General features: G+C 71.8%; 51 protein-coding genes, 1 tRNA gene, 1 pseudogene and 1 riboswitch (1 of these 54 running past the window's edge). Of the genes and pseudogenes, 24 read left to right on the forward strand and 29 right to left on the reverse strand.

Translation table 11 applies throughout. The features are described from left to right. From ABFY07_RS35480 to ABFY07_RS35505, 6 genes and pseudogenes are all read left to right on the forward strand, one after another. Positions 1–1,028 (forward strand): annotated as a pseudogene (locus tag ABFY07_RS35480) (SAM-dependent methyltransferase); the annotation flags it as partial. A 136-nt stretch (positions 1,029–1,164) separates the two neighbouring features. Then, positions 1,165–1,818 (forward strand): hypothetical protein, encoded by a 654-nt coding sequence (locus ABFY07_RS35485; protein WP_346178449.1) that lies wholly within the window; start codon positions 1,165–1,167, stop codon positions 1,816–1,818. After that, complete coding sequence (locus tag ABFY07_RS35490) at positions 1,815–3,365, forward strand: serine/threonine-protein kinase (RefSeq protein WP_346178450.1); 1,551 nt, start codon at positions 1,815–1,817, stop codon at positions 3,363–3,365. The genes ABFY07_RS35485 and ABFY07_RS35490 overlap by 4 nt, the downstream gene beginning before the upstream one ends. Positions 3,366–3,469: 104 nt before the next feature. Beyond that, positions 3,470–4,159 (forward strand): SurA N-terminal domain-containing protein, encoded by a 690-nt coding sequence (locus ABFY07_RS35495; RefSeq protein ID WP_346178451.1) that lies wholly within the window; start codon positions 3,470–3,472, stop codon positions 4,157–4,159. 14 nt (positions 4,160–4,173) lie between these two features. Next, the gene (locus ABFY07_RS35500) at positions 4,174–5,256 is read left to right on the forward strand and encodes a nucleoside triphosphate pyrophosphohydrolase (protein ID WP_346178452.1); all 1,083 of its coding nucleotides are present in this window, start codon (positions 4,174–4,176) and stop codon (positions 5,254–5,256) included. A gap of 28 nt (positions 5,257–5,284) precedes the next feature. After that, positions 5,285–5,737 (forward strand): DUF6479 family protein, encoded by a 453-nt coding sequence (locus ABFY07_RS35505; RefSeq protein ID WP_346178453.1) that lies wholly within the window; start codon positions 5,285–5,287, stop codon positions 5,735–5,737. Positions 5,738–5,827: 90 nt separating this feature from the next. Here ABFY07_RS35505 and ABFY07_RS35510 read toward each other — a convergent pair whose 3' ends face one another. The 6 genes from ABFY07_RS35510 to ABFY07_RS35535 all read right to left on the reverse strand — a co-directional run bounded on the left by ABFY07_RS35510 (position 5,828) and on the right by ABFY07_RS35535 (position 12,607). Then, positions 5,828–8,395, reverse strand: coding sequence for a tryptophanase (locus ABFY07_RS35510; RefSeq protein WP_346178454.1), 2,568 nt, complete (start codon positions 8,393–8,395; stop codon positions 5,828–5,830). Positions 8,396–8,796: 401 nt separating this feature from the next. Beyond that, positions 8,797–10,146: a cytochrome P450 gene (locus ABFY07_RS35515; protein ID WP_346178455.1), complete on the reverse strand. Its 1,350-nt coding sequence runs from the start codon at positions 10,144–10,146 to the stop codon at positions 8,797–8,799. Between the two features lie 8 nt (positions 10,147–10,154). Beyond that, on the reverse strand, positions 10,155–10,745 hold the full coding sequence (locus ABFY07_RS35520) for a GTP-binding protein (protein ID WP_346178456.1): 591 nt from the start codon (positions 10,743–10,745) through the stop codon (positions 10,155–10,157). Continuing rightward, positions 10,720–11,091 carry a DUF742 domain-containing protein gene (locus ABFY07_RS35525; protein WP_346178457.1) on the reverse strand — a complete coding sequence of 124 codons (372 nt, stop codon included), beginning with the start codon at positions 11,089–11,091 and terminating at the stop codon, positions 10,720–10,722. The genes ABFY07_RS35520 and ABFY07_RS35525 overlap by 26 nt, the downstream gene beginning before the upstream one ends. Next, on the reverse strand, positions 11,088–11,489 hold the full coding sequence (locus tag ABFY07_RS35530; protein WP_065960441.1) for a roadblock/LC7 domain-containing protein: 402 nt from the start codon (positions 11,487–11,489) through the stop codon (positions 11,088–11,090). Before ABFY07_RS35530 ends, ABFY07_RS35525 begins: the two co-directional genes overlap by 4 nt. After that, the gene (locus tag ABFY07_RS35535; protein ID WP_346178458.1) at positions 11,486–12,607 is read right to left on the reverse strand and encodes a sensor histidine kinase; all 1,122 of its coding nucleotides are present in this window, start codon (positions 12,605–12,607) and stop codon (positions 11,486–11,488) included. Before ABFY07_RS35535 ends, ABFY07_RS35530 begins: the two co-directional genes overlap by 4 nt. 606 nt (positions 12,608–13,213) lie before the next feature. On the opposite strand from ABFY07_RS35535, the gene ABFY07_RS35540 reads away from it, so the two are divergent. From ABFY07_RS35540 to ABFY07_RS35580, 9 genes are all read left to right on the forward strand, one after another. Continuing rightward, positions 13,214–14,509, forward strand: a complete 1,296-nt coding sequence (locus ABFY07_RS35540; RefSeq protein ID WP_346178459.1) for a cytochrome P450 family protein — start codon at positions 13,214–13,216, stop codon at positions 14,507–14,509. A 191-nt stretch (positions 14,510–14,700) separates the two neighbouring features. Further along, positions 14,701–15,681: a transglycosylase family protein gene (locus tag ABFY07_RS35545; protein ID WP_346178460.1), complete on the forward strand. Its 981-nt coding sequence runs from the start codon at positions 14,701–14,703 to the stop codon at positions 15,679–15,681. 261 nt (positions 15,682–15,942) lie between these two features. Next, positions 15,943–16,111, forward strand: a riboswitch (cyclic di-AMP (ydaO/yuaA leader). Position 16,112: 1 nt separating this feature from the next. Continuing rightward, on the forward strand, positions 16,113–16,802 hold the full coding sequence (locus ABFY07_RS35550; protein ID WP_346178461.1) for a transglycosylase family protein: 690 nt from the start codon (positions 16,113–16,115) through the stop codon (positions 16,800–16,802). A 256-nt stretch (positions 16,803–17,058) separates the two neighbouring features. Continuing rightward, complete coding sequence (gene eno / locus ABFY07_RS35555; protein ID WP_346178462.1) at positions 17,059–18,354, forward strand: phosphopyruvate hydratase; 1,296 nt, start codon at positions 17,059–17,061, stop codon at positions 18,352–18,354. 105 nt (positions 18,355–18,459) lie between these two features. Further along, positions 18,460–18,945 (forward strand): FtsB family cell division protein, encoded by a 486-nt coding sequence (locus tag ABFY07_RS35560; protein ID WP_346178463.1) that lies wholly within the window; start codon positions 18,460–18,462, stop codon positions 18,943–18,945. A 59-nt stretch (positions 18,946–19,004) separates the two neighbouring features. Further along, positions 19,005–19,565 carry a DUF501 domain-containing protein gene (locus tag ABFY07_RS35565; protein ID WP_065960432.1) on the forward strand — a complete coding sequence of 187 codons (561 nt, stop codon included), beginning with the start codon at positions 19,005–19,007 and terminating at the stop codon, positions 19,563–19,565. Next, complete coding sequence (locus tag ABFY07_RS35570; protein WP_346178464.1) at positions 19,562–20,503, forward strand: Ppx/GppA phosphatase family protein; 942 nt, start codon at positions 19,562–19,564, stop codon at positions 20,501–20,503. The genes ABFY07_RS35565 and ABFY07_RS35570 overlap by 4 nt, the downstream gene beginning before the upstream one ends. 410 nt (positions 20,504–20,913) lie before the next feature. Further along, a complete protein-coding gene (locus ABFY07_RS35575; protein ID WP_346178465.1) occupies positions 20,914–22,293 on the forward strand; it encodes an NAD(P)/FAD-dependent oxidoreductase in 1,380 nt (459 codons plus the stop codon). 215 nt (positions 22,294–22,508) lie between these two features. Continuing rightward, entirely contained in the window at positions 22,509–23,837 is a 1,329-nt protein-coding gene (locus tag ABFY07_RS35580) for a class I SAM-dependent methyltransferase (RefSeq protein ID WP_346178466.1), read from the forward strand. A gap of 87 nt (positions 23,838–23,924) precedes the next feature. On the opposite strand, the gene ABFY07_RS35585 is transcribed toward ABFY07_RS35580, so the two are convergent. Beyond that, on the reverse strand, positions 23,925–26,468 hold the full coding sequence (locus ABFY07_RS35585) for an ABC transporter permease (RefSeq protein ID WP_346178467.1): 2,544 nt from the start codon (positions 26,466–26,468) through the stop codon (positions 23,925–23,927). A 112-nt stretch (positions 26,469–26,580) separates the two neighbouring features. Then, positions 26,581–27,360 carry an ABC transporter ATP-binding protein gene (locus ABFY07_RS35590; protein ID WP_346178468.1) on the reverse strand — a complete coding sequence of 260 codons (780 nt, stop codon included), beginning with the start codon at positions 27,358–27,360 and terminating at the stop codon, positions 26,581–26,583. Positions 27,361–27,758: 398 nt separating this feature from the next. Here ABFY07_RS35590 and ABFY07_RS35595 point away from each other — a divergent pair. Together ABFY07_RS35595 and ABFY07_RS35600 are read left to right on the forward strand one after the other, a co-directional pair. Then, positions 27,759–27,841: transfer RNA gene (locus tag ABFY07_RS35595), tRNA-Leu, on the forward strand. A gap of 186 nt (positions 27,842–28,027) precedes the next feature. Continuing rightward, positions 28,028–28,924 (forward strand): Bax inhibitor-1/YccA family protein, encoded by an 897-nt coding sequence (locus ABFY07_RS35600; protein WP_065960413.1) that lies wholly within the window; start codon positions 28,028–28,030, stop codon positions 28,922–28,924. A 119-nt stretch (positions 28,925–29,043) separates the two neighbouring features. On the opposite strand, the gene ABFY07_RS35605 is transcribed toward ABFY07_RS35600, so the two are convergent. Beyond that, a complete protein-coding gene (locus ABFY07_RS35605) occupies positions 29,044–29,274 on the reverse strand; it encodes a DUF4287 domain-containing protein (RefSeq protein WP_065960412.1) in 231 nt (76 codons plus the stop codon). A gap of 124 nt (positions 29,275–29,398) precedes the next feature. Here ABFY07_RS35605 and ABFY07_RS35610 point away from each other — a divergent pair, with 124 nt between their 5' ends. Beyond that, positions 29,399–29,719 (forward strand): hypothetical protein, encoded by a 321-nt coding sequence (locus ABFY07_RS35610; protein WP_076972190.1) that lies wholly within the window; start codon positions 29,399–29,401, stop codon positions 29,717–29,719. A gap of 56 nt (positions 29,720–29,775) precedes the next feature. On the opposite strand, the gene ABFY07_RS35615 is transcribed toward ABFY07_RS35610, so the two are convergent. The 3 genes from ABFY07_RS35615 to ABFY07_RS35625 form a co-directional block, all read right to left on the reverse strand. Beyond that, positions 29,776–30,747, reverse strand: a complete 972-nt coding sequence (locus tag ABFY07_RS35615; protein ID WP_346178469.1) for a hypothetical protein — start codon at positions 30,745–30,747, stop codon at positions 29,776–29,778. 254 nt (positions 30,748–31,001) lie between these two features. After that, positions 31,002–32,222 carry an acetyl-CoA C-acetyltransferase gene (locus ABFY07_RS35620; RefSeq protein ID WP_346178470.1) on the reverse strand — a complete coding sequence of 407 codons (1,221 nt, stop codon included), beginning with the start codon at positions 32,220–32,222 and terminating at the stop codon, positions 31,002–31,004. A gap of 423 nt (positions 32,223–32,645) precedes the next feature. Continuing rightward, entirely contained in the window at positions 32,646–33,680 is a 1,035-nt protein-coding gene (locus ABFY07_RS35625) for an SGNH/GDSL hydrolase family protein (protein ID WP_428837065.1), read from the reverse strand. Positions 33,681–33,897: 217 nt separating this feature from the next. Here ABFY07_RS35625 and ABFY07_RS35630 point away from each other — a divergent pair, with 217 nt between their 5' ends. Beyond that, the gene (locus tag ABFY07_RS35630; protein ID WP_346178471.1) at positions 33,898–35,298 is read left to right on the forward strand and encodes a cystathionine beta-synthase; all 1,401 of its coding nucleotides are present in this window, start codon (positions 33,898–33,900) and stop codon (positions 35,296–35,298) included. Positions 35,299–35,527: 229 nt separating this feature from the next. On the opposite strand, the gene ABFY07_RS35635 is transcribed toward ABFY07_RS35630, so the two are convergent. Beyond that, complete coding sequence (locus ABFY07_RS35635; RefSeq protein ID WP_346178472.1) at positions 35,528–36,784, reverse strand: nucleotide sugar dehydrogenase; 1,257 nt, start codon at positions 36,782–36,784, stop codon at positions 35,528–35,530. A gap of 67 nt (positions 36,785–36,851) precedes the next feature. Here ABFY07_RS35635 and ABFY07_RS35640 point away from each other — a divergent pair, with 67 nt between their 5' ends. Further along, a complete protein-coding gene (locus ABFY07_RS35640; protein ID WP_346178473.1) occupies positions 36,852–37,625 on the forward strand; it encodes a glycosyltransferase family 2 protein in 774 nt (257 codons plus the stop codon). Positions 37,626–37,665: 40 nt separating this feature from the next. Here ABFY07_RS35640 and ABFY07_RS35645 read toward each other — a convergent pair whose 3' ends face one another. Beyond that, positions 37,666–38,574, reverse strand: coding sequence for a TauD/TfdA family dioxygenase (locus ABFY07_RS35645; protein WP_346178474.1), 909 nt, complete (start codon positions 38,572–38,574; stop codon positions 37,666–37,668). Between the two features lie 225 nt (positions 38,575–38,799). After that, on the reverse strand, positions 38,800–39,219 hold the full coding sequence (locus tag ABFY07_RS35650; RefSeq protein WP_346178475.1) for an ATP-binding protein: 420 nt from the start codon (positions 39,217–39,219) through the stop codon (positions 38,800–38,802). Between the two features lie 294 nt (positions 39,220–39,513). Between ABFY07_RS35650 and ABFY07_RS35655 the strand changes: the two genes are divergently transcribed. Next, positions 39,514–40,095 (forward strand): HD domain-containing protein, encoded by a 582-nt coding sequence (locus tag ABFY07_RS35655; protein ID WP_346178476.1) that lies wholly within the window; start codon positions 39,514–39,516, stop codon positions 40,093–40,095. A 410-nt stretch (positions 40,096–40,505) separates the two neighbouring features. On the opposite strand, the gene ABFY07_RS35660 is transcribed toward ABFY07_RS35655, so the two are convergent. After that, positions 40,506–40,928 (reverse strand): hypothetical protein, encoded by a 423-nt coding sequence (locus ABFY07_RS35660; RefSeq protein WP_346178477.1) that lies wholly within the window; start codon positions 40,926–40,928, stop codon positions 40,506–40,508. A 123-nt stretch (positions 40,929–41,051) separates the two neighbouring features. Between ABFY07_RS35660 and ABFY07_RS35665 the strand changes: the two genes are divergently transcribed. After that, positions 41,052–42,470: an AMP-binding protein gene (locus ABFY07_RS35665; RefSeq protein WP_346178478.1), complete on the forward strand. Its 1,419-nt coding sequence runs from the start codon at positions 41,052–41,054 to the stop codon at positions 42,468–42,470. A gap of 16 nt (positions 42,471–42,486) precedes the next feature. Here ABFY07_RS35665 and ABFY07_RS35670 read toward each other — a convergent pair whose 3' ends face one another. The 11 genes from ABFY07_RS35670 to tvaA form a co-directional block, all read right to left on the reverse strand. Next, entirely contained in the window at positions 42,487–43,323 is an 837-nt protein-coding gene (locus ABFY07_RS35670) for a hypothetical protein (RefSeq protein ID WP_346178479.1), read from the reverse strand. A gap of 38 nt (positions 43,324–43,361) precedes the next feature. Beyond that, positions 43,362–44,171 (reverse strand): C1 family peptidase, encoded by an 810-nt coding sequence (locus ABFY07_RS35675; protein WP_346178480.1) that lies wholly within the window; start codon positions 44,169–44,171, stop codon positions 43,362–43,364. Beyond that, entirely contained in the window at positions 44,168–45,064 is an 897-nt protein-coding gene (locus ABFY07_RS35680; RefSeq protein ID WP_346178481.1) for a phytanoyl-CoA dioxygenase family protein, read from the reverse strand. Before ABFY07_RS35680 ends, ABFY07_RS35675 begins: the two co-directional genes overlap by 4 nt. Continuing rightward, the gene (locus ABFY07_RS35685; protein ID WP_346178482.1) at positions 45,061–45,753 is read right to left on the reverse strand and encodes a TfuA-like protein; all 693 of its coding nucleotides are present in this window, start codon (positions 45,751–45,753) and stop codon (positions 45,061–45,063) included. The genes ABFY07_RS35680 and ABFY07_RS35685 overlap by 4 nt, the downstream gene beginning before the upstream one ends. A gap of 14 nt (positions 45,754–45,767) precedes the next feature. Continuing rightward, positions 45,768–47,120 carry a YcaO-like family protein gene (locus ABFY07_RS35690; RefSeq protein ID WP_346178483.1) on the reverse strand — a complete coding sequence of 451 codons (1,353 nt, stop codon included), beginning with the start codon at positions 47,118–47,120 and terminating at the stop codon, positions 45,768–45,770. Between the two features lie 34 nt (positions 47,121–47,154). Next, a complete protein-coding gene (locus ABFY07_RS35695) occupies positions 47,155–48,375 on the reverse strand; it encodes a 50S ribosomal protein L11 methyltransferase (protein ID WP_346178484.1) in 1,221 nt (406 codons plus the stop codon). A gap of 7 nt (positions 48,376–48,382) precedes the next feature. Further along, positions 48,383–48,988, reverse strand: coding sequence for a flavoprotein (locus ABFY07_RS35700; protein ID WP_065960370.1), 606 nt, complete (start codon positions 48,986–48,988; stop codon positions 48,383–48,385). Continuing rightward, complete coding sequence (locus ABFY07_RS35705) at positions 48,985–49,929, reverse strand: phosphotransferase (RefSeq protein WP_346178485.1); 945 nt, start codon at positions 49,927–49,929, stop codon at positions 48,985–48,987. Before ABFY07_RS35705 ends, ABFY07_RS35700 begins: the two co-directional genes overlap by 4 nt. Beyond that, on the reverse strand, positions 49,926–50,930 hold the full coding sequence (locus tag ABFY07_RS35710) for a T3SS effector HopA1 family protein (RefSeq protein WP_346178486.1): 1,005 nt from the start codon (positions 50,928–50,930) through the stop codon (positions 49,926–49,928). Before ABFY07_RS35710 ends, ABFY07_RS35705 begins: the two co-directional genes overlap by 4 nt. Continuing rightward, the gene (locus ABFY07_RS35715; RefSeq protein WP_346178487.1) at positions 50,927–52,027 is read right to left on the reverse strand and encodes a phosphotransferase; all 1,101 of its coding nucleotides are present in this window, start codon (positions 52,025–52,027) and stop codon (positions 50,927–50,929) included. Before ABFY07_RS35715 ends, ABFY07_RS35710 begins: the two co-directional genes overlap by 4 nt. A gap of 86 nt (positions 52,028–52,113) precedes the next feature. Beyond that, the gene (gene tvaA / locus ABFY07_RS35720; protein ID WP_158080408.1) at positions 52,114–52,377 is read right to left on the reverse strand and encodes a thioviridamide family RiPP peptide; all 264 of its coding nucleotides are present in this window, start codon (positions 52,375–52,377) and stop codon (positions 52,114–52,116) included. Positions 52,378–53,010: 633 nt separating this feature from the next. Here tvaA and ABFY07_RS35725 point away from each other — a divergent pair. Further along, the gene (locus ABFY07_RS35725) at positions 53,011–54,039 is read left to right on the forward strand and encodes a MurR/RpiR family transcriptional regulator (RefSeq protein WP_346178488.1); all 1,029 of its coding nucleotides are present in this window, start codon (positions 53,011–53,013) and stop codon (positions 54,037–54,039) included. A gap of 104 nt (positions 54,040–54,143) precedes the next feature. Then, positions 54,144–54,731, forward strand: coding sequence for a hypothetical protein (locus ABFY07_RS35730; protein ID WP_346178489.1), 588 nt, complete (start codon positions 54,144–54,146; stop codon positions 54,729–54,731). A gap of 55 nt (positions 54,732–54,786) precedes the next feature. On the opposite strand, the gene ABFY07_RS35735 is transcribed toward ABFY07_RS35730, so the two are convergent. Together ABFY07_RS35735 and ABFY07_RS35740 are read right to left on the reverse strand one after the other, a co-directional pair. Beyond that, entirely contained in the window at positions 54,787–56,187 is a 1,401-nt protein-coding gene (locus tag ABFY07_RS35735) for a type III PLP-dependent enzyme domain-containing protein (protein ID WP_346178490.1), read from the reverse strand. A gap of 153 nt (positions 56,188–56,340) precedes the next feature. Continuing rightward, positions 56,341–56,555: the 3' end of a MerR family transcriptional regulator gene (locus tag ABFY07_RS35740; RefSeq protein ID WP_346178491.1), read on the reverse strand. The gene runs 229 nt beyond the window's last position; the window shows 215 of its 444 coding nt (coding positions 230–444); its start codon lies beyond the right edge, outside the window — the gene reads right to left on this strand; the stop codon is at positions 56,341–56,343.

The following is a 56,555-nucleotide window of genomic DNA, read 5'->3' on the forward strand; positions in this document are numbered from 1 at the left end:
GCGCCGCGGCCTCGGCGGCCGCCCCGGCCGACGGCCCCGGGGCGCCGGTCCCCGGCTACGCGGCGGCCGCCGCCTCCCCGGGCCGGGACAAGCTGCCCTGGCAGACCGTGCGCGACACCGTCCTGGACGCCTGGCGCGCCTTCGACCGCGGTGGCTCACCCGAGCGGCCGGGGGTGTCCCGGGTGCTGCCCGTGATCGAACTCCTCGACGACGACGTCGACCTGGCCCCGGCCCGCCATCTGCCCCCGCCCGCCGCGGGCGGCGGCGCCGACGAACTGGCCGCCGTCCGCGACCGGCTCACCGCCACCCTGGCCCGCACCGTCGAACTGACCCCCGTCGCCCCCGCCGTGCCCCAGGCCCCGGCGGCCCCCGGCGCCCCGGCCGCCGAGAGCGCGGCGGGCGGGGCGCAGGGCGCCCGCTGGCCCATGACCACCGTCGGCGAACTGGCCCGCGCGGGCGCCCTGGTGCTGCGCACCGGCGGCGCCGCCGCGACGGCCGGCACCACGGCGGGGGCGGGGCCGGGGGCGCCCCCGGTGCTCACCGAGACCGATGTGCTCGCCGGGACCGGTCCCACCGGCACCCTCCCGGCCCCCGCCACCGGCGAGCGGGCCGGGGCGGCCGCCGAGGAGCCGGTGCTGACCGAGCCGGGCGACGTCGTGGTGCCGCTGATCGGCGGCGGCACGGTCGCCCGGGTGGTGGACGAGGCGGCGGCCGGCGCCGCGCTCGCCCGCAACCTGTGCCTGCTGCGGCCCGACCCGGAGGCGCTCGACCCATGGTTCCTCGCCGGATATCTGCGCGGCAGCGCCAACCAGCGGCAGGCCAGCAGCTACGCCTCCACCGCCACCCGGCTCGACGTGCGCCGGCTGCGGCTGCCCCGGCTGCCGCTCACCGACCAGCGGCGCTACGGCGAGCACTACCGCACCCTCGCCTCCTTCGAGGAGGCGCTGAGGCTCGCGGGGCGGCTGGGGGAGCAGTTGGTGCGGGGGCTGTACGACGGGCTCGCCGACGGCACCGTCCAGCCCCATTGATCACGATTGTGTGATCAATGAGACGACGGATCCATACAACCCGGGCTCCGCTCGCCACGTCGATGTATACGCTCGAGCGGGCCTCCGCACCCGCGTCAGCACCCCTCGGCACCCGGTCGTCCTCCAGGAGCAAGCCATGCACGGCCACGCACCCGCGCCGCCGCCCCGCCCCGCCACCACCGCCACGGTGGTCGTCCTGCGGGTGGTCTTCGTGGCCGTGACCCTGCTGAGTCTCGGCTTCCTGTCGTGGGTGACGATGCTGCGGGTGGCCATCCTGCGCCGCCGCGCGCTCGACTGGCTGCTGTTCTGGACCAGCTGTGTGCTGGTCGTGCTCGCCTTCGTCGAGTTCGGGACCGGCCCCGACGAGCCCGACGCGCTGGCGTACACCACCCTGGCCGGCGTGTTCCTGCTGGCCTGCGGCGTGACGACGCACTACCTGATCGTGGACATCAGGCACCACCGCCCGGCCCGGCCCGCGGTGCCGACCGGGGCGCCGGCCGTGGCGCCGTACGTCCCGCCGGGGTACCCGCCCGCGGCCTACGGCTACCCGGCCACGCCGCACCAGCCCGCGCCGCCCCTCCAACACCCGCAGCCCCTCCAGCCCCAGCACCCGCACCCGCAGCAGCCCCTCCAGCCCCCCACGCAGCCCCAGCCCCAGCCCTATCCGCAGGCGCAGGCGCAGCACCAGCAGCCCCAGCCCCAGCCGCAGCCCCAGCACCAGCGCATCCGGCGGGTGCGCGCCGAGCTGGACGAGCTCAGCGACTACCTCCGCAGGGAGGAGGGCCGGTGAACGGACGCGTCGTCGCCGACCGCTACGAGCTGGCCACCCTCCTCGGCCAGGGCGGCATGGGCCAGGTGTGGACCGCCTACGACCGGCGGCTCGACCGCCGCGTCGCCGTCAAGCTGCTGCGCCCCGACCGGATGGCGATACCCACCGGCGGTGGCGGCGACGGCGTGGACGAACTGCGCCGCCGCTTCGTACGGGAGTGCCGGGTCACCGCGCAGGTCGACCACCCCGGCCTGGTCACCGTGCACGACGCCGGAAGCGACGGGGACGACCTCTACCTGATCATGCAGTACGTCGAGGGCGCCGACCTCGCCGACCACCTCGCCGAGCACGACCCCTACCCCTGGCAGTGGGCGGTGTGCGTCGCGGCCCAGCTGTGCGCGGTGCTCTCCGCCGTCCACGCGGTGCCGATCGTGCACCGCGACCTCAAGCCGCGGAACGTGATGGTCCGTCCCGACGGCTCGGTGCTCGTCCTCGACCTCGGCGTCGCCGCCGTCCTCGACACCGACACCACCCGCCTCACCCACACCGGATCGCCCATCGGCAGCCCCGCCTACATGGCCCCCGAGCAGGCCATGGGCGGCACCGTCGGCCCGTACACCGACCTGTACGCGCTCGGTGTGCTGCTGCACGAACTGCTCATCGGCAATGTGCCGTTCGCCGGCTCCACCGCCCTGGGCGTGCTGCACCGCCACCTCTACGAGCCGCCGGTCCCGGTCCGCCAGGCGCGGCCCGAGGTGCCCGAGGCGCTGGAGGCCCTGGTGCTGCGGCTGCTCGCCAAGGACCCCCAGCACCGGCCGGCCGACGCCCAGGAGGTCTACCAGGCGCTGGTCCCCCTGCTGCCCTACGCCGCCGCGGCGCCCGGGGCCGCCGCCACCGGTCCCATGGACCCCACGCGCCCCTTCCTGCGCCCGCACGCCCCCTGGCCCGACCGCCCGGCCCCGCCGCCCGCCGCCGTGCCGCAGGCGCCCCCCGCGGCCCCCGCCCGCTCCGATGTCGCCGCGGCCGTGGACGAGGTCAAGCGCCTGCTCGACCAGGGGTGGATCACCCAGGCCGTGGACAACCTCGGCGCGATCCTCCCGGCGGCGGCCGCCGAACACGGCGAGCTGTCCCCGGTCGTACGGTCGCTGCGCAAGCAGTACGCGGTGACCCTCATGGACGACGGCCAGTACCGCCGCGCCCTGCCCGAACTGCGCCGGCTCGCCGACGAGTACGCCGCCGAGTCCGGCCCCGAAGCCCCGCGCAAATCCCTCCAGTTCCGCTACGAGGCGGCCCAGTGCCTCGAACAGCTCGGCGAGGCCGGCCAGGCCCTGGTCGAATACCGCACCCTGCTCCCGTACTTCGAGCAGTACGCGGCCACCGACCCCGCCACCCCGCTGGACATCCGCCGCCGGATCGGGCACTTGCTGCTCTCCCTCGGTGACCGCCCGGCCGCCCATGACATGCTCGCCCGCCTCCTGTACGACGCCGAGCGGCTGCACGGGCCGCACCACCCCTTCCCGGAGGAGATCCGCCGTACTTTGCACTGGCTCGGGCAGGTCCACGGCTGACGAGGTGGCCTAACCCCCGGCGAATCGTTGTCGAATCAGTGGCTTCGGCCGCGCCGACTCCATACCATCGATCAACGCCAGGTCGATCTATGCCGGGAGGCTCCATGCGAAAGACCCGCGCCACCCTCGCCGTCCCCGCCGCCTCCGCCCTGCTGCTCGCCGCGCCGCTGCTCACGGCCTGCGGCAATGACGCGCACCCGGGCGCCGCGGCCGTCGTGGACGGCGACCGGATCACCGTCTCGCAGCTCCAGGCGCAGGTCAACGACGTCCGGGACGCACAGCGCGAGTCCCCCAAGGCCGAGCAGCTGGTGGCCAACAGCGGCGGGCTGAGCCAGAACACCCTGATCCGCATGATCCAGTTCCGGGTGATCGAGCGCGCCGCCCAGGACAACGGGGTGCGGGTGACCCGCCGCGATGTGCGGCAGTGCCGCCAGGCCGTCGAGGCGCGGGGCGGCGGCGACGTGCTGCGCGCCCTCCAGACGGGGCAGACCACCACGTGCGTGCCGGCCGGGGAGGCGCAGTCGGACGGCGCCGCCGCGCTGCGCGACTTCTACCTGGAGCAGGGCATCGCCCCCAGCCGCATCGACGACGCGCTGCGGATGGAGCTGCTGCGCAACCGCCTGGTGGCCAAGCTCGGCGTCGCCAAGGTCAACGAGGTCTTCGCCCGGACCTCGAAGGAGCTGGCCATCGACGTCAACCCGCGCTACGGGAAGTGGGACGACAAGCGGGGCACGGCGGTGCTCACCAAGGAGGCCTGGCTGCGGACCTCCGGGGACGCGAGCGAGCGGGCGTAGGTTACGTTGCAAGGGTGACCGCCTCCCGCACCGACGCCCCCACCGGCAACCCCACCCCCACCGGCACCGGCACCCCCACCGGCACCGGCGGCGAGGCCCCGGGCCCCGCCCTCACCGGCCGTATCGTGCTGCTCACCACCAGCCACCGGGTGGCGCCCGGGCTGCTGTCGTGGCCCGCGTGGCAGGCGCTGCGCGGCGCGGACCGGGTGCTGTGCGCGGACCCGGCCCATCCGCAGCTGCCGTATCTGCGGGAGGCGGGCGTCGAGGTGGAGGAGGCGGTGCCCGACGCGCGCGAGCTGGTCGACTACTGCGCCACCGCGCCGGGCCGCACCGCTGTGGTGATCACCTCCGCGGACGGGGACTCCGCGCTGACCGACGGACTGGCCCGGCTCGCCGGGTCCGGGCGGGAGCGGATGCCGGACCTTGAGCTGCTGCCCGGCGCGTACGACCTGCCGGGCGCCCGGCTGCTCGACCTGGTCCAGGTGATGGACCGGATCCGGGTCGAGTGCCCGTGGAGCTCCACCCGGACCAGCGAGGAGCTGGTGAAGTACGGCATCGAGGAGGCGTACGAGCTGGTCGAGGCCATCGAGCAGGGGGACCGCGAGGCGCTGCGCGAGGAACTGGGCGACGTGCTGCTCCAGGTCGTCTTCCACGCCCGGATCGCCCAGGAGGACCCGGACGAGCCGTTCTCGGTCGACGACGTGGCGGGCGGGATCGTGGACAAGCTGGTCCGCCGCCATCCGCACATCTTCGGCGAGGAGGCGGCCGAGACCGCCGAGGACGTCAGGGCGCACTGGCTGCGGACCAAGGCGGTCGAGAAGCGGCGCGACTCGGTCACCGACGGGGTGCCGCTCGGTCAGCCGGCGCTCGCGCTGGCCGCCAAGCTGGCCTCCCGCGCCCGCACCGCGGGCCTTACGGTGCCGGTCCCCGAGGGCGAGGGCGTCGGCTACGAGCTGCTGGCCCTGGCGGTGCGGGCGGCCGGGCAGGGGATCGAGCCGGAGACGGCGCTGCGCGCCGCGGCCCGCACCTACCGGGACGCGATCCGGGCGGCCGAGGGCGCGCGGCCGGGCGGTGCGGGCGGCAGCGCCGGGGAGTGACGGCGGCCGGTCCGGGTACCCGGGCGGCATGGACGCACACAACGCCGCATACGACACCATGGATCTCGCGGTCACCCGGGATCTGCTGGTCGGGACGGGCCCGTTCGTGGTGGGACTGGTGATCGTCGTCTTGTTGATCGTGGCCGTGTGGTGGGGAATGCGCCTGCTGGCCCGGGACTCCGCGCGACCGCGCGCCCCGCAGCCGCGGGCGGGCGCCTGGCAGGCGGTCGACGAGCCCGAGGACCGGGCGCGGGCGGACGGTCATGGGCCGGGGCACCAGGAGTCCGCGCGGGTCGGCTACGTCAAGGAGAACCGCGAGCCCGAGGAGGTGCCCCGGGACGGCGCCCGCCGGCTGCCGCACCAGCTCGGCGGCCACGGCAACCGGGGCTCCGGGCCGGACGAGGGGCGCCGGGGCCAGGACGCCGACCGGGAGCGGCCGACCTGGAACGAGGGCGGCAGCGGCTCGTTCGGCAACGGGTGAGCCGAACGGGTGAGCCCCACGCGGATGTGCGAAGACCCGGCACCGAGGGGCTCGGGTGCCGGGTCCCCGCACGCGGTGGACGAATCCTGGCTAGACGGCCACCGGCTGGAGCTTGGCGCGGAAGTGGCGCAGGATCGGTGACTGCTCCACGATCCGGTAGCCGCGCACCGACTCCGCCCTCTTGACGATCTTCTCCAGGGTCTCGCCGACGTGGTCGTAGTGGCTGCGCGTGTAGACCCGGCGCGGCAGCGCCAGCCTGACCAGCTCGTACGGGGCGGCCTTCACCGGGTTCCCGTGCTCGTCCTCCTCGCCCATGTAGAGCGAGCCGAGTTCGGCCGAGCGTATGCCGCCCTCCAGGTAGAGCTGGCAGGCCAGGGCGTGGCCGGGGTAGTGGTGGGCCGGGATGTGCGGGAACAGGCGCCCGGCGTTGAGGTAGAGGGCGTGCAGGCCGGGCGGCTCGAGGATGTCGACGCCCGCGGCGCGGACCCGCTCGGCCAGGTGGGAGGCGATGTCGGCCCGCTCGGCGAGGTAGCCGGGGTCGGTCACCTCGGTCAGCCCCTGGGCGATCATGTCGAGGTCGCGTCCGGCCAGGCCGCCGTAGGTCGCGAACCCCTCGGTGGCGATGAGGAGCAGCTCGCACCTCTGAGCCAGTTCCGGGTCGTTGAGGCCGATGAAGCCGCCGATGTGGACGATGCCGTCCTTCTTGGCGCTCATCATGCAGCCATCCGCCAGGCGAAACGCTTCTTCAGCGACCTGGCGCGGGGTGTGGTTCCGGTACGCGGCCTCGTGGCGGGTCACCAGCCAGGCGTTCTCGGCGAACCGGGCGGCGTCCAGGAACAGGGGCACGCCGTGCTGCTTGCACAGGGCGGCGGTCCGCTTCAGGTTGTCCATGGAGACGGGCTGGCCGCCGCCGCCGTTGTTGGTGATGGTCATGACCACCACGGCGACCCGCGAGCCGTCCGGCCCGGACAGCGTCCGGCTCAGCTCCTCCAGGTCGATGTTGCCCTTGAACGGCTCCGTGCTGTCCAGGTTCCGGGCCTCGGGGCAGGGCAGGTCCCGCGCCTCGGCGCCGGAGAGCTCCACGTTGGCGCGGGTGGTGTCGAAGTGGGTGTTGGACAGCACGATGCGGCCGGGCTCCAGCAGGGTGGAGAAGAGCACCCGCTCCGCGGCGCGGCCCTGGTGGACCGGCAGGACGTGCTGGTAGCCGGTCAGCTCCGTGATCGTCTCGTGGAACCGGTAGAACGAGCGGGAGCCCGAGTACGACTCGTCGCCGGCCATGCCGGCGGCGAGCTGGGCCGCGGACAGCGCGCCGGTGCCCGAGTCGGTCAGCAGGTCGATGGTCACCTCCTCGGCGCGCAGGTCGAAGAGGTTGTAGTGGACGCGCCTGACGGCCGCCTCGCGCTGTTCCCTGGTCGTCAGGGGGATGGGCTCGACGACCTTGATCCTGTACGGCTCCACGCTGACCGCTGCTCCTGTCTGTGCTTCCTTGCGAATTTCGTTGGTGCTCGGCATGCCTGCCCGCGCCCGGTGGGGGGACGGGAGCGCGGGACGGGGCTGCCGCCGTGTGTCGCGGAGTTCCTGTGCCCGGTGGGGCGATCGCGGGGGGAGGGGTGGCTTCACCTCGTACGCCTCGGAGGAGACGTAGACGGTCACCCGGGGCGGCCGGCCCCGCTCGTGGACCAGCGCCAGGTACGCGATGAGACCCACACCGTCCCGCAGCGGTCGCGAGGTCGTGGCGGCCAGGGCCCGGTCGAGGGCCGCGCTGTCCATGCCGAGGCGGCGCAGCAGGGTCACCGCCCGCTCTCGTGCCTGTTCGTCATGGCGGACATAGCCGCGGACGGGCATGTGGAGGGTGAAACCGCTGGGCAGGCCGGTGGCCGTCTCGGTGATGGAGTGGCAGGTGAGGACGGGGCGTCCGGCCAGCCGCTCGGCGCCCCCGGCGGTGCGGAAGAAGTCCTCCAGCAACTCCCGGCGCGGGGCGGGCTTCATACGGGAGAGGGAGCCGACCTCGGTGGCGGACAGGCCGTCGTGCCTGAGGTAGACCTTGACCCGCGGCGCCTCCCAGTCCCCGAGGTCCAGGGCGATGAACGGGTAGCCGTCGGCGGGGGGCAGCGCGTCGAACGCCTGCCGGTGGCCGAGCCTGTCGAGCGCCTCGCGCAGCGTCTCGGCGGCCCGGTCCTGGCCGCGGGCCGCGGGGTTGAGATACACCTTGACCGCGGGGATCCCGCCGGGGCGCAGCTCCAGGGCGCACCACAGGGCCAGCGGGCCCTGGGGGGAGGCGGGGAAGAACAGGTCCTCGAGCATGTCGAGCCGGTCGGTGGAGAACCCCCACCGCTTCGCCATCTCGTGGATCGCGCGCAGGCCCGCGCGTCCGTTCTCCGCGAGGTCCGGGGCGCCCGCCCCGGGCTCCAGCAGCACCCTGAGCGCGGGGGCCGAGCCCGGCGTGAAGGCCAGGGAGAACTCGACCGGTGTGTGGTCGTCGGAGAGAAAGGTGGGGTACGGGGGAGGGAGGGTCAACGGCCGCCTGGCGACCTCGCCCAGACCGTCCGTCAGCGTCCGCGCGTAGGCGGAAGCGTCCGCCCGGCTCAGCCCCGCCACCTCCGACAGCCGGGTCAGCTGTCCGCTGACGAGGTCACCCAACTGTGCAGCGCCTGACAACGTTTCCTCCGCCCCCGCACGTTTTCCCCACCCGAGACGGAAGCGCTTCACCGGACCTCCCGGGGGCCGTCAGGGTGATGGTGGACCAGTCGATGTCGTGTGAAATTTTTGTGAGCCGAGCGCGCCTGAGGGCGAACGAGAAGATACCCGCCCGGTGGGGCGGGTATCTCGTCTGCCGTTGCGTGTAGTTCGAAACAACAGGGGTAGCTGTTCGAATAGCCGCAGGGGGTGCGTGGCCGGACTGGAAGTGAAAGCGCTATGCGCCGGTCGGCTTTAGTGTCGACGGCAGCAGGCTCCACGACACCTCCTTCAGTTTTACGCCAACACGAATTTCGCGCTTTCTCCTACCCGATCACTTGGACGTCCATGCGGTATGAAACCGCGCGAGGTTGTGGCGTGGATCACACCCTCCACCAGGAGAGGAAGGAGCTCCACAAACCTCCCTTTTCCGACTTGCCGGAGGCCCGGCCGCGAGCGTCGACCGTGACGTTGTCCTGCTGCGGCGGCAAATTCGGCTGCTTTTCCGCTCGTATCGGAGTGAAACGGGCGGGCAGGGCGGCGAGCGCGCGGTTGAACGGGCCCGGCCGCCAGGTGAGGCTCTCCTCGGGCACCGCCAGCTCGATGTCCGGCAGCTGCTTGAGCAGGTTCTCGATGGCCGTCATGGTGATGAGCTGCGCGGGGTCCTTGGCCGGGCACGCGTGCGGACCCGCGCTCCAGGCCAGGTGCGCCCGCTTGCTGCGCATCTGGCGGGACGCGGCGAGCGCCGGATCCGTGTTCGCCGCCGCGAAGCTGACCAGCATGAGGTCGCCGGCCCTCAGCTGCGCCCCGGCGAATTCCATGTCTGCCACCGGGAAATGCGGGGCGTAGTTCGACATCGGCGGGCTGTTCCACAGCGCGGCGTCGATGGCGTCCTCGAGCAGCAGGCCGCCTCCGGAATACCGGTCGTCCGACAGCAGGATATGGAACGCGTTGCCGATGAGGTTCCGCGTCGGCTCGGCCCCGGAGCCGAGCAGCAGCACGAGCTGATGCGCCATCTCCTCGTCGGTCAGCTGAGCCTGATGCTGCATCAGCCAGGAGGTGACGTCCTCCCCGGGCTTGGCGCGCTTGAGCGCGACCAGTTCGGCGACGCTCTGGCCGAGCACCTCGTTGGCCTTTTCGGCATTGATACCGTCGAACATTCCGGAAATTCCGAAGATGACGCGGTCGCCGATTTCCGCCGGGCAGCCGAACAGCTCATTGAACACGAAGAGCGGCAGCAGCTTGGCGTAGTCGTTGAGCAGATCGACCGAGCCGCGCGAGCTGAACTGGTCGATGAGGTAGCTGGAGACGCGCTCGACGTTGCGGCTCAGCTGGTGCGAATCGATCCGGGCGAGGGTGTCGGTCACCGCGTGGCGCAACCGCATGTGCTCCGCCCCGTCGGTGAACATGGCGTTCGGCCGGGGGGCCAGCAGGGGCAGCACCGGGCTGTCGGGGCTGATCCTGCCCTCGTTCAGGTCACGCCAGCGGCGCGAGTCCTTCCGGAAGGTGTCCGGGTTCTGCAGCAGTTGGAGCGCCGCGGAGTAGTCCGTGACGAGGGTGGCGTCCACACCGGGGGCCAGCTCCACGGGCGCGGTCGGCCCGAAGTGGCGCATATAGGTGTAGTACGCCTGGGGATCGGCCGCGAACTCCGGGCCGTACATCGGCACACGCCTGCCGCTGTTGTGGGCGGGGCAGCCGGGAGGTGGCTCCGGGAAGGCCGACTGGTTGTTCATTCTTGCTCCTAGCGGGCACGTTCCTGTAGATAGCGCACGAGAGTGATCAGTGCGTTGGCCGATGACTTCGTGTCGCGTGCGTCACAGGTGACGACCGGGGTCTCCGGCAGCAGGTCGAGAGCCTCACGCAGCTCGTCCTCCGAGCGGATCGGCGTGCCGTCGAAGTGGTTGACGGAAATCGCGTAGGGGAGTCCGTACTGCTCGACCAGGTCGATGACGTCGAAGGACTCCTTGAGGCGCTCGGGGTCGACCAGCACCAGCGCCCCGAGGGCGCCGCGGGTCATGTCCTCCCAGACCTGCACGAAGCGCTGCTGCCCGGGGGTGCCGAACAGATACAGGACGAGCCGGTCGCTGAGGGTGAGCCGGCCGAAGTCCATGGCCACGGTGGTCGTGGTCTTGCCCTGGACCCCGCGCAGGTCGTCGACGTGGGCCGCCGCCTGCGTCATCGTTTCCTCGGTGCGGAGCGGGGGTATCTCGGACATGGTGCCGATGAAGGTCGTCTTGCCCACGGCGAAATGCCCCACCACCAGGATCTTGGCGGCTATCTGCACATCGTTGCGCAGATAGACGTCCTCATCCGAAGCGGGCCTGGAGACCATCCAGCACCTCCTGAAGGACCGATACGTCCACGAGTTGGGCGGGGGGCGCCGGGGCGCGCGTGACGAGATAGCCGTCCGCGGAGAGGTCCGACAGCAGCACCTTCACGATGCCGATCGGAAGTCCCAGGTGTCCCGCGATTTCGGCGACCGAGAGGTACCCCCCGCCACACAGGTCCAGAAGGCGGCGTTTCTCCGGGTCGAAATGGCTTGGCGGCCGCTTTTCGGAGGCGGTGACCAGAGTGATGAGATTGAACTGGTCATTGTCCGGCAACCCGCGACCATTGGTGATGACGTACGGTCGCACTAAGGGCGCGGCCTCTGGCTCTTGCTCACCCGGTGTAATCATGCCTGAATACTTGTGTTCTCTCGAGGCGGAGTGCTGAGGGCCTTGCCGAGCTGGCCGACAAGTTGCTGCATCCGGAAGGTGATGTCCGCCATGTCGACGTCGGGGGCGGACGAGACGGCCAGGTAGGCGCCCTCGCCGGCGGAGATGAGGAAGACCCAGCCGCCGTCGAACTCCACCAGCGTCTGGCGCCAGGCCATCCGGGGGTCGCCGCAGAAGCTGGACATCGTGCGGCTCAGCGACTGGATGCCGCTCATCGCCGCGGCGATCGAGTCCGCCTCGTCCTTCTGGACCTTGCTGGAGCGGGCCATCAGCAGACCGTCGGCGGAGACCAGGAGTGCGTGACGGGCGCCCGGTACCTCCAGGGCGCTCTCAAGCATCCATGACAGATCGTTGTTCACGAAAGATCGTGCCCTTCCCTGCTCGGGTTTGCGGAGCGGCCTGACTGAGTGCCGCGCTGGAAGGCGCCCATGATCGAGGCGGTTTCCTCACTCGACCGGGCCGGGGCGGGCGTGAAGTCCGCGGTGGGCACGATGGAGATCGAGCCCTTGCGCCGGCGTTTGGGCAGTCCCCCGGGGGTGGAGGCATCGGTGGGAGCCTCCTCGCGGTGGGCCCGGGCGGCGGGCGAGGCGACCGCCGGCGGCTCCTCCGGCTCGGGCATGTTGGTCAGAAGGTCCTCGGGCAGAAGTACCACCGCGCGCACACCACCGTAGGGAGAGGCCGAATCCACGGAGACAGTGAAGCCATAGCGGGCGGCGAGCACACCGATGACCGCGAAACCGAACTGCGGGGGGTTTCCGAGGCCCGTGACGCCCGACGCGCGATTGGAAGACAGGAGCTGGTCGGCCCTGTTCTTCTCTTCCTCGTTCATACCGACACCGGCGTCATCGATGATGATGCAGACGCCCTTGGGCACGGTGCGGATGGTGATGTCGATCGGCGAATCCGGCGCCGAGTAGCTGGTGGCGTTGTCCAGCAGCTCGGCCAGCGCCAGCGCGACCGGCTCCACCGCGCGGCTGACCACCGCGAAGTTGGACTGGGAGCGGATCTCGACGCGGGTGTAGTGACGGATGCGCCCCTTGGCGCTGCGGACCACGTCGTACACCGAGGCGACGGAGCGCTGGCGGCCCAGCCAGCCGTCGCAGAGCACGGCGATGGACTGGGCACGCCGACCGAACTGCGAGTTCATGTGGTCGATCTCGAGGAGGTCTTGGAGCATGTGGTGCTCCCCGTACTTCTCCTGCGTCTTGGAGATCGCCAGCTGCTGCTCGTTGGCGAGACCCTGCAGCGTCCGCATGGCGGACTTCAGCGCGCTCTTGGTGGCCTCTTCCGCGCGGTCATGGGCTTCCTGTACCGCCGCCGAATAGCTGCTCTCGAGCTCGGAGTAGCGGTTCTGCAGCTCGGTCTTCTCGTTGAGGAGTTTTGTACGTGCCTTTCTCCCGCGAAATATGGCGGTTGCGGCGAGAGGCGTACCAACGATCAGAGCCCAGAGCGCTGGATCCTGTATGTAATGCGTCATGAGACTCTCTTTAAGCGACTAGACCGCCAGGGACTGAAAGGGTTTCGTACGGTGCGTTCCGGATTGTCATCGGGGCGGCGGCGAGTCAGCGCCCGGACGGCGCCCGCTCGGTCCGAGGGCATCGCACTCGTCTCCACGGCGCCAGCGCGGGGGCGTCGGTCTGCCGGATCGGCTCCAGATGCCCGACTGGCGGCATAATGCTCCTCAGAGTGATGACCCTTTTCGGCTTTTTGCCGGATCGCCGCGTGTCTACGCGCCCATGGCTCGCCTGGCAAGCGCGGTGATCGTATCACCAGGGTCAGGGGCCCCCGTGCATGTGCCTGTGTCCCATTCGGGGGCCTGACGCCGATTCAGCCACATGTTCTCTCCCGCCTGTTCGGCGGCACGGACGAGTGCGGCAGCGCATCGCGGGGGCGTGCGCGGCCGGGCCCCGTGCGCTCCCGCGGTGGCGGTCTGATATCGGTCAATTACTCGGTGCTGAGCACGCGTGACCCGGTATTCGCACACACATGTGAAATCGGCCCGGTTTTTATGCGCTTTTTTCCAGGGAATCCCGGAGGAATACGGGCGGACGGACTGTCCCGCTTCGGCCGGTATCGTCGGGGGGTGTCAGACCAGCCCCGCCCCGCCTGCTCGCCCACGCTTTTCAGCTGGGAGTTCGCCGCCGATCCGTATCCCGCGTACGCCTGGCTGCGGGAGCACGAACCCGTCCACCGCACGACGTTGCCCAGCGGTGTCGAGGCCTGGCTGGTGACCCGGTACGCGGATGCCCGGGCCGCGCTCGCCGACCCCCGGCTGTCGAAGAATCCGGCCCACCACAGCGAGGCCGCGCACGCCAAGGGCAAGGTGGGCATCCCGGGCGAGCACAGCGCGGACCTGGTGACGCATCTGCTGAACATCGACCCGCCCGACCACACCCGGCTGCGGCGGCTGGTGTCCAAGGCGTTCACCCCGCGCCGCGTGGCCGCGTTCGCGCCGCGCGTCCAGGAGTTGACCGACCGCCTCATCGACGGCTTCGGCTCCCGGGGGCAGGCCGACCTGATCCACGAGTTCGCCTTTCCGCTGCCCATCTACGCCATCTGCGACCTGCTCGGCGTACCGCGCGAGGACCAGGACGACTTCCGCGACTGGGCCGGGATGATGATCCGTCACGGCGGCGGTCCGCGCGGCGGGGTGGCCCGAGCGGTGAAGCGGATCCGCGCCTATCTCGCCGACCTCATCCACCGCAAGCGCGAGTCGCTGGGGCGGGGGGACGGCGAGCAGTCCGTCGATCTGATCTCCGGGCTGATCCGCGCCAGCGACCACGGCGAGCACCTCACCGAGAACGAGGCCGCCGCGATGGCCTTCATCCTCTTGTTCGCCGGCTTCGAGACCACCGTCAATCTGATCGGCAACGGCGTCTACGCGCTGCTGCGCGACCCGGTCCAGTGCGACCGGCTGCGGCGGGCCCTCAAAGAAGGGGACGAGGGGCTGCTGGCGACCGGCGTCGAGGAACTGCTCCGCTACGACGGTCCGGTGGAGATCGCCACCTGGCGGTTCGCCACCGAACCCGTGGTGATCGGCGGGCAGCGCGTCGCCGTGGGCGACCCGGTGCTGGTGGTGCTGGCCGCGGCCGACCGCGACCCCGAGCGCTTCGAGGCGCCCGATGTGCTCGACCTCTCCCGCGCCGACAACCAGCACCTCGGCTACGGCCACGGCATCCATTACTGTCTGGGCGCGCCGCTGGCCCGCCTCGAGGCCCGGACCGCCCTCGGCACCCTGCTGCGGCGCCTGCCGGATCTGCGGCTCGCGGTGGAGCCGCAGGAGGTGCGCCGGCGCGGCGGCCTGATCATGCGCGGGCTGCGTGAGCTGCCCGTGACCTGGGATCCGAGCACCGCGACGGGCGGCGGGACGGGGTCCTGACAACGCCCGGAAATCGGGACGGAAGTGACATGACCTCAGGCGTGTGACCGCCGCGTGACCTGGGATACATCTGCTTGTGATGATCGTGTGACGTCGCTATGTTCGACCGACGACTCAGTCGCCACACGAGAGGCAAACGCATGCGCTCCGGGAACGGTCGACACCGCCGCCCCCGTCAGGCTCCGGCAATCGTGGTCGCGGCGGGGGTGACCGGCGCCGGCATCGCCATGCCGCTCTTCGGCGCCGTCGGCGCCCAGGCCGCGGAGGTCCAGACGTGGGACCGCGTGGCCGAGTGCGAGAGCGGCGGGATGTGGAGCGCCAACGAAGGCAACGGCTTCTACGGCGGTCTGCAGATCACCTTGGACATGTGGAAGAAGTACGGCGGTCAGCGGTACGCCCCGCGCCCCGACCTCGCCAGCCGCTCCCAGCAGATAGCCGTCGCCCAGGCGATCCTGGCCGACCGCGGCCCCGACGCCTGGCCGAGCTGCGCGCTGAGCGCCGGGCTCGCCGACCTCGGCGACGCGCTCGAGGTGACCCCCGGCTCCACCGGGACGCCCGAGCCGAAGGAGTCGACGGGTACCGACGACCCCACTACGGGCGAATCGTCCGATAGTTCCGGCCGATCCGATAAGGCCGGTACGCCGGACACCTCGGGAGAATCCGATACGTCCGACAAAGCCGGAGCGTCGGATTCTGCCCCGTCCGACGACGAGTCCGACGACGAGTCCGGCGGCTCGTCGGCCGGCACCTCCGGCGGCTCCTCCGCCGGCACCTCCGGCGACTCCTCCGCCGGTTCGGGCGGCACGTCGCACCAGACGCCGCCCCCGGACCGCGACGCGCCGGGCGCGGACGAGGACTCCTCCTCCGCCCCCACCGGTCGCCACCGCGGCGCGCCCGACGCCCGGGAGGGGCAGTCCGGGGACGCGGCGGACCAGGCGCGGCCCTCCGGGCGCCATGCCTCACGCGACGACGCGGACCGCGCGAAGACCCCGCTGCAGCCCCTCGGCCGCGCGGACTACACGGTCCGGACCGGTGACAACCTGTCAGGCATCGCGGACGAACAGAAGGTGGACGGAGGGTGGCCCGAGCTGTATGAGGCCAACGACTCCGTCATCGGGGCCGACCCCGATCTCATTCACCCTGGTCAGCGCCTCGATCTCAGCGTCAGATAGCGGCAGTTCGGGGTGAATTGCCCGATCTGGCGGCGGTGAGACATACATCTCGTCACATCGCCCGGGGTGCGCCGCCTGTCCGATCTTTCCGCACCCGGCCTCACCTGCGTGGATGTGGGCCGACTGGGTGCGGAAGAGGCCGTCTTCGCTGGGATGTCGGGGTTTGAACCTCGCCGGAAGGTGTGTTTAACGTCTTTTCGCTCGCCACCGCGGGCACCGTCGATCGTCACGCCGAGTCCTGCCGGCGGTCGGGGGGAAACAGACGCGTTTGCGCCGAAGGCAGGAGCGGGGGACCCAAGGTAGGTGCCGCGGTGGCCCGGGGACGGGCCGGTGCGGCTAGGGGTGAAGCCGGGTGCGGGGAACCGCGCACGGCCGGGCAACTCACGCCCGAACCCGACAGCTCACCTCGTAGGCGTCGGTGAGGAACGAACATGCGTAACGACAAGGGTAAGCACCGCCGTCCCTCCAAGGTCACCCGCATCGCCGCGCTCGCCGGCGTCGCCGGTGCGGCCGTCGCCGCGCCGATCCTGGGTGCCACCTCCGCCTCCGCCGCGACCACCGCCCAGTGGGACGCGGTCGCGCAGTGCGAGTCCGGCGGCAATTGGTCGATCAACACCGGCAACGGCTTCTACGGCGGCCTCCAGTTCACCAACTCCACCTGGGCCGCCTACGGCGGCACGGCGTTCGCGCCCCGCGCCGACCTGGCCTCCAAGGCCCAGCAGATCCAGATAGCCGAGAAGGTCCTGGCCGGGCAGGGCAAGGGCGCCTGGCCGGTCTGCGGCAAGGGGCTGACCACCGGCGGCACCCCGGCCACCTCTACCACCACGCAGCCCGCGAAGCCGGCCCAGCCCGCCAAGCCGGCCCAGCCCGCCAAGCCCGCCGAGCAGGCCGCGCCGAAGGCGCAGCCCCGCGGCGAGGACGCCCACGCCGGGCGCGGGCAGGCCCGTCACGAGATCAAGAAGGGCGACGGCGAGTACAAGGTGGAGTCCGGCGACACCCTCTCCAAGATCGCCAAGGCGCACCACGTCAAGGGCGGCTGGAAGAAGCTCTTCGAGCTGAACAAGGACGTCGTCGAGGACGCCAACCTCATCTACCCGGGCCAGCGGCTGCACCTCGGCTGACCCTCCCCGCCGGGCATCCGTCGGCCCGGCACCCCCCGATACGGCCCCGGCCGGGCGCGCCGCCCCCCCCACCAGGCGCGCCCCGCCGGGGCTTCACACGTTCGGCCAGCGAGTTCCCTGAAAATACTCACATTCGCCCCGCTATCTGGCTTTTTATGCAATGTCCCGTCTCGGGGGACGGGCGAACGTCGGGCGGGGCCCCCGGGCCCGTTAGGCTCGTGCTGCAGAACCACAGACCCATACGAAGGAGATCCTCGTGCCGTCCATCGACGTCGTCGTAGCTCGCGAGATCCTCGACTCGCGAGGCAACCCCACGGTCGAGGTCGAGGTCGGCCTCGACGACGGCAGCACCGGCCGTGCCGCCGTGCCCTCCGGGGCCTCCACCGGCGCCTTCGAGGCCCTCGAGCTCCGCGACGGCGACAAGAACCGTTACGGGGGCAAGGGCGTCGAGAAGGCCGTCCTCGCCGTCATCGAGCAGATCGGCCCGGAGCTGGTCGGCTATGACGCCACCGAGCAGCGCCTGATCGACCAGGCGATGTTCGACCTGGACGCCACCCCGGACAAGTCCTCGCTCGGCGCCAACGCCATCCTCGGTGTCTCGCTCGCCGTGGCGCACGCCGCGTCCGAGGCCTCCGACCTGCCGCTCTTCCGGTACCTGGGCGGCCCCAACGCCCATCTGCTGCCGGTGCCGATGATGAACATCCTCAACGGCGGCTCGCACGCCGACTCCAACGTGGACATCCAGGAGTTCATGATCGCGCCGATCGGCGCCGAGTCCTTCTCGGAGGCGCTGCGCTGGGGCGCCGAGGTCTACCACACCCTGAAGTCCGTGCTGAAGGAGCGGGGCCTGTCCACCGGCCTCGGCGACGAGGGCGGCTTCGCCCCGAACCTGAACTCCAACCGCGACGCCCTGGACCTGATCGTCGAGGCGATCAAGAAGGCCGGCTACCAGCCGGGCCAGGACATCGCGCTGGCGCTCGACGTCGCCGCCTCCGAGTTCTACAAGGACGGCTCGTACACGTTCGAGGGCCAGACCCGCAGCGCCGCCGAGATGACCGCGTACTACGCCGAGCTGGTCGACGCGTACCCGCTGGTGTCCATCGAGGACCCGCTGAACGAGGAGGACTGGGACGGCTGGAAGACGATCACCGACCAGCTCGGTGACAAGGTCCAGCTGGTCGGCGACGACCTGTTCGTCACCAACCCGGAGCGGCTGGCCCGCGGCATCGAGAGCGGCACCGCCAACGCGCTGCTGGTCAAGGTCAACCAGATCGGCTCGCTGACCGAGACCCTGGACGCGGTCGAGCTCGCCCAGCGCAACGGCTTCAAGTGCATGATGTCGCACCGCTCCGGCGAGACCGAGGACGTCACCATCGCCGACCTGGCCGTCGCCACCAACTGCGGCCAGATCAAGACCGGCGCCCCGGCCCGCTCCGAGCGCGTGGCCAAGTACAACCAGCTGCTGCGCATCGAGGAGATCCTCGACGACGCGGCGGTGTACGCGGGCCGCTCCGCCTTCCCGCGCTTCAAGGGCGCGGTCGCCAAGGGCTGAACCGCCACCGAGCCTGACAGCCACGCCTGACGCACGTCCCCGGCCCCGGTCCCGTACCGTGGCCGGGGACGGCGTACGCAGCGAAGTCACGACCGGGGAGGCGACGTGCCGGCGGATCGGGATCGGTTCTCCACCGCGACCAGGCTCAGGGCGCTGGGCGAGCACGCCGCCGCCCGCGTCTACCGCGCCCGCGTGCGGCGCCGCCGCAACCGGCTCACCGGCCGGGCCGCGCTGCTCGCGCTGGTCGTCTGCTCGCTGGTGGTGGCCCTCGCCTACCCCATGCGGCAGTACATCTCGCAGCGCTCGGACATCTCCGACCAGCGGCGCCAGGCGCAGAAGGAGCGCGAGGACGTCAAGAAGCTGCGCGAGGAGAAGGCCCGGCTCCAGGACCCCGCCTACATCGAGCAGCAGGCCCGCGAGCGGCTGCACTTCACGCGGCCGGGGGAGACCGGCTACAGCGTGGTCGACGGCGGCGGCGAGGCCGAGCGCTCCTCCGACCAGGGCGCGGCCGGCCGTCCCTGGTACAGCAACCTGTGGGACAGCGTCGACGCCGCGGACGCCGCGGACGGCGGGGCCCGCGCGAAGCGCTGACCGAAGCAACCGGCCGCCCGGGGCGGCCGACCGAACCGATCGAAGAGAACTTCCCACCGATGGATACGCCCCCTCCGCAGACGGAGCCCACCGCGCCCACCGACGCGGACATCGCCGCCGTCAAGGAGCAGCTGAACCGCCTGCCGCGTGGTCTGCGCGCCGTCGCGCACCGCTGCCCCTGCGGCAACCCGGACGTCGTCGAGACCGCCCCGCGGCTCGAGGACGGCTCGCCCTTCCCGACCCTCTACTACCTGACCTGCCCGCGCGCCGCCTCCGCGATCGGCACGCTGGAGGCCGAGGGCGTGATGAAGGAGATGACGGCCCGGCTGGCCACCGACCCCGAGCTGGCCGACGCCTACCGGGCGGCCCACGAGGACTACCTCGCGCGCCGCGACGCTATCGAGGTGCTGGAGGGGTTCCCCAGCGCGGGCGGGATGCCGGACCGGGTCAAGTGCCTGCACGTCCTCGTCGCCCACTCCCTCGCCGCGGGCCCCGGGGTCAACCCGCTCGGCGACGAGGCCCTCGCCATGCTGCCGAAGTGGTGGGCGAAGGGGCCGTGCGCGACCCCGTGCGGCGGCCGGGCGGCGGGCGACCGGGAGAGCGCGGGGGAGGGCGCATGAGCCGCGTCGCGGCCGTGGACTGCGGCACCAACTCGATCCGGCTGCTGGTGGCCGACGCCGACCCGGCGACCGGCCGGATCGGCGAGCTCGACCGCCGGATGCGCATCGTCCGGCTCGGCCAGGGCGTGGACCGCACCGGGCGGCTGGCCCCCGAGGCCCTGGAGCGCACCTTCGCGGCCTGCCGGGAGTACGCGGAGGTGATCGGCGGGCTCGGCGTCGAGCGGGTCCGCTTCGTCGCCACCTCCGCCTCCCGCGACGCGGAGAACCGCGAGGAGTTCGCGCGCGGGGTCGTGGGGATCCTGGGCGTGGAGCCCGAGGTGATCAGCGGCGACCAGGAGGCGGAGTTCTCCTTCACGGGCGCCACCAAGGAGCTGACCGACCGCCAGGGCCTGGCCCGGCCCTACCTGGTGGTGGACATCGGCGGCGGCTCGACCGAGTTCGTGGTCGGCGACGGCCGGGTGCGCGCCGCGCGCAGCGTGGACATCGGCTGTGTGCGGATGACCGAGCGCCATCTGGTCGTGGACGGGCGGATCAGCGACCCGCCGGCGCCCGGTCAGATCGCCGCCATACGGGCCGACATCGAGCGGGCCCTGGACCTCGTCGAGGAGACCGTGCCGATCCGTGAGGCGGGTAGCCTGGTCGGGCTGGCGGGATCGGTCACCACCGTCGCCGGCATCGCGCTGGGGCTGCCGGAGTACGACTCCGCCGCCATCCACCACGCGCGCGTCCCGCTGGAGCAGGTCCGTGCGATCACGGACAAGCTGATCGGCTCCACGCACGCCGAGCGGGCGGCGATCCCCGTGATGCACGAGGGCCGGGTGGACGTGATCGCCTCGGGGGCGCTCGTCCTGCTGACGATCATGGAGCGGATCGGGGCCCGGGAGGTCGTGGTGAGCGAGCACGACATCCTCGACGGCATCGCCTGGAGCATCGCCTGACGGGGTTGCGCAGGGCCGCCGGAACGGGGTGTGGACCCGGTGTGAGGGGTCCGTGGAGACCCCCGCGGCAAAAAGTTCGTGAAAAGCTTCACATGAAAAAATTGCCTGGTGGCCGAAGGGTGTGACCCCTGACCCCCGTACGCGGGCGCTTTCGGGGGGCGCACCCGCCCGGCGGCCCCGCCGGCGCCCGTTCCCGGCGCCGGCCGGCGATGCGCCCGGCCCCGGTGGTCTACTTCCGCGTTCAACCGCAAGCGCAGATCAGCGGGGCTGTCAACGCGCGGGGCGACCCGCTGGTTCCCTACCGCGGGTATGGGATGTGTCACGGGGGCGGCGGAGTGTAGCAGACCCTCCCCCAAAGCTTGTGAAGGGGCTCACGAGGCACCCCCCTGAGGGTGCTGGATACTCGAATCATGAGCACCACGGAGCGTCCCAGGATCCTCGTTGTAGGCGGTGGGTACGTAGGCCTGTACGCGGCACGCCGCATCCTGAAGAAGATGCGGTACGGCGAGGCGACCGTCACGGTCGTCGACCCCCGGTCGTACATGACGTACCAGCCCTTCCTCCCAGAAGCTGCGGCCGGCAGCATCTCCCCGCGCCACGTCGTGGTCCCGCTGCGGCGCGTGCTCCCCAAGGCGGAGGTCCTCACCGGCCGTGTGACGACCATCGACCAGGACCGCAAGGTCGCCACCGTCCAGCCGCTCGTCGGCGAGGCGTACGAGCTGCCCTTCGACTACCTGGTCATCGCTCTCGGCGCCGTCTCCCGCACCTTCCCGATCCCCGGCCTCGCCGAGAACGGCATCGGCATGAAGGGCATCGAGGAGGCCATCGGCCTGCGCAACCACGTCCTCGAGCAGCTCGACAAGGCCGACTCCACGACCGACGAGGAGATCCGCCGCAAGGCCCTCACCTTCGTCTTCGTCGGCGGTGGCTTCGCGGGCGCGGAGACCATCGGCGAGGTCGAGGACATGGCGCGCGACGCCGCCAAGTACTACCCGAACGTGAAGCGCGAGGACATGCGCTTCATCCTCGTCGACGCCGCCGACAAGATCCTCCCCGAGGTCGGCCCGAAGCTCGGCCAGTGGGGCCTGGAGCACCTCCAGAAGCGCGGGGTCGAGGTCTACCTCGGCACCTCCATGGACTCCTGCGTCGACGGCCACGTCGTGTTGAAGAACGGCCTGGAGGTCGACTCCAACACGATCGTGTGGACCGCCGGCGTCAAGCCGAACCCGGCGCTCGCCCGCTTCGGTCTGCCGCTCGGCCCCCGCGGCCACGTGGACACCGCCGCGACGCTGCAGGTCCAGGGCACCGACTACATCTGGGCCGCCGGCGACAACGCCCAGGTCCCCGACCTCGCCGTGGGCGAGGGCGCCTGGTGCCCGCCGAACGCCCAGCACGCGCTGCGCCAGGCCAAGGTGCTCGGCGACAACGTGATCTCGGGCATGCGGGGCTTCCCGCAGCGCGAGTACAAGCACGCCAACAAGGGCGCGGTCGCGGGGCTCGGTCTGCACAAGGGCGTCGCGATGATCGTCTTCGGCAAGACCAAGATCAAGCTCAAGGGCCGGCTGGCCTGGTACATGCACCGCGGCTACCACGGCATGGCCATGCCGACCTTCAACCGCAAGATCCGCGTCTTCGCCGACTGGACGCTGGGCATGTTCCTCAAGCGCGAGGTCGTCTCCCTCGGCGCCATCGAGAACCCCCGCGAGGAGTTCTACGAGGCCGCCGCCCCGGTCTCCGCGGCCGCGGCCAAGAAGGCGGAGAACACCGCCGAGAAGGCCAAGGCCAGCTAACTCACGGATCGGCCCCTGGGCCCGGTCCCGTACACCTCCGATGCCGAAGGGCGTCCGCCATCCGTGGGGCGGGCGCCCTCCGCGTTTTCCCGGGCCTGCGCGCGAGCGGATGGTCTTTGCCGATTCCAGACGTGTCGGCGGGACTGTACGGCGGGCCGCGTGGTGTTTACGTGGTGAGTGAATCTTCCTGACTCACCATCACGGAGGTGTGTGACATGGCCGACGCCGCCCAGCGGCTCGCCGCACTGGCCGAGGAGGTGCTGGGAGCCCCGCTCCCCATCCGGATCCGCGCCTGGGACCACAGCGAGACGGGCCCGCCGCACACCCCCGTCCTGGTCGTACGGCGCCGCAGGGCGCTGCGCCGGCTGCTGTGGAAGCCGGGCGAGCTGGGCCTGGCCCGCGCCTGGGTGGCCGGCGACCTCGACGTCGAGGGCGACCTCTACGACGCCCTGGACCGGCTGGCCGGGCTGCTGTGGGAGCGCGGCGAGGCCTCGGCATCGCGTCGGTCGAAGGCCGTCGCCGCCCTCAAGGCGCTGCGCGACCCCGCGCTGCGCTCCGCCGTCCGCACCCTGGCCGGCCTCGCCGGGCCCGGGCTGCCGCCGGCCCCGCCCCGGGAGGAGGCGCGCCGCGCGCCGCGCGGGCCGCTGCACACGCTGCGCCGCGACAAGGAGGCCATCAGCCACCACTACGACGTCGGCAACGACTTCTACGAGCTGGTCCTCGGCCCCTCCATGGTCTACTCCTGCGCCTACTGGGAGGGCACCGAGGCCGACGGCGCCACGCTCGAGGACGCCCAGCGCGCCAAGCTCGACCTCGTCTGCCGCAAGCTGGCGCTCCGCCCCGGCCAGCGGCTGCTGGACGTGGGCTGCGGCTGGGGCTCCATGGTGCTGCACGCGGCGCGCGAGTACGGCGTGCGGGCCGTCGGCATCACCCTCTCGCAGGAGCAGGCCGCCTACGCCCGCAAGCGCGTCGCCGACGCCGGGCTCACCGACCGGGTCGAGATCCGGGTCCAGGACTACCGCGAGATCGCCGACGGCCCCTACGACGCGATCTCCTCGATCGGCATGGCCGAGCACGTCGGCTCCGCGCGCTACGCCGAGTACGCCGCCGACCTGTACGCCCTCCTCAAGCCCGGCGGCCGGCTGCTGAACCACCAGATCGCCCGGCGCCCGGAGCCGGACGAGGAGGCGTACCACGTCGACGAGTTCATCGACCGCTACGTCTTCCCCGACGGGGAGCTCGCCCCGGTCGGACGGACCGTCACCCAGCTGGAGGAGGCGGGCTTCGAGGTGCGCGACGTGGAGGCCATCCGCGAGCACTACGCCCTCACGCTGCGCCGCTGGGTCGCCAACCTGGAGGCCCACTGGAAGCAGGCCGTACGGCTCACCTCGCCGGGGCGGGCCCGGGTGTGGCGGCTGTACATGGCGGCCTCGGCCCTGTCCTTCGAGCGCAACCGGATCGGGGTGAACCAGGTCCTGGCGGTCCGTACCCCGGAGGGCGGGGCGTCCGGCATGCCGCTGCGCGCCCGCGACTGGCGGGGCTGACAGGCGCGAGCGGCGGGGCTGACAGACGCGAGCGCCGGACGGGCTGGGCCCGTCCGGCGCTCGTGGGTTCGGTGCGGGGGAGCCGCCCTACTCGGCCTTGATGGCCGCCAGCATGTTGAGCTTGGCCGCCCGCCGGGCCGGCCACAGCGCGGCCAGGACGCCGACCAGCGCGGCCAGCACCAGGAAGACGGCCATCCGGCCCCACGGCAGGACCAGCTCGTAGGTGGGCAGACCGGAGGAGATCAGCTCACCGGCGGCCCAGCCGAAGAAGAGGCCGAGGCCGATCCCGAGCACCCCGCCGAAGAGCGAGATCACCAGCGACTCCAGGCGCACCATGCGCTTGATGCCGCGCCGGTCCAGACCGATGGCCCGCAACATGCCGATCTCCTGGGACCGTTCGAACACCGACATCGCGAGGGTGTTGATGACGCCCAGCACCGCGACGATGACGGCCATGGCCAGCAGCCCGTACAGCATGTTCAGCATCAGGGTGAAGAACTGGGCGATGCCGTCGGAGATGTCCTCCTTGTCCTGCACCTGGATGGCGGGGTTGTCGCCGAGCGCCTTCTCGATGGCGTCCTTGGTGGCGGCCGAGGCCCCGTCCTTGGTCTTCAGCATGACCTGCATGTCGGTCACGGTGCGCATGTGCGGGCTGAGGGTGGCGTTGTCGAGCATGATGCCGCGGATCATCTCGTTGCCCTCGTAGACCCCCACCACGGACAGCTTGCCCCGGCGGCCGTCCTCGTAGGTCACCGTGAAGGCGGACCCGCGCTTCCAGCCGTAGTGGTCGGCGGTCTTGTCGTCGACCACGACCCTGTCGCCGCCGAGTCCGGCGAAGGAGCCCTCCGTGAAGTCGACCCCGACCAGGTCGCGGACGGTCTTCCCGTTGACGCCCGTCAGGTATTCGGTGTCGCCCTCGATACGGGACGCGGAGTTGCGCAGCGGGCTGAGCGCGGTCACCTGCTCCAGGTCGCCCAGCGTCTTCTCCACGTCCGGGGACAGCGGGCGCATGCCGTCGAAGCCGCCCAGGCTCACCACGTAGTCCGACTTCAGGGCGCTGGTGGCCATGTTGTCGATGCCCTTCTGGACGCTGCCGGCGATCACCGTCATGCCGGTGATCAGCGTCAGCCCGACCATCAGCGCGGAGGCCGTGGCGGCGGTACGGCGCGGATTGCGCACCGCGTTCTGCCGGGCGAGCTTGCCGGAGATCCCGAAGGCGCGCAGCACCGGGGCGGCGGCCGCGATGAGCGGCCGGGACAGCAGCGGGGTGAGCACGAACACGCCCACCACCAGGACGGCCGCGCCCAGCCCCATGGGGAGCTTGCCGTCGGAGCCCATCCGGCTCCCGGCCAGCACCCCGGCCGCACCCGCCCCGGCGAGCACCGCGCCGATGGTGTTGCGCACCACCAGGCCGCGGGTGGTCGGCGCGGCGTGCACGCTGTTCATCGCGGCGACCGGCGGGATCTTCGCGGCGCGGCGGCCGGGCAGCCAGGCGGCGAGCACCGTCACCACGACGCCGACCAGCAGCGAGACGGCGATGGCGGTCGGGGAGACGATCAGCGGGCCGTCCGGGACGGTGGCCCCGGTGGAGTTGAGCAGCGAGCGCAGCCCGGCGCCGATGCCGATGCCGGCCGCGAGGCCCGTGACGGCCGCGACCGCGCCGACGGCGGTGGCCTCGATCAGCACCGAGCGCGTCACCTGGCGGCGGGAGGCGCCGACCGCGCGCATCAGCGCCAGCTCGCGGGTGCGCTGGGCGACCAGCATGGTGAAGGTGTTGGCGATGATGAAGACGCCGACGAACAGCGAGATCCCGGCGAAGACCAGCATGCCGGTCTGCATGCCGCTCATCTGCTGCTTGATCAGGTCCGCCTGGTCGTCGGCGAGCTGCTGGCCGGTGGTGGCCTCGGCGTCCTTCGGCAGGATCTTGTCGACGCCCGCCTTGAGGGCGGCCTGCGAGGTGCCCGCGGCGGCCTTCACATCGATCTCGTCGAATTCACCCGGCTTGGCGAACAGCCGCTGCGCGGTGGGCGTGTCGAACAGCACCAGGCTGCCGCCCGCCGCGACGTTGCCGTCATCGGTGGAGAAGACGCCGACGACCTTCTCCCGGCGCACCGGGCCGTCCACGGACAGCCGGACGGAGTCGCCCACCTTGTAGTGGCCGCGGTCGGCGGTCTTCGAGTCGAGCGCGACCTCGCCCGCGGACTTGGGGGCGCGGCCGTCGGTCAGCGTGTAGCGGGGGTCCTTGCCGCCGGCGCCCGGGTAGTAGTTGCCGCCGGCGTTGGCGAAGCCGTTGCCGAGCAGGTCGCCGCTCTTGTCGGCGACGGCGGTGTAGCCGGAGACGATGCCGGTGGCCGAGGCCGCGCCGGGCACCTTGTCGGCCCGGTCGAGCAGGCCCTGGGTCAGCCGGGGCGCGGCGCCCGGGTTTCCCGAGTCGTCGTCGGACTTCTCCGGCTTGATGGCGACGTCGACGCCGGAGAAGCCCTTCTCCGAGCTCTTCTGGTAGGCGCTGGAGATGGTGTCGGTGAAGACCAGGGTGCCGGAGACGAAGGCCACGCCGAGCAGGACGGCGAGCACGGTCATCATCAGCCGGGCCTTGTGCGCGAGGACGTTGCGCAAGGCGGTACGGAGCATGGGTGTGTCCAAGTGAGGGATGGCGGCGGTGGGGCTTGGAGCGTGAAGACGGCGGATCCGGCGCGCGGCCCGGCCGGCGGCCCGCAGGGCCCGGTCCGGCGGCGCGCATGGCTCAGCTCGTACGGCCCTTGGCGTCGAAACGCTTCATGCGGTCCAGCACCGCCTCGGCGGTCGGGTCGCGCAGCTCGTCGACGATCCGGCCGTCGGCGAGGAAGACCACCCGATCGGCGTAGGACGCGGCGACCGGGTCATGGGTGACCATGACCACGGTCTGGCCCAGTTCGCGCACCGAGTTGCGCAGAAAGCCCAGGACCTCGGCGCCGGAGCGGGAGTCCAGGTTGCCGGTCGGCTCGTCGGCGAAGATGATCTCGGGCTTGCCGGCCAGGGCGCGGGCCACCGCGACGCGCTGCTGCTGGCCGCCGGAGAGCTGGGCGGGGCGGTGCTTGAGTCGCCCGGACAGCCCCACCGTGTCCACCACCTGGTCCAGCCAGGCCTGGTCCGGCTTGCGGCCGGCGATGTCCATGGGCAGCGTGATGTTCTCCAGCGCGTTCAGGGTGGGCAGCAGGTTGAACGCCTGGAAGATGAACCCGATCTTGTCGCGGCGCAGTTGGGTGAGCTTCTTGTCCTTGAGCGAGGTCAGCTCGACGTCGCCGATGCGGGCCGAGCCGCCGGAGACCGTGTCAAGACCCGCCATGCAGTGCATGAGCGTCGACTTGCCGGAGCCGGACGGGCCCATGATGGCGGTGAACTCGGCCTGCCGGAACTCGACGGAGACGCCGTCGAGGGCGACGACCTGGGTCTCGCCCTCTCCGTAGACCTTGGTGAGGTCCGTGGCGCGCGCCGCGGCGGTGGCGCGGGGGGCGGCCTGGACTCCGGAGGGGGTCGTGGTCACGGTGGAGGCTCCTGTCGCTGCTGTGGGGGACATCGTGGCGTCCTCCCATGTTCACAGCCCCGTGGGGCCCTGGTATCACCCCGCGCTCCGGTTTCCGTACGGGACTCGGGACGTACGCGGCGGGGCCCGGGTCCTCCTTGGGTAGGAGAGGACCCCCGTCCGGGGGCGTCGAGATTGCGTCAATCCCCCGCCCGGGGCGTGGTGTGGCATATGGCCAGGTCCGGTGGACGCCGGTGTGTACGGCTGCCCCGACCCGATGCTGATGAACCCTCAGTTGCCAATAAAATAAGACAACCTCGGTTCGTCGATCCGCTGTTCGGGGGCATGCCCCCGGATAGGCTCGTGGTTGCTCTCCTATGGGGAGGGACGTACGCGCTCGTACGGCCCAGGGAGCCGCTGCCCGGATGGTGGAATGCAGACACGGCGAGCTTAAACCTCGCTGCCCCTCGCGGGCGTACCGGTTCAAGTCCGGTTCCGGGCACACCCAGACCCGGCCGCCGCACGCTGCGTGCGCGCCCGGTCGCCCAACGTCTACCGCGCGGGGCCCTCGTGGGCCTCGCGCCGCTCACGCGTGCATGGAAATATCCTCCCTGGGCACTAGGGTGCTTTCTTTGCTTACCCATTACTCTGGAGTCAAGGTCGCGCAGGGCGGCCATGGAGGAGTGAGATGAGGAGCAGCAACCCGGTCTTCTCGCGACGGGGGTTCAGCCGCGACGGCGGCTACGCGGGCTTCGGCGCGGCACCGCAGGCCGGGGGCCCCGCCGCAGCACAGGGCAACCCGTACGCCGGTGGTAATCCTTACGCGCAGCCGCAGGCCCCGACCAACCCGTACGCGGTCGGTGACCAGCAGAATCTGACACCCGACCAGCTGCAGCAGATGTACGGCGCGCCGCCGGCGGGCCCGCTGCAGACCGGCCGGATGACGATGGACGACGTCGTCATGCGCACCGGCATGACGCTGGGCACCGTCATCGTCGCCGCGGCGGCCGCCTGGATCCTGGACCTGCCCGTCGCCGTCGGCTTCGGCGCCGCGCTCGTGGCGATGGTGCTCGGCCTGGTCCAGTCGTTCAAGCGCAAGGCCTCGCCCGCGCTGATCATGAGCTACGCCCTCTTCGAGGGCCTCTTCCTCGGCGTCATCAGCCAGGTGTACAACGAGCGCTGGTCCGGCATCCCGATGCAGGCCGTGCTCGGCACGATGGCCGTCTTCGTCGGCGTCCTCGCCGCGTACAAGACCCGGCTCATCCGGGTGAACGCGCGATTCCAGCGCTTTGTGCTCGGCGCCGCCATCGGCTTCCTGCTGCTGATGTCGGTCAACCTGCTGTTCGCCGCCTTCGGCGGCGGTGACGGCCTCGGCTTCCGCAGCGGCGGCCTCGGCATCGTGTTCGGCATCGTGGGCGTGGTGCTCGGCGCCGCGTTCCTGGCGCTGGACTTCAAGCAGGTCGAGGACGGCGTCCGGTACGGCGCTCCGCGCGAGGAGTCCTGGCTGGCCGCGTTCGGTCTGACCCTGTCCCTGGTGTGGATCTACCTGGAGCTGCTCCGGCTGATCTCCATCTTCAGGGACTGATCCCCGGGGGCCGGGCCCTCGGGCACCGGACCTCCAGGTGATGCGAACCGGTGATACGAAGGGCCCGCGGGGCATGCGCCCCGCGGGCCCTTCGTCTGTTCTGTTGTGGGTGGTGGAGGCTAGGTGAGCTTGCGCGCGGCCCGCCTCAGATCGTGCTCATGAATGATCGCCTTGGCGTGGCCGTACGCGAGCTGATGCTCGCCCCGCAACCAGCTGACCTTCTCCTCGAAGCGGAAGAGAGCGGGCCCTTCGTCTACGGTGCGCAACCAGTCGGCTACTTCACGGCCGGTGCAGTGGGGGATTCGGGAGAGCAGGTTCCGGTGGGTTTCTTCGGAGAAGGATTGGGACATCGGCGCCTCCGACGCGTCCGTTTTGCCGGACCGGTTTTCATGGCCCGGATTTGGTCCTTCAGCTCACCGTGCCTGACTGTTCGGCCGTTGGCAACAGTCCGGGGGTGGCGCATAGGCTCGCGATGTGAATGACACGACCCCTCTGCTGACCGCCGTGGACCGGCTCGCCGACCGTCTGCGCGCCCTTCCGCAGTCCCGGCTGAGCCGGGGCGTGGCGGCCGAAGGACTGGCGCTGGCAAGGGAATTGTCGGTGCGGGCCCAGCGGATCGAGGAGCCCGGGAGCAGCCCGAGGATCATGCCGGACGCGGGGCTGTTCGCGGTCGCGGACCAGCTCGCGGTGGCCGGGCACGATTTGGCGCATGCGCTGGAGCGCGCGCCGGAGGGCGCCGCGCTCTCCGGCGCGGTGGACCTCGTGGAGGCCACGGCCAGGCGCTGCGGTCTCTGAGGGGCGGCCTCTGAAGGGCGGCCTCTACGGGCTACGGGCTCGGGCTCGGGCTCGGGCTACAGCGAGGCGATGACGCGGTCGGCGAGGACGTACACCTGTTCGTCCCCGCAGCCGAAGGTCAGCGCGTAGGCGCCGTGGACCCCGGAGCTGCCCAGCAGCAGCACCGGGGCGGGGCCCTCGAGCAGCGCGTCCGCGAGCCGCTCGGCGGTCTCGCGGTGGCCCGGGGTCATGCAGACCGTGGTGCCGTCGGCGAAGACGTACACGTCGAGGGTGCCCAGTGGGCCGGGGCGTACGTCGGCGAGCGGGACGCGGCCGTCGGCCAGCTCGGTGAGCCGGGCCACCGTCCGGTCGTGGTCGGCGACGGTGGGGTGCGGCGAGAAGTCCGGGTGCGAGGGGTGGCGCCGGCGCGCGGCCGCCAGCTCGGCCGACTCCACGGCCGCCCCGGCCGGCGGCTCCGCCTCCGGGCCGAGGTCCAGATCCACCTCCACCTCGGTCGCGGTCTCCGGCTGCCGGTCCGGCTCGCCCGAGGGGTCGAGGTGCTCGGGGGTGAGGCCGTCGGGGCCGAGGGGGTCCAGGTCGAGCAGCGGCTCCACGCCGGACGTCTCGGGCTGCCGCGGCACGTAGGGGATCAGGTCCGGCTGGGGCTCCTCGCCGAGCCCGGCCAGCCTGCCCAGCAGCGGGTGGGCGTCGCCCGCCGTCGCCGTGTCCCGGGCCTCCTGCGCGGCCCAGAACGCCCGCGCCTCGGCCAGCTCGCGCTCCCGCTCCTCGGCGAGCGCGTCGGCCACGGCGGCGCGTATCTCGGCGGCGGGAGCGGCGGCGCGGGGCGCGGGCACCGCGACGGCGTCCGTCCCGTCCGCCTCCGGGCCCGCCCCACCGTCCCGCCCGCCGGCGGGAGCGACCGCCGCCGCGAGCTCGGCGCGCAGCTCGGCGATCTCCCGCCGGACGCCGCGGGCGGTGAGCAGGGCGGAGGCGCCCACGGCCGTGGCGGTGGCCGCGGCCAGGAGGGCGGCAAGAGTCATGGGGCTCACTGACTTAACTCCCGGTTCCTGTTGATCCCCCGAATTCCTACCTCAGCTTGGCCCGCGGTGCCGCCCCGTGTCAGTGCATAACATCACCAAGTGGACGGAAAACGGGCCGGGGAGGGGCGGGCGGGGCCCGGAGCACCGCCGCTGAGCTGGGCATACAACACTCCCCCAGGACCTTGGTCACATCCTGGGGGAGATTCGGTCACGACTTATGCGCGCGGCATGTGCGCAGCTCCGTGTCCGGCTCGCTCGGCGGCTCAGCTCAGCCGCTCCAGCACCATCGCCATGCCCTGGCCGCCGCCGACGCACATGGTCTCCAGGCCGAACTGCTTGTCGTGGAACTGGAGCGAGTTGATCAGCGTGCCGGTGATCCGGGCGCCTGTCATGCCGAAGGGGTGGCCGACGGCGATCGCGCCGCCGTTCACATTGAGCCGGTCGAGGTCGATGCCCAGGTCGCGGTAGGACGGGATGACCTGCGCGGCGAACGCCTCGTTGATCTCGACCAGGTCGATGTCGCCGATCGTCATCCCCGCCCGCGCCAGCGCCTGCTTGGACGCCTCGACCGGCCCGTAGCCCATGATCTCCGGCGAGAGCGCCGAGACGCCCGTTGACACGATCCGCGCCAGCGGCGTCACGCCCAGCTCCCGGGCCTTGGTGTCCGACATGATCACCAGCGCCGCGGCGCCGTCGTTGAGCGGGCAGCAGTTGCCCGCGGTGACCAGCCCGTCGGGGCGGAAGACCGGCTTGAGGCCGCGCACGCCCTCCAGGGTCGTCCCCGCGCGCGGCCCGTCGTCCTTGGCGACCACCGTGCCGTCCGGGGTCGTCACAGGCGTGATCTCGCGCTCCCAGAAGCCCTTCTTGATGGCCTCCTCGGCCAGGTTCTGCGACCGTACGCCGAACTCGTCCATCTCCTCGCGGGTGATGCCCTTGAGCCGGGCCAGGTTCTCCGCGGTCTGGCCCATCGCGATGTACGCGTCGGGGACCAGTCCGTCCTCGCGCGGGTCGTGCCAGTCCGTGCCCTCCTGCTCGGCGCGCGTGGCGGTGCGGGCCTCGGCGTCGGCGAAGAGCGGGTTGTGGGTGTCCGGCAGCCCGTCCGAGGTGCCCTTCACCGAGCGGGAGACCATCTCGACGCCCGCCGAGATGAAGACGTCCCCCTCGCCCGCCTTGATGGCGTGCAGGGCCATCCGGGAGGTCTGGAGCGAGGAGGAGCAGTAGCGGGTGATGGTGCAGCCGGGCAGGTGGTCCATGCCCATCTGCACGGCCACGATCCGGCCCAGGTTGTGCCCCTGCTCGCCGCCCGGCAGGCCGCAGCCGAGCATGAGGTCGTCGATGTCGCGGGGGTCGAGCTGGGGGACCTTGGCGAGCGCCGCCTGGACGATCTCGGCGGTCAGGTCGTCCGGCCGCAGCTCCTTGAGCGAACCCTTGAAGGCCCGGCCGATGGGGGAGCGGGCGGCAGAGACGATCACGGCTTCGGGCATCACGGCTCCATGGGGGCGCGAAGGGCTGGGACTCTGAGGGAAGTTACCCGTACGTATCGCGGGGGTCACGGCATCCGGGCTGTGATGCGGGACTCTTTTCCAAGCGTATGCTCAGCGCCGGGGCGGCGCCTGTGGCGCCCGAGGCGCCCAGAGCGCCCGGGAATCGCCCGGGGTCCGCGGCCGGGCCCAGCCGGTGGCCGGGGCTCAGCGCGCAGTCGGCCTCAGCCGGCAGCCGGGGTCCTGGTGGCCGGGCCCTGCCTGCGGCCGGGGCCCAGTGCGCCCGGCCCGGCGCGCAGCGGGGGCCAGCCGACGGCCGGAACCCAGTCGGCGGCCGGGGCCCAGCCCGCGGCCGGTCCGAGCTTGCAGCCCGGGGTCCAGCGCGCGGCCGGGGCCCTGCCTGCGGCCGCGGGGGCCCGTCCGTACCTAGCCCGCGCCGGGCGGTGGGCCGGTGGAGGAGGGGGCCTCGGCCTGGTCCGCGGTGGCGGGGGGCCGCTCGCCCGAGGCGCGGCGGTCGCGCCGCAGCAGCCGGGCCCAGGGCCCGCGGGCCGCGGTGACCTCGGTGCCGCCCTCGGCCGCCGCCTCGGCCGCGGCCTTCGCCACCGGCAGGATGCCCACGTCCCGGGCCTCCTCGGGCTCCTGCGGCCACAGCCCCAGCGCCCCGCACAGCGTCGGCAGCACGGCCATCGCGGCCGTGGCGTACCCCTCCGCCGAGGGGTGATAGTTGTCCGGCCCGAACAGCTCCCGCGGATTGGCCGCGAACTCCGGCCCGAGCAGATCGCCCAGCGACACCGTACGGCCGCCCTGCTCGACCACCCCGATGGTCTGCGCGGCGGCCAGCTGGCGGCTGAGGCGGCGGGCGATCCAGCGCAGCGGCTGGTAGACGGGCTCGATGGTGCCGAGGTCCGGGCAGGTGCCCACCACCACCTCGCAGCCGCGCTCGCGCAGCCTGCGCACCGCCTCCGACAGCAGCCGGACCGACTGGGCCGGGGGCATGCGGTGGGTGACGTCATTGGCGCCGATCATGATCACGCAGACGTCGGGGCGGGCCGCCGGGTCCTCCAGCACCAGCGTCACCTGCCGCTCCAGGTCGTCGGACTGGGCGCCGGGCTGGGCCACATTGCGCAGGTCGACGGGGCGCTCGGCGACCGCGGCCAGCCCGGAGGCGAGCAGCGCGCCCGGCGTCTGGCTGGGCCGGTGCACGCCCTGCCCGGCGGCGGTGGAGTCGCCGAGGAAGGCCAGCCGCAGCGGCGGCCGGCCGTCGCTCGCGGAGAAGTCGAACCCGTACCGGCCGTCGGCGCGCGGCGGAGGGTCCTCGGAGCCGCCGACCACCCGCTTCGCGTGTGAGACCTCGGTGAGCAGCAGAACGGCGGCCACGCCGCCCAGCAGCCCGATTCCACCGCCTCCGTACGCCGCCGCGGCGGCGATCCGCCGCGCGACTCTCGCCCTCGACATAGACATGGGTCCAGCCCACCTCCGTCCACACGCCTTGTTGCTCCTTTGTACCCTTTTTTGTACGACTTCCTAACCAGTTGTCGTCCAGCTTGTGCGTCCCCTCCGCGTGCGGGCAAGAGGCACCGGTCAAGCGGTCACGGTCCGCAATAAGCTGGGCAGCACGGGCCCGCGACGGCGGCCGCCCTGACCGCGGAGATCCCGCTGATTCGGACCTGGAGCAGGTGTGCAGTATTACGATTCGATGATTGAGCTCGTCGGCAACACCCCGCTGGTGAAGCTCAACAGCGTCACCGAGGGCATCCGGGCAACCGTCCTGGCCAAGGTCGAATACTTCAACCCCGGCGGCTCGGTGAAGGACCGCATCGCCGTGCGGATGATCGAGGCCGCCGAGCGCTCCGGCGCGCTCCAGCCGGGCGGCACGATCGTCGAGCCGACTTCCGGCAACACGGGCGTCGGCCTGGCGATGGTCGCCCAGCGCAAGGGCTACAAGTGCATCTTCGTCTGCCCCGACAAGGTGTCCACCGACAAGATCAACGTGCTGCGGGCCTACGGCGCCGAGGTCGTGGTCTGCCCGACGGCCGTGGACCCCGAGCACCCCGACTCGTACTACAACGTCTCGGACCGCCTGGTCCGCGAGACCCCGGGCGCCTGGAAGCCGGACCAGTACAGCAACCCCGACAACCCGCGCTCCCACTACGAGAGCACCGGCCCCGAGCTGTGGGAGCAGACCGAGGGGAAGATCACCCACTTCGTGGCGGGCGTCGGCACCGGCGGCACGATCAGCGGCACCGGCCGCTACCTCAAGGAGGCCAGCGAGGGCCGGGTCCAGGTTGTCGGCGCCGACCCCGAGGGCTCCGTCTACTCCGGCGGCACCGGCCGCCCGTACCTGATCGAGGGCGTCGGCGAGGACTTCTGGCCGACCGCCTACGACCGCACCGTCGCCGACCGGATCGTCGCGGTCTCCGACAAGGACGCCTTCCAGATGACCCGGCGGCTCGCCCGCGAAGAGGGACTGCTGGTCGGCGGCTCCTGCGGCATGGCCGTGGTGGCCGCGCTGCGGGTCGCCCAGGACCTCGGACCCGACGACGTGGTGGTCGTCCTGCTCCCCGACAGCGGCCGCGGCTACCTTTCAAAAATTTTCAACGACGAGTGGATGGCGGACTACGGCTTCCTGGAGGAGGAGGGCCCGGCGGTGCGCGTCGGCGACGTCCTCCAGGGCAAGGAGGGCGGCCTGCCCTCGCTCGTCCACATGCACCCGGACGAGACGGTCGGTCAGGCCATCGAGGTGTTGCGGGAGTACGGCGTCTCGCAGATGCCCATCGTCAAGCCCGGCGCCGGGCACCCCGACGTGATGGCCGCCGAGGTCATCGGCTCGGTGGTGGAACGCGAGCTGCTCGACGCGCTGTTCGCGCAGCGCGCCGCGCTGAGCGACCCGCTGGAGAAGCACATGAGCCCGCCCCTGCCGCACGTCGGCTCCGGCGAGCCCGTCGAGGACCTCATGGCGGTACTGGGCGGGGCGGACGCGGCCATCGTCCTCGTGGAGGGCAAGCCCAGCGGCGTGGTGAGCCGGCAGGACCTGCTGGCCTACCTGGCCAAGGGCGCCCAGGGCACGGCCCAGCGGTAGCCGGGGGCCGGGCGACCGACCGCCGCGCGGAACCTGGGCAACTGCCGTGCCGGAAAAGGACGCTCGCCCTTCCGGTAAGTGGTACGCGGGTGTCACGCGCCCGCAGAGCCAGACCACCCACACACAGAAACCAGGCCCCACCCGTCGCCGACGCGGGTGGGGCCCGTTTCGTCATTCACTGGGGGTGCGGATTACGGTGCTCGCACCTTGGCTGGGCCCAACTCGACCCTTACAGAACTTCGACGTTCGCGCCGGAGAGTCGGTTGCGGCAGTCCAGAACATAGGGCGCGTGCTCCAGAACCACCTCGTAGTCGAATCCCGCGTGGTCCGTGAGCAGCACTACGGCGTCGGATGCCGCGATCTCCTCCGCAGTCGCTTCTACTCGGATCAGGCGTGCTTCGGTGCGGATGTCATCTACGACGTGCGGGTCCGCGCCACGCACCTCGGCACCGAGGTCGAACAGTAGGTCAGCGACACGCGCCGACGGCGACTCGCGGGCGTCGGCGGTGTTGGCCTTGTAGGCCAGACCGAGCAGGAGGACACGAGATCCACTGACGGCCATGCGCCGCGTGTTGAAAGCCTCCATGAGCCGCCGAACCACGTAGTCAGGCATGTGGTTGTTCACGTCGTTGGCGAGTTCCACGAACCGGAACGGGACGCCGACGGTGCGTTCCACCTTCCACGACAGAAATGACGGGTCGATTGGCAGGCAATGTCCGCCGACGCCGGGGCCGGGGGTGAACGGCATATAGCCGAAGGGCTTGGACGCGGCGGCGTCGATCGCCTCCCAGATGTTCACGTTGAGCGACTTGGCGAGCATCGCCATCTCGTTGACCAGCGCGATGTTGACGTGTCGGAAAATATTCTCAATCAGCTTGGTCAGCTCGGCCACTTTCGTTCCGGAGACCGGAACCGTGGTCTCCACCAAGTCGTCGTAGAAACCCCTGACCACGTCGAGCGATGCGGCGTCGATGCCGGCCACCACTTTGGGCGTCTTGTCGAACGGCCACTTCTTGTTTCCCGGGTCGATGCGCTCGGGGCTGAAGCCGACGTGGAAGTCAGCGCCAGAGATCAGACCGGATGCCTTCTCCAAGATCGGTAACATCAGCTCTTCGGTGGTACCGGGGTAGGTCGTGGACTCCAGAACCACGGTCGCGCCAGGGCGTAGGTGCTCGCCCAATGTGTGGGCACAGGACTCGATGCAGGTCAGGTCGGGCACGCCGTCCCGGAGTGGGGTCGGGACGGTGATCACCGCGAGGTCGAACTGGGCCAGCCCGCCGGCTTCGGCGGTCACGGAGTAGGCCCCGGAATTCAGCACTGCGCGGAGCCGCGCGGGCGCCACGTCCTCAACATATGACTCGCCGGTGGCGAGCTGCTGAACGCGATGCCGGTCCACGTCGTAGCCGACGACACGGTGACCCACCTCTGCGGCACGCACGGCCAGCGGCAGCCCCACGTAGCCCTGACCAGCGACAACAACATGCATGGCAGCTCCTACTGCAATTCCAGTGCTTAAATGGACCGTCGTCTCTGGCTTAGTAAGGAGAAGTGCTGTGCCCTTGGTGTCTGTCGTGATGCCCGTGTACAACTCGGCAGTCACTCTCGGTGCCGCGATCCGGTCAGTACTCACGCAGACCCACAGCGATCTGGAGCTTTTGGTCACCGACGACAAGTCGTCCGATGACTCCATGGACCTGCTCATGGAATTCGCCCAGCAGGACGATCGCGTCCTGCCGAAATCGGCTCCCGAAAGAGGAGGGGCGGGCCGGGCACGCAACCTCGCTATCGAGCGGGCCAAGGGGGATTACATCGCCTTTCTCGACAGTGACGACATGTGGCTCCCGGAGAAGATTGAGCGGCAAATCGAATTCGCTGCGGCAGGTAAAGCACCTTTGACGTTCACCTCCTACTACAAGATGGACGCCGACTACGACGGCGAGAGCACCGAATTCATCCCGAACGGACGCGTGATCCGCGCGCGAGAGCACGTGGACTACCGCGCGATGCTGGTCCAGGATTACATCGGCGCGTTGACCGCCATGTACGACCGAAACGTCCTCGGCACAAGGCTGATGCCGGAGATGCGGAAGCGACAGGACTACGCCCTGTGGCTGTCGATCATGCGCGACGGCTTTGAGGCCCGGGGCCTCCCCGAGCCGCTGGCGGTGTACAGGGCCCACCAGGCGGGATCACTGTCCTCCAACAAGCTGTCGCTCGTCCCGTACAACTGGGCGCTGTACCGCGAACACGAGGGGCTGTCGGTTCCCCGGGCAACACGGGCGCTGGCCGGCGCTGTGTGGCAGTCGCTGCGTAACTCGCGGATCTAGGGCTCTCAGCGAGACCCGGTCAGACACCCGCCCGCACCACTTACGAGGCGGCTGGTCCGGTGGTGCCTGCACCGCGCAGGAACAGTTGGAGCAGCAAGCGGCGGTCTTCGGGCGCAACGTCGTGTTGGCCGGCACCGAGCGGTTCGCGGCCGTGAACCCAGTAGTGCTGGTTCACGATCAAGAAGTCACCGCGCTGGAGCGTGAAGGAGATCTGCCCGGCGACCATCTGGTCCGCGAGTTCCTTGGCCGCGTGGGCGTGTGCCTCATCGAGTCCGGACTCGGCGAGCATCTTGGCGGTGAATCGAACGAATCCGAGGTCCGCGGGTTCGCCATCCAGGACTGGGAACGGCTTGTATTCGCCGCCGACGTCAGACAGCTCGAAGAACGATCCGTAGCTGTATGCCACGTCAGCCAGGAGGGCGCGGCTTGAGGGTGTCAAGCGCGTTACGGCTGCGCGGGCATCGGAGAGGATGCTTGCGCCTGCACCGAGCGGGTCAGGTCGGACACACAGAAGCGTCGTGTAATCCGGGGGTTGGGTCACATTGACCAGGTCCATGTGAAATGCGTTGTACCCCGTTCCGGTGGACAGGCCGGGATTGGCATTGAGATTGGTCCCGATCTCCTTCCACAGCGGCCATCGCTGGAAAGGTTGAAACGGAATCGCCACTTCGGCGAGAATCGCCGTTGCCAAGCACAGAAAGGGGTCCCCGGCCCCCATTGCCTGAGCGATGTTCCGCAGACGTACCACGGCGTAGCCGGCACCCGTTCCGTTTAGCAGGGAGAGAAGGGAGTGTCTGAACTCACCGAATAACGGAGCCGAATCCAGTTCGGCCCTGTACCGCTCGATCGTGGAATCTGCCAGGAACGCGCCCTCCGTGCTCCAAGCAGGGAGAATGCTTCCGAGGTCGATGAGAGCTTCGTCAAGCTCGTTCGGCAGGTCGATGAACATACCTGCCCCGCCATGTGTCAGAATCCCCATGACTTATAACCCTTTCTTGTGGATGTTGTTTAAGTTGCAGCTCGCCCCGCACCGGTCGGCTCGACCATGCCATTAATCGCGGGGCCGGGGCGGGAGTGGAATCCCGCCTCTTCGGCGGTGATCAATTCCGTGGGAGAAGTTAACGGTCAGCTTTTCCGGATCACGTGCAGGCCGATCCACGACTGTGCTTCCCCATCAGTCCGGGTCCTCCACGAGCAGGTCGGCGTAAACGCTCTTTCCGAAGCTTCGCTCGGTTACCCCCCAGTCGTCGGCCATGGTCTGCACCAGTAGCAGGCCACGGCCTGAGGTGTCGTCCAGGGCCGGCCTTCGAGGTTCGGGCTGCTTCTTCGACTTGTCCGTGACCGTGATCCGCACCCCGTAGTGCGAGTACCGGGTCACACTCACCCGCAGGAGCTTGCATCCGCTGTGGGTGATCGAGTTGGTGACCAGCTCGGAGACGACGAGTTGTGCACGGTCCAAGAGGTCACCGTTGAGGTTCCACGTGTTGAGGGCGGCCCGCACCAATCCCCGAGCACGACGAGCGGTCTCCGCCTCGCTTCGCCACGTCTCGCTGTAGCCAGGAGAGCCGGTCGTGTGGGGTCGAGTCGGGGTCATGGACACAGTGCCGTCCCTCCAAGGGTGTTGAGGGTCCGCCCCGCGGGGAGGCACGGCGGGGCCTCTACTCCAGAGCTGCCGACGGCGAGGGTTTGGGTACCGCCTTCGGCAGCTACGGCGTCAACCAGCCACCTCACGCAGGGAGGTGGTTGATTCCGCGTCTTGAACCTACGGTCGTCTGCGATGGAGTAGGACTGACTGTGAGTACGGGTTAGGCGACCAAGGGCAACAGGGGGCGGCATGGCCGCGAGAGGAGCCGCAGAACCGCACCTGACAGACTGGAGGACGCATCGCATGGCGGACACAGAGCAGGAGCAGGCGAAGGGCACGGCAGGCTTCCTGCTGGAGATGGGGATGCTGAAGCGAGCCAAGCGGTCCGGGTGGTGGATCGCTGGGGTCAAGGATCCCGAGACCATCGCGGAGCACAGTTTCAGGGTCGGCCTCATCGGCTCTGTGCTCGCCATGATGGAGGGCGCTGACCCGGCGAAAACGGCGCTCCTCGGGCTTTGGCACGACACTCAGGAGACCCGCGTCAGTGACATCCCGCACATCGGCCGGCGCTACCTCGAAGCCGCCAGCAACGAGAAGGTCACCGCGGATCAGGTGTCGGCAGCGCACCCGGCGGTTAGGGCCGGGGCGCAGCGGATCGTAGAGGAGTACGAGAACGGCGACTCCCTCGAAGTGATCTGCGCGCACGACGCCGACAAACTGGAGTGCCTGATTCAGGCCGTCGAGTACCGCGAGCAGGGCTGCACGAACGTCCAACCGTGGATCGACAGCAGCCTCTCAAAGCTCAAGACGGCCTCTGCCCAGGCCCTCGCCGAGGCCGCGCTGACGATGACCTCGATCGAGTGGCAGCAGACGTACCTCCGCTGAGCCTCGACGACCCGAGAAAGCCCGCTTCGAACAGGAGGCGGCGCCCAGGGCCCGGCCCAGCGGTAGCCGGGGGCCGGGCAACTGCCGTGCCGGAAAAGGACCCTCGCCCTTCCGGTAAGTGGTACGCGGGTGTCACGCGCCCGCAGCACGGGCTTAACACAGCTCCGGCACATTAGTGGGTGTCGGAACGGACGACACCGACACCCCGGTGCGGCGACACGGACCTCCGGAGCGGCTCCCGGACCTCCACGGTCGCCCGGACGCGGCAACCGCGTCCCCGGCGGGGACCGCCGTCGTCCCGCCCCTGGTGCTCACACCGGGGTGCGGCGGTCCCCTCCCTCTCTTTTTTGGGGCTCGGTTCTCCCCCAGCTACCGCTGGGAGGTGCCCCCGCCGGGCGGGCTCACTCGCCTTACGACTTGTCGCGATGGCGGCGCAGCCAGGAGAAGCCGCCGGAGGCGTGTACCGCGTTGACGCCGAGGATGCCGGCCCAGGTCACCACCAGCCCGGACAGCCCCGTGTTGACCGCGGCGATCGCGCAGAGGGGGATGGCCAGCACCAGCGAGACCGCGACGAAGGCGAAGCGCTCGCCGAGGCTCATCCCGAGGCCCTGGCCGGGGCGGGCCGTCGGGCCGGGGCGGGCGCCGCGGGCGGCGGCCATCTGCTGCTCGGCGAGTTGCCGCCGCACATGGCGGTCCGCGGTGTCGTGGAACCGCTGCTCGACCTTCTCCATGAAGGAGTCGACCAGCTCCGTCTCGTACTCGGCCCCCAGCTCCTTGCGGGTCTGGAGGGTCGCGTCGAGCTCGCGCTTCAAATCGGCGTCCCGGGCGTCCATGGTGCGACGGTACGGTCGCAGGGACGCATTGTCGGTAGGGCTAGCCCCCCGAAGCGAACGGGGGGACAGGTACCCCTCACCCAGGTGCCCGTACCCGGGGCCCGCTGTGGAAGGAGCACGTCCGTGTCCGCACCTCTCCTGACGTCCCTCGCCGAGCCGGACGGCGACCGCCCCGACGCCCTCACCGTGGCCGGCCGCTCCTGCTCCCGTGAGGCGCTGCTCGGCGCCGCGGGCGCGGTCGCGGCGCGTATCGCCGGGGCGCCGGTCGTCGCCGTCCGGGCGACCCCGACGGTGGAGACGGTGACGGCCGTGGTGGGCGCGCTGCTGGCCGGGGTGCCCGTGGTGCCCGTGCCGCCGGACTCCGGGCCCGCCGAGCGCGACCACATACTCCGCGACTCCAAGGCCGCGCTGCTGCTGACGGGCCCCCAGGGCGCGGAGGACGCCGGCGGCCGGGAAGCCTCAGCCGCCCCCGCCGCCCCCGTCGAGACCGTCCCGGTGGACCTGGCCGAGCGCGCGGCGTGGACCGGGCCCGAGCCGGACCCGAAGGCGACGGCGTTCATCCTCTACACCTCCGGCACCACCGGCGCCCCCAAGGGCGCGCTGATCTCCCGGCGCGCGGTGGCCGCCGACCTGGACGCGCTGGCCGAGGCGTGGGCCTGGACGGCGGAGGACACGCTCGTCCACGGCCTGCCGCTGTTCCATGTGCACGGCCTGGTGCTGGGCGTGCTGGGCGCGCTGCGCACGGGCAGCCGGCTGGTGCACACCGGTCGGCCGGCCCCCGCGGCGTACGCGGCGGCGGGCGGCAGCCTGTACTTCGGCGTGCCGACCGTCTGGCACCGGGTCGCCCAGGACCCCGACGCCGCCCGGGCGCTGTCCGCCGCCCGGCTGCTCGTCTCCGGCAGCGCGCCGCTGCCCGCCCCCGTCTTCCGCGACCTGGAGCTGCTCACCGGCCACCGGCCCGTCGAGCGCTACGGCATGACGGAGACGCTCATCACCCTCAGCACCCGCGCGGACGGCGAACGCCGCCCCGGCTATGTCGGCACCCCGCTGTCCGGCATCCGCACCCGCGTGGCCGCCGAGGAGGGCGCGGAGATCGGCGAGCTCCAGCTCACCGGCCCGACCCTCTTCGACGGCTACCTGGGCCGCCCCGAGGCGACCGCCGGCTCGTACACCGACGACGGCTGGTTCCGCACCGGTGACATCGCCGCGATCGAGCCCGACGGCTTCCACCGCATCGTCGGCCGCGCCTCCACCGACCTGATCAAGTCCGGCGGCTACCGCATCGGCGCGGGCGAGGTCGAGAACGCGCTGCTGGACCACCCGGCGGTCCGCGAGGCGGCGGTCGTCGGCGCGCCGCACGAGGACCTCGGGCAGCAGATCGTGGCGTACGTGGTCGCCGACGGGGTGAGCGAGGCGGAGCTGATCGACTTCGTCGCCGGGCAGCTCTCCGTCCACAAGCGCCCCCGCAAGGTCCGCTTCCTGGACGCGCTGCCGCGCAACGCCATGGGCAAGCCGCAGAAGAAGCTGCTGCCCCCGGCGTGAGGGCGCCCGGGGAGGGTCACTCGGCGGCGATGTGCGCGGTGAGGACGCGGACGGCGTCGCGCGTGCTGTCCGCGGCGAAACGGACCTCGCGGACCTCCTGGGCCGGCCTGCCCGGCTTGGGCGCCACCGGGTACGGCTCGCGCAGCGTGACGCTGAGCGTGGTGGAGTCGCCGATCGGCATCGCCAGCACGCCGTCGTCGATCTGGACGGCCCTGCGGTAGCCGCCGTGCCGGGCCTCGCGCACCGACGCGACGAGCTCGAGCGGGATGGTGATCTGGGTGAAGTGGGCGAAGCGCAGGACCATTCTCCCGTCGCCGACGGTATGGGGGCGGATGGAGAGGGCCGCGATGAACCCGAGCACCCACACCGTGCCGTACCCGGAGAGCACCAGGAGGACGATGCGCGCCACCGGCCAGGGGACCAGGAACTCGACGGCGAGCACCTCGAGCGGCACAAGAGCGACCATCACCCACATGATCGGCTTGATCGCGGAACCGTAGGGCAGGGCCTCGTGCCCGTCCGGCGCGTCGGTCCTGCGGCGGGCCCAGCGCCACAGGGCGCGCAGGAGCCCGAACTCCATCCCCATCGCCTTGGCCACGGGGGCGGGGAGGACCGCGGCCAGGGCGTGGTTCAGCGCCTCCTGGCCGTCGGCTCCCCGGCTCCGCGAGGCCGTGAAGGCCCTTCTGGCCAGGGCGATCTCGGTGATGACGATCCCGGCCAGGAGGAGTTCGAGGAGCAGCCCGACCGCCACCGCCTCGCCCAGGCTGAACACGCCGGTCCACACGAGGCAGACCTGGGCGAGGACGACCGTGGGCGCCGCCCAGCGGGCGGCCGCCGTCATAAATCCCCGCACTGCCGATCCCTCCTCCGGCCGGGCGCTTCCCGTCGCCGTCACCGCTTCCGCCAGTCCTCTTCGACGACGATCCAGTGCTCGCCCGTCAGCCGCTGTTCGAGGAAGGCGTAGGGCAGCAGGCCGTAGCCCTGGTCACCCCAGCCGGTTCCCCAGCTGTTGCGGACCCGGAAGGCGCCCGGTCCGGCGCCCCGGTCGTACGGGGCGGTCTCCACCCGGTCGTCGTAGCCCGTCAGCAGCACCACATGGGGCCCCACGGACAGCTCCGTCGCCAGCTGGACGGGGATGACACCGCCGTTGACCAGGGACATGGAGATCGACGGGCAGAGCCGGACCTCCACGCTCACGGGGATGCCCATGGCGATCGCGCGGCGCGCCAGGCCGAGCAGGCCGGGCCCGTCCGGGGCGGAGAGCGACCGCGCGAGCGGACGGGTGCGGCGCGCCGTGGTGTGGCAGTGCTCGGGCGGGTCCCGGTCGACCCTGGTCCGGCCGTGCTCGTCGTACGGCCAGAGCGCCTCCTCGCACAGCCCGAACTCCGCCCAGGCGCGGAAGCTGTGTTCCAGTCGCGAGCCCCTGCGGTCGGCGGAGCCCGCGAGCGTGCGGGAGAGGCGGTAGTTGAACAGGACGGAGGGCGTGAACTCCAGCCGCTCGGCCCGGCGGGCGTAGTAGCCGGCGATCGCCGCGGTGACCGCGGCGGTGCACAGGGGGATCTGCCCCTGGTCGATCACGGGCGGCATCCAGCCGGACAGGTCCATGCTGTCCGGGGTGCGTCCGCTCGTCCACCAGGGCGGCGCGACGCCGGACAGCCAGCCGGCGTCGGCGACGGCGGAGTCGGCGAGCGGGCCCGTCATGCCGGGTCCTGGGCCCGGTCCCGGGCCCCGTCCCGGGCCGGGTCGCCGCCGGGCTTGCCGCCACGCCCCAGGACCGTCTGGTCGATCCGCTTCTGCCGGCGGGCGACGGCGGCGTAGAACTCCCGCAGCGCGGCCTGGTCGAAGTCGGAGGCGGGCCTGGCCTCCGGCAGGAAGGCGCCCGGGTCCGCGCCGCGGACCAGCAGGGCGCTGTCCTCGCCGGCGGTGGGGCGGACCCGCGGCGTGACGTAGTCGATCGCGAAGTTGAACCGTCCGGCGTCGGTGTGGTTGGGGCCCGAGCAGTGGGCCATGGCCAGGTGGTGCACGGAGCACTGGCCGGCGTTGAGGATGACATCGACGGTGGCCGCCTCGTCGATGTCGACGGCGATCTCCTCACCGCGCATGATGTCCTCGAGCCCGGAGCCGCTGAACCGGTGCGGCAGGGCGCCGCCGAGGTGCGAGCCGCGGGCGTAGCGCATGGTGCCGTTGGCGACCGTGGTGTCGGTGAGCGCCACCCAGACCCGGGCGGCGTGCTGCTGATAGCCGTCCAGGCCGAGGTAGACGGCGTCCTGGTGCCAGGCGAGCGAGCTGCCGCTGTGCGCGGGCCGGACGAAGAGATTGGTGGACCACACCAGCAGCTCGGGTCCCAGCAGTGCCTCGACGGCGTCGAGGATCGCGGGGTGGTGGACGATCCGGTCGGCCCACGAGGCGACCAGGTGGATCTTCGGGAACGCCGCGTACCGAGCCAGGGCACCGCCCGCCGCGCTCACGGTCCGCAGGTAGGTGTGGCACCCGGCGAGCGCCTGTTCGGCCTCGGCCGGGGTGAGCGCGTTCACGGGGAAGGCGAAGCCGTCGGTGCGGAACCGCTCAGCCAGGTCGGGGGCGAGCGTGGTCATCGGGCGGCCACCTCCATGGTCGGCTCGGTCTCCTGTCCCCGCGCGTCCTGACGCATGGCGGCCAGCAGGGCGATGGCGTCCTCCCGCTTGGCGTCGGGGGCCTCGGGGGAACGCAGGTAGTCGGCGAGGCGCTGCCGCGCGGGCTCGGCCATGGTGCCCTTCAGCCGGTGCAGGGCGGCGGCGCTGGTGCGCTGCGGGAAGTACAGGGACTTGGCGGTGGTGAGGAACAGCTCCGCGTCCTCCTCGCTCACCACCCCCCGGCGCAGCGCCGCCTCGGTCGCGACCCGGATGTTGACCATGGGTTCGCACACCGGGCGGAGCGACTCGCTGTCGAAGGTGATGGCGACCTCGTCGTCGTCCTCGATCGCGCCGGAGGCGTATCTGTCGTAGACGGTGCCGACCCCGGTCATGCCGTAGACGTCGAGTTCGGCGGCGCGTAGGGCGCCCATGCTGGACGACCCCCAGACGCGGACGCCGCGGTCCATGGCGCGCAGGATCTCCTTGGGGGAGATCGAGAAGCTCTGGAGGAACTTGCCGTCGATGATGCCGATGCGGCGCGGCGGCTGGTCCTGTGCCATGAGGGTGTCGATGTCGCCCCGCTCGATGGGGGGCAGGAACTCGGCCCCGGGCAGCTGGGCCGCCGCCTCCTCGGGCGGCAGGCTGGGGCCGACGAAGATGACCGTGCGCATGATGTCTTCTCCCGTCACTGGGCGGCGGCGGGGCTCCGCGGCGCCCGCTGAGCGGAGTGGATGGCTGCCAGGGCGCTGTTCCACGCCTGGGCGGCCCGTGGCCCGAGCTTGTTGCGGTCGACGGTCCAGGACTCGATGCCGGGCACGATGACGCGTACGACCGTGGCGGGTACGCCGGGCGCGGACAGGTCGACGGCGATGGCCCGGTCGAGTCCGCGCGCCCGCAGCCGCTGCAGCAGCAGCCGGACGTCGTCCATGACGTCGGTGCTGGGGTGCGACGGGACGTCGCCGAAGCGCACCGGGCGGGCCGACGGCTTGATGGCCCACGAGTCGGGGTTCGCGCGGTTGCTGCGCCGCACGTGGTAGAGGGCCTTCTCAACGGGCTGTCCGGCGGCGGTGATGTCCTCGCGCATGGCCTGGATGTCCACGACGCGGGACTGGGCCACCTCGCTGATCGCCCGCACGACCGCGACCTCGGCGTCCGGGTGGGTGCCGATGCCGTGGTGGGAACGGGAGAACGACTCGGCGACGAACTCCGAGACCACGGCCTGGAAGCTGGGGATGCCGGTCGCCGAGGTGATGTTCTTGACCTCGATGGCGATGCCCGCGTCGAGGAACTTCTCCATGAAGAACTGGGCCCGGGGCGGGAGCGTCGCCGGGTCGAGGCTGGGGTGGCGCTCCTGCGCCCAGGCCCGGATGGCGGCCCCGACGGGGCCCGCCCCGTCCTCGGCGGCGAGCTTGCCGAGCCGGTTGGAGATCAGGTCGGCCATGGTCCAGTCGTCGCGCTCGACCAGCTCGCACAGGGCGTGGCAGATGGCCTCCTCCAGCGAGTTGCCGGAGGCGATCCCGTTGGTCGTGGAGACCGGGTAGCAGGGCACCTCGTGGTAGCTCATGTAGTAGCCGGCCAGGAACTGCGGCACCAGGACGCCGCACTCGTTCATGAGGTCGTAGCCCTCGACCCAGGAGATGGGCGTGTCGATGCGGTAGGCGTGGTGCAGCTCGAAGTTGCACGACCTGGGGTCGAGCACGCGGCGCCCGGACTTCTCCAGCTCCGGGTACGAGGCGATCGCGGCCGGCCGCATGGGCAGGGCGGCGGCGAAGCGCTCGGCGGCCTCCATGATGGCCGACGTCTTGGCGTCGATCTTCGTGGCGCCCTTGCCGTTGTAGACGGAGATGATGTCGAACGACCGCGGGGAGATGGCGTTGTAGACGGGGATGCCGACCCGGTCGAGGCCGGTGATGTCGGCGACCCTGGTCACCCCGATCCGCTTGAGGTGCGGCGCCATGCGGGCGTACGTGGTCTCGGCGGTGATCTCGCGGTGCGGGCCGTTTCCGGTGATCTTGGGGACGCTGGAACGCAGTTTCAACGCGGATACTCCTTGGGTGCGCTGTCCGCGGGGGTTAACGGCCGCTGACGGGTTCGAAGTGGGAGGTGCCGTCGCCGAGGTACCGGTAGACGTAGGAGAGGTCCTGGCCCGGCTCGACCGTGACGGGTTCGGTGAGGGCCCAGACGGCGGTGTACCAGTGGCTGCGGGCGCAGCCCAGCCAGGGGGCCGTCGACAGGGTGGTGTCCGGCCCGAGCCGCGCCTCGAAGTGGACGACCACGCCGTTGACCTCTCCCGCGCGGTCGGCGGTGAGCGTGGGACGGGTCTCCAGCGGGCCGGCCATGTCCTGGTGGAGGTCGACCTGGTAGAGCTCGGCGGGCTTGGAGAGGAAGTCCCAGGTCTGTACGGTCTCCGGGCGCTCGTAGAAGCCGATGGAGCGCCGGGCCTCGGACTCCGCCATGGGGCCGAAGTCGATGCCGAACATCTCCTTCCAGCGCGCCAGGTGGCCCTGGGTGACGCGGTGCTTGTCGAGCACCTCGTCGGGGATGCGGGCCAGCGTCGCGTACGAGGTGAGCCGGCCGGGGACGAGGCGGGGCGAGTCCGTCATCAGCCGGCGCCGCGCGTCCTGGACGGTCTCCCAGATCCGCATGTCCAGCGCCTCGTTGCCGACGATGTCGGTCAGCAGGACGTCGGCCGGCTCGGGGAGTTCCAGCTGGGGCGACCAGCCGCGGATGAATTCGATGCGGTCGGCGACGCCGTTGCGTTCGGCGATCCGCCGGGCGAGGTGGACCATGCCGGCCGGCTCGACCGCGTAGACCTTGCGGGCCCCCGCCTGCGCCGCGGTGATGGCCAGGATGCCGGAGCCGGTGCCCAGGTCGAGCACCACGTCCCCGTCCCGCACCGTGTCGCGGACCGCCTGCTGGAAGGAGGCCTTGCGTACGGGGTCCTCCAGCATGGCGATGTGGACGAACGCGGCGTCGTAACCGCCCTTGGGGAACGGCTGGTCGCTGAAGCCCTCGACCGGTTCGGCGCGCAGCAGGCCCGCCTGGTGGAGCGAGACCACGGTCGCCAGCGCGTCCTGCGCGGCCCTGGGCCGTCCTTTCAGCCGGGGGCCGAGCAGGGTCAGGGCCTCGCCGACCGTGCGCGGCTGGTGGAAGAGGTCGAGCAGGCCGAGCGCGTCATGTCCGAGCTTGAGGATCCGGCTCTCGAAGTGGATCTTCACTTCGTTGCTGGTGTCGACCTCGGCGATGAAGGACGGCACCCGGTGGAGCACGGTGTCGGGCGAGAGTTTGGGCATGTGCTGATCACTGTCCTCGAGGGTCGGTGCGGCGGGCGGCCGCCTGGATCAGGGCGGTGGAGATCGCCGACTGGAAGTCACCGAGCGAACCGGGCTCCCGGCGGCCCTCGGTGAGGGAGATCCCCTCCTTCGGCTCGACGATCCGGTAGCCGTCCTCGCGCAGCTGGTCGACATTGCGCTGTACGGCGGGTTTCGACCACATGGCCGCGTTCATGACGGGGGCGATGACGGTGGGGCACTCGGCCGCGAGCACGGTGGCCGTCAGGACGTCGTCCGCGATGCCGTGGGCCGCCTTGGCCAGGAAGTTGGCCGTGGCCGGCAGGATCACCAGCACATCCGCCCAGGCGCCGAGGGCGACATGGGCGGCGCCTCCGCCCTTGTGGTCCTCCCAGTCGGTGACCGGGGCGTGGCCGGTGACGGCCTCGATCATGCGCGGGCCCATGAGGGCGCGGGCCTGCGCGGTCATGACGGTGCGGATCTCCTGGACCCCGACGGTGCCGCGCAGCCACGCGTTCACATGGGGCACCGCGACCGCGGAGAACGAGCCGCACACCCCCCACAACAGCCGGACCTGGGCGAGCGCCCGCTGGGCGCCGTCGGCGCGTTCGCTCATCGGCCGATCACCTCCTGGGGGGTGCCGAAGGCGCCGAGGACGCCCGGCAGGGACTCTTCCGCCCGGCGCAGCAGCGCCTCGGCGCCCTGGGGGTCGGAGGCCGACCAGGCGCGCAGGGCGACGTGCTGGAGGACGCCGGAGGCGAGGTGCCCGGCCAGCCGGGCGTGCTCCTCCTTGCTCAGCCGGGTGCCCCGGGCCGTCTCGTAGCCCTCGGCGGCCAGCCGTGCCCGCTGTTCCTGGAGCTCCCGCGCTCCCATGGCCGCCGCCGCCTGCACGAGGTCCCGCAGCAGGAAGGCGAGGTCGGTCATGGGGTCGGCCAGCCCGGCCTCCCGCCAGCCGAGCACGCGCGGCACCGGACCTGGCACACAGGAGGCGGTCGACAGCCGGCCGTGCACGACGGTCCGGGCGCCCGCCCCGGGCGCGGCGTCGGCGCCCGCGCCGGCGAGGCGCCGGATCCGGGGGGCCGCGGCCGTGTCGAGGCGGTCCAGGGCGGCGCGGATGGACTCCGCCGCCCGCGGCGCCGCGTCCAGCCAGGCCGGGCGGGCCCTGGCCGGCAGGGCGGGCGCCCGCTCCACGGGGATGGCGTGCAGCCGGGCGAGGAAGCCGCCGAGGTCGTGGAAGGTCCGCTCCGCCGGTGGGGCGGCGGCCTCGCCCCGGCCACCGAAGACGGCGTCGCTGAGCAGCGCGGGGGTGCCCACCGCGGGGTGGACGGCGGTGCGGTCGTCGGCCAGCGCCGGGACGCAGGCGTGGGGCGCGGCCGGGGTCGCGGCGATCGCCTCGCCGAGCCCGCGCAGGGCGGCGGCGTCGAGATACGCGGCGGAGGCCGCCGGGACGCTCTCGCCCCAGCGGTAGCCCCCCTCCACCCGCAGGCAGACCCGGGTGACGAACGGGCCGGGAAGCGAGCGCACCGGCTGCCCGGTCCGCACGGCGGCTTGGGTCATCGGACGGCGCTCCCTCGGGCGTTGAGGTAGGGGTGGGCGGGGTCGAGCCGCTCCGCCCGGTACCGCTCCTCGATGGCGTCCAGCCGGTCCGCCGCCGTGGTCCGGCCGTCGCGCCAGGCCGCGACCAGGCCCTCGGCGACCAGCAGACAGCGGTGCTGGCCGAAGCTCATCAGCCGGCCCTGCCGTTGCTCCGGCTCGTCCGCCAGCCACCAGCCCCGGCCCAGTTCCAGCGCGAAGGCCGGTCCGGTGTCCCGGAGCGCGTCCAGGTGCCGGTGGTGGATGTCCGCCAGCTCCCGCTCCATGAGCAGCCAGTCGTCGCGGTAGAGGTACAGGACCATCGCGTCCCGCCGCTCGTACCCCTCCGGGTGGTTGGCCGCCTTGAGCTGGTACGGGACGCGGGCGGCGCACAGCCGCCCGGTGAGCGCGCGCATCAGGCCGGCGGCGGACGCGGGTTCGCCCGGCGTGTAGTACAGGCGTACGACGGGCCGTTCGCCATGGCGGGGCATGCCCTCGTCGCCGATGGCGAGGTACCAGCCGGGGTACATGTACGGGCGCGCGGGCGGGAACCTGACGGCGACCGGCTGGCCGGGCGCGGGCGACGGCGGCAGGGTCTCCTGTGCCGTGACGGTCAGGGTCAGACCGTTCTTGGTCACGCGCCGGCCCCCGGGCCCCGTCGGAACCGCCCGCCAGCCGCTGTCCCAGTAGCCGCTGCCCTGGTTGGCCTCGTCCAGCGCGCGGGCCACGGCCGGGTCCTCGCGTCTGCGGGTGCCCAGCACCACCGGGGCGCCGTCGATCAGCCAGCGGGCGGCCCGGGCGTCGCCGGCGTAGTAGCTCAGATACAGGAACCGGGACAGGTGGGGCAGCACGGGCAGGTCGCCGGGGGCGGACTCGACGCCCGGAGCGGGGCGCAGCTCACCCCACTCGCGGTGGACGAAGGCCGATTCGCTCAGGACCTCGACGTCTTCGGCGATCGCGGAGAACGCCGCTCGGTAGCGGTTCATGCGCCCGCCTTCGCCGGCCGGCCGGGCGCGAGCAGCCGGGCCAGGCCCTCGGGGTCGGTCAGCAGCTTGCGGCCCACGAAGAGGCACAGGTGCCCGATCCGGCCCAGCGAGCCGATCTGCTCCAGCCGCCCGGCGGCGTACATCAAGGTGGCCAGACCGGCGTAGCGGAAGGCGTCGTCCCGCTGCTCGGCCGAGAGCGCGGCGCCGTGTTCGTAGGCGGTGAGGAAGAGGCCGACGTTGCGCCGCACGGTGGCCCAGGTGTCGGCCCGGGACAGACTGGCGGCGTCGCCCCGCACCGTGTGCAGCCAGCGGATCAGCAGCTGGCCGACGACCGTGCCCACGTCAAGCATCGGGTCGCCGAATCCGGCCAGTTCCCAGTCGACCAGCGCGACCCGGGGCTGGGCGCCGTCCGGGTCCTTGAACAGGACGTTGTCGTCCCGCAGGTCGAAGTGCACCAGGCTCTTGGGGCCCCACCCGTCCCGCAGCCGGGCCACGCTCCCGTCGACCGACTGCATGGCGGCCGCGTAGTCGAAATAGTCCATTCCGGGACCGCTCGCGAGCTCTGCCGGGGTCAGGGTGACGAAGGACGCGAAAGGGAAATCGATGAGCTGCGGGGCGTATCTCGGGTCCGCGGTGATCCGGTCCACGGGCGTGCGGTGTATCCCGGCCGTCACGGAGGCCAGGGAGACCAGCGCCGGCACGGGAATGACCGGGGAGTTCCGGGTGAATTCCCGCATCGAGATGAATCCGGTCTTTCCCTCCATGACGAGGGTTTCGGTTTCCGGGTCGGCCGCGACGAAACGGGGAACCGCCGCCTGGGCGAATTGCGGGACCCCGGCTTCGGGCAGCAGCCTGAGCATCGTCTCCTCGTTGCCCGTCGCCGTGCCGACGGCTTTGGATGTTGCCGGATCAACTTTTTTCAGCAGGAGCGCGGTGCCGTCCTCGAAGTGCAGCATGGCCACGCTGTTGCGGGCCGTGAAAGTCTCCGTGCGCACGATGTCGCCCCGGTCGATACCGAGCGAGGCGAGCCAGGAACGAGTCCGGGCCTTCGCGGGCCCGGACTCGTCCGGCAGCGCCCCGCCCCAAGGCGAAGGCATACCGCCGCCCTCCCGTCCGGCCTCAGGTGACGCGATACCGGCCGAGCTGTGCGAAGCGCTGGTCATCATCAGGCGATCGGCTCAGCTCAACAGTGGAAGGCCACCGTCGCGGCAGCCGCCATCACGCTGCCCTGCGCCTCCTCGTCGGGCGAGATGCCCGCCTTCTCCTCCAGGAAGGCCTGCAGCTCCTCCGGGCTGACGCCGGCGAGCTCCTCCAGGGCCTTCTCCCCGGCGGCGGGGTCGATGACCGCGCGCTGCTCATCGGTCATCGACGCCTCGGCGTCCTGGATTTTGCTGACGAGGTCGGCGAACGCCGCCTCGTCGACCGCGGAAACCATTGCTTCAGACATTTGATTCTCCCGATTCATCCCCGGCCCTTCGGTCGGGGAATCGAATGAAACGATCGTGATCTAAGCAAACTCTCACCCCCCGTTGTCAATCGGTCTGCGGCATTCCGTTTGTGTGTATTGATTTCGAGGGTTATTGGTCCCGGGCATGCGAATTGGCCCGTCGGCGATTTTCCGACAGGCGGTTGAGGCACTGTTCGATTGACTGGATTTGAGTGAGAAAAGAGAGAAGCGGCGTTGGTGAGTCTTTATGGAGCCGCGGAAACCCGGAAGCCGGCGTGCGTGCACGGCGAGTAGGTCATCGGAACCCCCGTTCGATGATCTTGCGGTCTCCGCGAGAGTAAGCGCGGTTCCGTGTTCTTGGATAGAGGTTTGTGTGCCGACCGAAAAGATCAGGACGTTGTGGGGGTGCGGGAACCCGGGTTGTCGCTGGTGGTGTCCGTCGGGCCGGTCCGGCGGTCGGCCAATGTGGCTGAAAGTGAAGCCACCGAGGATGCGGGCGAGGGGGTGGGCGCCGGGTGACGGTTGACGGCGACTCTCCTTGCCGCGGCTGCATATAGTCATGCACAGTCGTGGATGGGTGAATAGAAGCCGGGTCGGGCGCCGGGGACAGAGGACAGGGGCAGGAGACGAGCGATGAGTACGGACACGGGGGCGTCGGCGGAGGCGGAGGCCCGGACGGCCGGGGCGCCCGAGGTGCCTGGGACGGCTGGGGCGTCGGGGGCAGCCGGAACCTCCGGCGCGTCCGGTGCCGCCAGGGCTGCCGGGACGTCCGGCGGCTCCGGGGCTGCCGGGACCTCCGGGGCTGCCGGGGCGGAGGACGAGGCCGGGGCGGGGAGCGGCGCCGCGCGGCTGCAGCAGCTCTTCGAGGGCCACCGGCTGACCCCCACCCAGCGGCGCATCGCCCACTGCATGGTGCGCCGGGCGGCCGACGCGCCGTTCCTCTCCAGCGTCGAACTCGCCGAGCTGGCCGGCGTCAGCCAGCCCTCGGTGACCCGCTTCGCGGTCGCGCTCGGCTTCGACGGCTACCCGGCGCTGCGCAGGCACCTGAGGGAGGTCGCCCCCGCCGAGCGGGGGGCGGGCGAGGACTCGTACAACGAGTACCAGCAGGCCGTGCAGTCGGAGATCGACAACCTGCGCCACCTCGCGTCCCTGCTCGCCGACCCGGCCCCGGTCGTCCGGGCCGGGCGGCTGCTCGCCGAGTCCCGGCCGCTGCCGGTGCTCGGCCTGCGCGCGGCCTCCGCCCAGGCGGGCGGCTTCGCGTACTTCGCGCGCAAGGTCCACCCGGACGTACGCCTCCTCGACGAGGGCGGCACCATGCTCGCCGACCGCGTCGACGCGGCGGTGCGCGCGGGCGCGACCGCGCTGCTGTGCTTCGCCCTGCCGCGCCATCCGCGCGAGGTCGTCGAGGGCCTGGAGTACGCCGGGTCCGTCGGGCTGACCGTGGTGACGGTCGCCGACAGCGCCTTCGCGCCGGTCGCCCGCCACAGCGACCTGCTCCTGCCCGCCGCGGTGGGCACCGGCCTCGCCTTCGACACGGCCTGCGCGCCGATGCTGCTGGGGCGGGTGCTGCTGGAGGCGATGTGCGACGCGCTGCCGGACGCGCAGGCGCGGCTGGAGGAGTTCGACGCCAAGGCCGCGGCGCGCGGGCTGTTCGCGGAATGAGCGAGTCTCAGCGAATTCTCACGCCCGCTGACTAGAGTCCGTGCCCGAACGGCTGTATGTACGGCTTGTACTCGTATCCGAGCCGAATGCTGAGGAGGTCTGTCGTGGGGCGCGGGGCGTATGCGCTGGCGCGGGTGGCCGTGGTTGTGCGGGCGCCGGCGGGATGGCTGTGGTGGCTGGGCGTACTGGCCGCGGGCGTCGGGGTGTGGGTGCCGGGGCTGACGGGGCGCCGGATCGGAGTACTGGCGGGGGCGGCGCTGTTCCTGATCGCCGCGGCCGCGACCTTCCTGGCCCGCCGGGGCCGCTACCGGGAACTGGCGCGCGCCGCCTCCCGCGCGGGCCGGGCGGTGTACCTCCAGGACCGCGCGGTGACCCTACGGGCCCGGCGCCGCGCCCTCCGCTGGTGGCTGTTGCTCGCCTTCCTCGCCGCGGTCGGCTCCTCCTTCGCCGTGCCCGCCACCGCCGGAATGCTCCTGGCCGGCATCGGCGCCGGCCTGTGGGCCAAGGCGCGCTGGCTGGGCCACTGGGAGCGGACGCACGACGCGCTGCTGTGGGTGCGCGTCGAGTGGGTGACCCGGGGCAGGCCGGCGGGCAGGAACGTCACCGCCTACCAGACCACCGGCATCGTCGCCGGCGACGCCCGCCCCGGCGGGGCGAAGCGAAGCCGCACGACGGAGCTGGCGGCGCGCTGACGCTGGCGCGGGGGCGCGGGTCTGATACCGCCCGCGCCCCCGCGCGCCCCGCGTGTCAGAGGCCCGTGAGTGCGCTCGCGTGGTCGCCGCCGCTTTCGGCGACGATCTCGTCGAGGGACTGAGGGGAGCGCACGGGGGCGAAGTGCACGCGGGCGTCCTCGCCGCCTTCGGCCGAGAAGCCGTAGATCCCGGGGCGGGGGAGGCTGTTGTAGGCGAAGTGGTTGGAGAAGTAGTACGCGCCCGTGTCGAGGAGCGCGACCAGGTCGCCGGCCTCCAGCCGGGGCAGGGGGCGGTTGGCGGCGACCAGGTCGCCCGCGAAGCAGCACGGGCCGGCGACGTCCTGGGGGACCGGGCCGTCCGGGCCGGTCGGTTTGGGGAGGCCCGCGCTGTCGTACGCCGCGACCCGCAGGGGCCAGGACTCGGGGGCGAACACGGTGCGCGTGGCGAGCTGGGCGCCCGCGTGGGTGACGGCTATCGGGCGGCCGCCGGCCGACTTGGCGTACTCGACGCGGGCCAGGACCGTGCCGGACTTGGCGATCAGCGACCGCCCGAACTCGGTGACCAGCCCGTACCGGCCGTCGAACAGCCCGGGGACGGTGGCGAGCAGCAGCCGGGCGTAGTCGCGGTAGCCGGGGGTGACCTCGTCGGAGCCGAAGTTGACGGGCAGGCCGCCGCCGATGTCGAGGGTGTCGATCTGCTGCCGGCCGACGGCCCGGTTGATCTCCTCGGCGAGCTCGTACGCGGCCCGTACGCCCGCCGCCATCAGGTCCAGAGGGCAGCCCTGGGAGCCGACGTGCGCGTGCAGCCGGGTCAGCCAGGGGCGCTCGGTGAAGGCGCGCACGACCCATTCGCGCGCCCCCACGTCCAGCAGCGCCACCCCGAACTTCGAGGTCGCGGTCGCGGTGCTGAGCGCCCCGATGCTGCCGCCGCCGACCTGCGGATTGACCCGGAGCCCGAGCGGGCCGGGCGGCAGCGTCGACCCGGGGCCGGTCCGGGGCCGTACGAGCGCGTCGAGGCGGGCCAGCTCCTGGGGGTTGTCGGCGTTGACGGCGATGCCCAGCTCGACGGCCTCGCGCAGCTCGGCGTGGGTCTTGGCGGGGGAGTCGAGCACGATGCGCTCGGGGTGGACCCCCGCGGCCCGGGCCAGGGCCAGCTCACCGGGGCTGGCCACCTCGCAGCCGATCCCCTCGTCGGCCAGCAGCCGCAGGACGGGGACGAGCGCGGCGGCCTTGACGGCGAAGGCGTGCAGCACGGGGGTGCCCGGCGCGACGACCTCGTCGAAGGCGGCCCGCAGCTCGGCCGCCGCGGCCCGGATCCCCGCCACGTCCAGCAGCCCCACCACGGGCTGGTCGGCCCCGATCAGCCCCTGCTCCACCGCGGCCCGCACCGCCCGCTCCCGGCGGACGGCCGAACCGGCCCCCGCTCCTGCCCCCGCTACGACCGGATTCGATGTCATGCTCTCAGCCAACCACCGCGCCGCCCGGCCGCCCAGCCCGTCCGGCCCACGGCCTCGCGGTGAGAGACGTCGGAACGTGCCGGGCGGCGCCGTGCAGCCGGGCGAACCGCCCGGCGGCAGGGGCGTTAAGCAGGGGCGTCGAGCGGGGCTCGGCTAGCCCGCCGCGGGCGTCCGCGCGGGGGCCAGGTCGCGGCCGAGGTCGCGCAGCGGGCCGCCGACCCGCTGCGCGAGCCCGTCGCGCAGCCGAGTCAGCCGCTCGATGCGCTCGTCGAGATACGCGAGCCGCCGCCGGACGATCGCGTTGGGGAGCGTGCACAGGCCGGGCTCCCCGTCGGCCCGGGGCCCGGCAGTGGGAGGGCTCACCCCGC

This window comes from Streptomyces sparsogenes subsp. cuspidosporus, from assembly GCF_039532705.1.
Lineage (GTDB): Bacteria > Actinomycetota > Actinomycetes > Streptomycetales > Streptomycetaceae > Streptomyces > Streptomyces sparsogenes.

Coding starts and splice junctions, on each gene's coding strand:
- ABFY07_RS35485 (WP_346178449.1), top strand. CDS start 1,165: ATGCACGGCCACGCACCCGCGCCGCCGCCCCGCCCCGCCACCACCGCC.
- ABFY07_RS35495 (WP_346178451.1), top strand. CDS start 3,470: ATGCGAAAGACCCGCGCCACCCTCGCCGTCCCCGCCGCCTCCGCCCTG.
- ABFY07_RS35505 (WP_346178453.1), top strand. CDS start 5,285: ATGGACGCACACAACGCCGCATACGACACCATGGATCTCGCGGTCACC.
- ABFY07_RS35515 (WP_346178455.1), bottom strand. CDS start 10,146: ATGAACAACCAGTCGGCCTTCCCGGAGCCACCTCCCGGCTGCCCCGCC.
- ABFY07_RS35520 (WP_346178456.1), bottom strand. CDS start 10,745: ATGGTCTCCAGGCCCGCTTCGGATGAGGACGTCTATCTGCGCAACGAT.
- ABFY07_RS35525 (WP_346178457.1), bottom strand. CDS start 11,091: ATGATTACACCGGGTGAGCAAGAGCCAGAGGCCGCGCCCTTAGTGCGA.
- ABFY07_RS35535 (WP_346178458.1), bottom strand. CDS start 12,607: ATGACGCATTACATACAGGATCCAGCGCTCTGGGCTCTGATCGTTGGT.
- ABFY07_RS35550 (WP_346178461.1), top strand. CDS start 16,113: ATGCGTAACGACAAGGGTAAGCACCGCCGTCCCTCCAAGGTCACCCGC.
- ABFY07_RS35565 (WP_065960432.1), top strand. CDS start 19,005: ATGGATACGCCCCCTCCGCAGACGGAGCCCACCGCGCCCACCGACGCG.
- ABFY07_RS35570 (WP_346178464.1), top strand. CDS start 19,562: ATGAGCCGCGTCGCGGCCGTGGACTGCGGCACCAACTCGATCCGGCTG.
- ABFY07_RS35575 (WP_346178465.1), top strand. CDS start 20,914: ATGAGCACCACGGAGCGTCCCAGGATCCTCGTTGTAGGCGGTGGGTAC.
- ABFY07_RS35580 (WP_346178466.1), top strand. CDS start 22,509: ATGGCCGACGCCGCCCAGCGGCTCGCCGCACTGGCCGAGGAGGTGCTG.
- ABFY07_RS35585 (WP_346178467.1), bottom strand. CDS start 26,468: ATGCTCCGTACCGCCTTGCGCAACGTCCTCGCGCACAAGGCCCGGCTG.
- ABFY07_RS35600 (WP_065960413.1), top strand. CDS start 28,028: ATGAGGAGCAGCAACCCGGTCTTCTCGCGACGGGGGTTCAGCCGCGAC.
- ABFY07_RS35605 (WP_065960412.1), bottom strand. CDS start 29,274: ATGTCCCAATCCTTCTCCGAAGAAACCCACCGGAACCTGCTCTCCCGA.
- ABFY07_RS35620 (WP_346178470.1), bottom strand. CDS start 32,222: ATGCCCGAAGCCGTGATCGTCTCTGCCGCCCGCTCCCCCATCGGCCGG.
- ABFY07_RS35625 (WP_428837065.1), bottom strand. CDS start 33,680: ATGTCTATGTCGAGGGCGAGAGTCGCGCGGCGGATCGCCGCCGCGGCG.
- ABFY07_RS35635 (WP_346178472.1), bottom strand. CDS start 36,784: ATGCATGTTGTTGTCGCTGGTCAGGGCTACGTGGGGCTGCCGCTGGCC.
- ABFY07_RS35645 (WP_346178474.1), bottom strand. CDS start 38,574: ATGTTCATCGACCTGCCGAACGAGCTTGACGAAGCTCTCATCGACCTC.
- ABFY07_RS35650 (WP_346178475.1), bottom strand. CDS start 39,219: ATGACCCCGACTCGACCCCACACGACCGGCTCTCCTGGCTACAGCGAG.
- ABFY07_RS35655 (WP_346178476.1), top strand. CDS start 39,514: ATGGCGGACACAGAGCAGGAGCAGGCGAAGGGCACGGCAGGCTTCCTG.
- ABFY07_RS35660 (WP_346178477.1), bottom strand. CDS start 40,928: ATGGACGCCCGGGACGCCGATTTGAAGCGCGAGCTCGACGCGACCCTC.
- ABFY07_RS35675 (WP_346178480.1), bottom strand. CDS start 44,171: ATGACGGGCCCGCTCGCCGACTCCGCCGTCGCCGACGCCGGCTGGCTG.
- ABFY07_RS35680 (WP_346178481.1), bottom strand. CDS start 45,064: ATGACCACGCTCGCCCCCGACCTGGCTGAGCGGTTCCGCACCGACGGC.
- ABFY07_RS35685 (WP_346178482.1), bottom strand. CDS start 45,753: ATGCGCACGGTCATCTTCGTCGGCCCCAGCCTGCCGCCCGAGGAGGCG.
- ABFY07_RS35695 (WP_346178484.1), bottom strand. CDS start 48,375: ATGCCCAAACTCTCGCCCGACACCGTGCTCCACCGGGTGCCGTCCTTC.
- ABFY07_RS35700 (WP_065960370.1), bottom strand. CDS start 48,988: ATGAGCGAACGCGCCGACGGCGCCCAGCGGGCGCTCGCCCAGGTCCGG.
- ABFY07_RS35705 (WP_346178485.1), bottom strand. CDS start 49,929: ATGACCCAAGCCGCCGTGCGGACCGGGCAGCCGGTGCGCTCGCTTCCC.
- ABFY07_RS35710 (WP_346178486.1), bottom strand. CDS start 50,930: ATGAACCGCTACCGAGCGGCGTTCTCCGCGATCGCCGAAGACGTCGAG.
- ABFY07_RS35715 (WP_346178487.1), bottom strand. CDS start 52,027: ATGCCTTCGCCTTGGGGCGGGGCGCTGCCGGACGAGTCCGGGCCCGCG.
- tvaA (WP_158080408.1), bottom strand. CDS start 52,377: ATGTCTGAAGCAATGGTTTCCGCGGTCGACGAGGCGGCGTTCGCCGAC.
- ABFY07_RS35725 (WP_346178488.1), top strand. CDS start 53,011: ATGAGTACGGACACGGGGGCGTCGGCGGAGGCGGAGGCCCGGACGGCC.
- ABFY07_RS35735 (WP_346178490.1), bottom strand. CDS start 56,187: ATGACATCGAATCCGGTCGTAGCGGGGGCAGGAGCGGGGGCCGGTTCG.